Annotated in this window: 51 protein-coding genes, 1 pseudogene and 2 riboswitches (1 of these 54 only partly in view); of the genes and pseudogenes, 22 read left to right on the plus strand and 30 right to left on the minus strand. The window is 66.9% G+C overall.

Features of this window, described 5'->3' with window-relative positions; all coding sequences use genetic code 11:
* Positions 1-46 precede the first annotated feature (46 nt).
* The 7 genes from dnaN to gyrB all read left to right on the plus strand — a co-directional run bounded on the left by dnaN (position 47) and on the right by gyrB (position 7304).
* Positions 47-1165, plus strand: a complete 1119-nt coding sequence (gene dnaN / locus RLN94_RS10475; protein ID WP_350128989.1) for a DNA polymerase III subunit beta — start codon at positions 47-49, stop codon at positions 1163-1165.
* 55 nt (positions 1166-1220) lie between these two features.
* Positions 1221-2333 (plus strand): DNA replication/repair protein RecF, encoded by a 1113-nt coding sequence (gene recF, locus RLN94_RS10480; protein ID WP_350128986.1) that lies wholly within the window; start codon positions 1221-1223, stop codon positions 2331-2333.
* A complete protein-coding gene (locus RLN94_RS10485; protein WP_350128983.1) occupies positions 2330-2824 on the plus strand; it encodes a hypothetical protein in 495 nt (164 codons plus the stop codon). Before recF ends, RLN94_RS10485 begins: the two co-directional genes overlap by 4 nt.
* A 4-nt stretch (positions 2825-2828) precedes the next feature.
* Positions 2829-3260 carry a VOC family protein gene (locus tag RLN94_RS10490; protein WP_350128980.1) on the plus strand — a complete coding sequence of 144 codons (432 nt, stop codon included), beginning with the start codon at positions 2829-2831 and terminating at the stop codon, positions 3258-3260.
* 253 nt (positions 3261-3513) lie between these two features.
* Complete coding sequence (locus RLN94_RS10495) at positions 3514-4134, plus strand: LysE family translocator (RefSeq protein ID WP_350128977.1); 621 nt, start codon at positions 3514-3516, stop codon at positions 4132-4134.
* Between the two features lie 81 nt (positions 4135-4215).
* Positions 4216-4713, plus strand: coding sequence for a hypothetical protein (locus tag RLN94_RS10500; RefSeq protein WP_350128974.1), 498 nt, complete (start codon positions 4216-4218; stop codon positions 4711-4713).
* A 173-nt stretch (positions 4714-4886) separates the two neighbouring features.
* A complete protein-coding gene (gene gyrB, locus RLN94_RS10505; RefSeq protein WP_350128971.1) occupies positions 4887-7304 on the plus strand; it encodes a DNA topoisomerase (ATP-hydrolyzing) subunit B in 2418 nt (805 codons plus the stop codon).
* A gap of 255 nt (positions 7305-7559) precedes the next feature.
* On the opposite strand, the gene RLN94_RS10510 is transcribed toward gyrB, so the two are convergent.
* The 3 genes and pseudogenes from RLN94_RS10510 to RLN94_RS10520 all read right to left on the minus strand — a co-directional run bounded on the left by RLN94_RS10510 (position 7560) and on the right by RLN94_RS10520 (position 13325).
* Positions 7560-10466 (minus strand): UvrD-helicase domain-containing protein, encoded by a 2907-nt coding sequence (locus tag RLN94_RS10510; protein ID WP_350128968.1) that lies wholly within the window; start codon positions 10464-10466, stop codon positions 7560-7562.
* Between the two features lie 214 nt (positions 10467-10680).
* Positions 10681-12065 (minus strand): annotated as a pseudogene (locus RLN94_RS10515) (transposase).
* A 351-nt stretch (positions 12066-12416) separates the two neighbouring features.
* Complete coding sequence (locus RLN94_RS10520) at positions 12417-13325, minus strand: LysR family transcriptional regulator (protein WP_350128965.1); 909 nt, start codon at positions 13323-13325, stop codon at positions 12417-12419.
* 246 nt (positions 13326-13571) lie between these two features.
* Between RLN94_RS10520 and RLN94_RS10525 the strand changes: the two genes are divergently transcribed.
* Together RLN94_RS10525 and RLN94_RS10530 are read left to right on the plus strand one after the other, a co-directional pair.
* On the plus strand, positions 13572-14177 hold the full coding sequence (locus RLN94_RS10525) for an NADPH-dependent FMN reductase (protein ID WP_350128962.1): 606 nt from the start codon (positions 13572-13574) through the stop codon (positions 14175-14177).
* Positions 14178-14232: 55 nt separating this feature from the next.
* Complete coding sequence (locus RLN94_RS10530; protein ID WP_350128959.1) at positions 14233-15429, plus strand: MFS transporter; 1197 nt, start codon at positions 14233-14235, stop codon at positions 15427-15429.
* Positions 15430-15438: 9 nt separating this feature from the next.
* Here RLN94_RS10530 and RLN94_RS10535 read toward each other — a convergent pair whose 3' ends face one another.
* Positions 15439-16377, minus strand: a complete 939-nt coding sequence (locus RLN94_RS10535; protein WP_350128957.1) for a LysR substrate-binding domain-containing protein — start codon at positions 16375-16377, stop codon at positions 15439-15441.
* Positions 16378-16554: 177 nt separating this feature from the next.
* Here RLN94_RS10535 and RLN94_RS10540 point away from each other — a divergent pair, with 177 nt between their 5' ends.
* From RLN94_RS10540 to RLN94_RS10555, 4 genes are all read left to right on the plus strand, one after another.
* Positions 16555-16785, plus strand: a complete 231-nt coding sequence (locus RLN94_RS10540; RefSeq protein ID WP_350128954.1) for a hypothetical protein — start codon at positions 16555-16557, stop codon at positions 16783-16785.
* Between the two features lie 164 nt (positions 16786-16949).
* On the plus strand, positions 16950-18332 hold the full coding sequence (locus RLN94_RS10545) for an MmgE/PrpD family protein (protein WP_350128951.1): 1383 nt from the start codon (positions 16950-16952) through the stop codon (positions 18330-18332).
* Positions 18329-19303 (plus strand): D-2-hydroxyacid dehydrogenase, encoded by a 975-nt coding sequence (locus RLN94_RS10550; RefSeq protein ID WP_350128948.1) that lies wholly within the window; start codon positions 18329-18331, stop codon positions 19301-19303. The genes RLN94_RS10545 and RLN94_RS10550 overlap by 4 nt, the downstream gene beginning before the upstream one ends.
* A gap of 13 nt (positions 19304-19316) precedes the next feature.
* Entirely contained in the window at positions 19317-20207 is an 891-nt protein-coding gene (locus RLN94_RS10555; protein ID WP_350128945.1) for a dihydrodipicolinate synthase family protein, read from the plus strand.
* 90 nt (positions 20208-20297) lie between these two features.
* On the opposite strand, the gene RLN94_RS10560 is transcribed toward RLN94_RS10555, so the two are convergent.
* The 10 genes from RLN94_RS10560 to RLN94_RS10605 form a co-directional block, all read right to left on the minus strand.
* Complete coding sequence (locus RLN94_RS10560) at positions 20298-21626, minus strand: M16 family metallopeptidase (RefSeq protein ID WP_350128942.1); 1329 nt, start codon at positions 21624-21626, stop codon at positions 20298-20300.
* Entirely contained in the window at positions 21623-22954 is a 1332-nt protein-coding gene (locus tag RLN94_RS10565; RefSeq protein ID WP_350128939.1) for a M16 family metallopeptidase, read from the minus strand. Before RLN94_RS10565 ends, RLN94_RS10560 begins: the two co-directional genes overlap by 4 nt.
* Before the next feature lie 111 nt (positions 22955-23065).
* Positions 23066-23590, minus strand: a complete 525-nt coding sequence (locus RLN94_RS10570) for a DUF3035 domain-containing protein (protein WP_350128936.1) — start codon at positions 23588-23590, stop codon at positions 23066-23068.
* A 54-nt stretch (positions 23591-23644) separates the two neighbouring features.
* Positions 23645-24115, minus strand: coding sequence for a signal peptidase II (gene lspA / locus RLN94_RS10575; protein ID WP_350128933.1), 471 nt, complete (start codon positions 24113-24115; stop codon positions 23645-23647).
* Between the two features lie 27 nt (positions 24116-24142).
* Positions 24143-25732, minus strand: coding sequence for a bifunctional phosphoribosylaminoimidazolecarboxamide formyltransferase/IMP cyclohydrolase (gene purH / locus RLN94_RS10580; RefSeq protein WP_350158338.1), 1590 nt, complete (start codon positions 25730-25732; stop codon positions 24143-24145).
* Between the two features lie 27 nt (positions 25733-25759).
* Entirely contained in the window at positions 25760-27502 is a 1743-nt protein-coding gene (locus tag RLN94_RS10585) for a heparinase II/III family protein (RefSeq protein ID WP_350128927.1), read from the minus strand.
* A gap of 121 nt (positions 27503-27623) precedes the next feature.
* On the minus strand, positions 27624-27758 hold the full coding sequence (locus RLN94_RS10590; RefSeq protein ID WP_350128924.1) for an aa3-type cytochrome c oxidase subunit IV: 135 nt from the start codon (positions 27756-27758) through the stop codon (positions 27624-27626).
* Positions 27759-27873: 115 nt separating this feature from the next.
* Positions 27874-28329, minus strand: a complete 456-nt coding sequence (locus RLN94_RS10595) for a DUF6173 family protein (RefSeq protein WP_350128921.1) — start codon at positions 28327-28329, stop codon at positions 27874-27876.
* Positions 28330-28337: 8 nt separating this feature from the next.
* A complete protein-coding gene (locus RLN94_RS10600) occupies positions 28338-29387 on the minus strand; it encodes an MBL fold metallo-hydrolase (RefSeq protein ID WP_350128918.1) in 1050 nt (349 codons plus the stop codon).
* The gene (locus tag RLN94_RS10605; RefSeq protein ID WP_350128915.1) at positions 29384-31102 is read right to left on the minus strand and encodes an acyl-CoA dehydrogenase; all 1719 of its coding nucleotides are present in this window, start codon (positions 31100-31102) and stop codon (positions 29384-29386) included. Before RLN94_RS10605 ends, RLN94_RS10600 begins: the two co-directional genes overlap by 4 nt.
* A gap of 138 nt (positions 31103-31240) precedes the next feature.
* On the opposite strand from RLN94_RS10605, the gene RLN94_RS10610 reads away from it, so the two are divergent.
* Complete coding sequence (locus RLN94_RS10610; protein ID WP_350128911.1) at positions 31241-32185, plus strand: L-threonylcarbamoyladenylate synthase; 945 nt, start codon at positions 31241-31243, stop codon at positions 32183-32185.
* Between the two features lie 68 nt (positions 32186-32253).
* Here RLN94_RS10610 and RLN94_RS10615 read toward each other — a convergent pair whose 3' ends face one another.
* Positions 32254-32784: an invasion associated locus B family protein gene (locus RLN94_RS10615; RefSeq protein ID WP_350128908.1), complete on the minus strand. Its 531-nt coding sequence runs from the start codon at positions 32782-32784 to the stop codon at positions 32254-32256.
* Between the two features lie 208 nt (positions 32785-32992).
* On the opposite strand from RLN94_RS10615, the gene RLN94_RS10620 reads away from it, so the two are divergent.
* The 3 genes from RLN94_RS10620 (at position 32993) to RLN94_RS10630 (ending at position 35641) form a co-directional block, all read left to right on the plus strand.
* Positions 32993-33988 carry an asparaginase gene (locus RLN94_RS10620; protein ID WP_350129082.1) on the plus strand — a complete coding sequence of 332 codons (996 nt, stop codon included), beginning with the start codon at positions 32993-32995 and terminating at the stop codon, positions 33986-33988.
* Positions 33989-34458: 470 nt separating this feature from the next.
* The gene (locus RLN94_RS10625; protein WP_350128905.1) at positions 34459-34719 is read left to right on the plus strand and encodes an EF-hand domain-containing protein; all 261 of its coding nucleotides are present in this window, start codon (positions 34459-34461) and stop codon (positions 34717-34719) included.
* Between the two features lie 247 nt (positions 34720-34966).
* Positions 34967-35120: riboswitch (FMN riboswitch) on the plus strand.
* Positions 35121-35182: 62 nt separating this feature from the next.
* Positions 35183-35641, plus strand: a complete 459-nt coding sequence (locus RLN94_RS10630; protein ID WP_350129079.1) for a 6,7-dimethyl-8-ribityllumazine synthase — start codon at positions 35183-35185, stop codon at positions 35639-35641.
* Here the strand turns inward: RLN94_RS10630 and RLN94_RS10635 are convergent.
* The 5 genes from RLN94_RS10635 to RLN94_RS10655 all read right to left on the minus strand — a co-directional run bounded on the left by RLN94_RS10635 (position 35638) and on the right by RLN94_RS10655 (position 42360).
* Complete coding sequence (locus tag RLN94_RS10635) at positions 35638-36336, minus strand: thiamine ABC transporter ATP-binding protein (protein ID WP_350128902.1); 699 nt, start codon at positions 36334-36336, stop codon at positions 35638-35640. The genes RLN94_RS10630 and RLN94_RS10635 overlap by 4 nt on opposite strands.
* The gene (locus tag RLN94_RS10640; protein WP_350128899.1) at positions 36323-37876 is read right to left on the minus strand and encodes an ABC transporter permease family protein; all 1554 of its coding nucleotides are present in this window, start codon (positions 37874-37876) and stop codon (positions 36323-36325) included. The genes RLN94_RS10635 and RLN94_RS10640 overlap by 14 nt, the downstream gene beginning before the upstream one ends.
* Positions 37852-38829 (minus strand): thiamine ABC transporter substrate binding subunit, encoded by a 978-nt coding sequence (thiB, locus tag RLN94_RS10645; protein WP_350128896.1) that lies wholly within the window; start codon positions 38827-38829, stop codon positions 37852-37854. The genes RLN94_RS10640 and thiB overlap by 25 nt, the downstream gene beginning before the upstream one ends.
* A 32-nt stretch (positions 38830-38861) precedes the next feature.
* Positions 38862-38974, minus strand: a riboswitch (TPP riboswitch).
* A 63-nt stretch (positions 38975-39037) separates the two neighbouring features.
* Entirely contained in the window at positions 39038-39373 is a 336-nt protein-coding gene (locus RLN94_RS10650) for a YciI family protein (RefSeq protein ID WP_350128894.1), read from the minus strand.
* 908 nt (positions 39374-40281) lie between these two features.
* Positions 40282-42360, minus strand: coding sequence for a response regulator (locus RLN94_RS10655; RefSeq protein WP_350128891.1), 2079 nt, complete (start codon positions 42358-42360; stop codon positions 40282-40284).
* 175 nt (positions 42361-42535) lie between these two features.
* Between RLN94_RS10655 and RLN94_RS10660 the strand changes: the two genes are divergently transcribed.
* Positions 42536-43624: a Hint domain-containing protein gene (locus tag RLN94_RS10660; protein ID WP_350128888.1), complete on the plus strand. Its 1089-nt coding sequence runs from the start codon at positions 42536-42538 to the stop codon at positions 43622-43624.
* A gap of 232 nt (positions 43625-43856) precedes the next feature.
* On the opposite strand, the gene serB is transcribed toward RLN94_RS10660, so the two are convergent.
* Positions 43857-44723 carry a phosphoserine phosphatase SerB gene (serB, locus tag RLN94_RS10665; RefSeq protein WP_350128885.1) on the minus strand — a complete coding sequence of 289 codons (867 nt, stop codon included), beginning with the start codon at positions 44721-44723 and terminating at the stop codon, positions 43857-43859.
* A gap of 70 nt (positions 44724-44793) precedes the next feature.
* Positions 44794-45651 carry a c-type cytochrome gene (locus RLN94_RS10670; protein ID WP_350128882.1) on the minus strand — a complete coding sequence of 286 codons (858 nt, stop codon included), beginning with the start codon at positions 45649-45651 and terminating at the stop codon, positions 44794-44796.
* A 276-nt stretch (positions 45652-45927) separates the two neighbouring features.
* Here RLN94_RS10670 and RLN94_RS10675 point away from each other — a divergent pair, with 276 nt between their 5' ends.
* The 4 genes from RLN94_RS10675 to RLN94_RS10690 all read left to right on the plus strand — a co-directional run bounded on the left by RLN94_RS10675 (position 45928) and on the right by RLN94_RS10690 (position 50920).
* Complete coding sequence (locus RLN94_RS10675; RefSeq protein ID WP_350128879.1) at positions 45928-47082, plus strand: phosphoserine transaminase; 1155 nt, start codon at positions 45928-45930, stop codon at positions 47080-47082.
* An 88-nt stretch (positions 47083-47170) separates the two neighbouring features.
* A complete protein-coding gene (gene serA, locus RLN94_RS10680) occupies positions 47171-48766 on the plus strand; it encodes a phosphoglycerate dehydrogenase (protein ID WP_350128876.1) in 1596 nt (531 codons plus the stop codon).
* A 172-nt stretch (positions 48767-48938) separates the two neighbouring features.
* Entirely contained in the window at positions 48939-50231 is a 1293-nt protein-coding gene (gene pncB, locus RLN94_RS10685; protein WP_350128873.1) for a nicotinate phosphoribosyltransferase, read from the plus strand.
* A complete protein-coding gene (locus tag RLN94_RS10690) occupies positions 50228-50920 on the plus strand; it encodes a polysaccharide deacetylase family protein (RefSeq protein ID WP_350128870.1) in 693 nt (230 codons plus the stop codon). Before pncB ends, RLN94_RS10690 begins: the two co-directional genes overlap by 4 nt.
* 21 nt (positions 50921-50941) lie before the next feature.
* Here RLN94_RS10690 and RLN94_RS10695 read toward each other — a convergent pair whose 3' ends face one another.
* The 8 genes from RLN94_RS10695 to RLN94_RS10730 form a co-directional block, all read right to left on the minus strand.
* The gene (locus RLN94_RS10695; RefSeq protein ID WP_350128867.1) at positions 50942-51376 is read right to left on the minus strand and encodes a hypothetical protein; all 435 of its coding nucleotides are present in this window, start codon (positions 51374-51376) and stop codon (positions 50942-50944) included.
* 278 nt (positions 51377-51654) lie between these two features.
* Positions 51655-51945 carry a type II toxin-antitoxin system RelE/ParE family toxin gene (locus RLN94_RS10700; protein WP_350128864.1) on the minus strand — a complete coding sequence of 97 codons (291 nt, stop codon included), beginning with the start codon at positions 51943-51945 and terminating at the stop codon, positions 51655-51657.
* Complete coding sequence (locus RLN94_RS10705) at positions 51942-52187, minus strand: type II toxin-antitoxin system ParD family antitoxin (protein ID WP_350128861.1); 246 nt, start codon at positions 52185-52187, stop codon at positions 51942-51944. Before RLN94_RS10705 ends, RLN94_RS10700 begins: the two co-directional genes overlap by 4 nt.
* Before the next feature lie 71 nt (positions 52188-52258).
* Positions 52259-52681, minus strand: coding sequence for an alternative ribosome rescue aminoacyl-tRNA hydrolase ArfB (gene arfB, locus RLN94_RS10710; RefSeq protein WP_350128858.1), 423 nt, complete (start codon positions 52679-52681; stop codon positions 52259-52261).
* Between the two features lie 272 nt (positions 52682-52953).
* Positions 52954-53577: a queuosine precursor transporter gene (locus tag RLN94_RS10715; RefSeq protein ID WP_350128855.1), complete on the minus strand. Its 624-nt coding sequence runs from the start codon at positions 53575-53577 to the stop codon at positions 52954-52956.
* 85 nt (positions 53578-53662) lie between these two features.
* Positions 53663-54589: a penicillin-insensitive murein endopeptidase gene (mepA, locus tag RLN94_RS10720; protein ID WP_350128852.1), complete on the minus strand. Its 927-nt coding sequence runs from the start codon at positions 54587-54589 to the stop codon at positions 53663-53665.
* Positions 54568-55950 carry an MFS transporter gene (locus tag RLN94_RS10725; protein WP_350128849.1) on the minus strand — a complete coding sequence of 461 codons (1383 nt, stop codon included), beginning with the start codon at positions 55948-55950 and terminating at the stop codon, positions 54568-54570. The genes mepA and RLN94_RS10725 overlap by 22 nt, the downstream gene beginning before the upstream one ends.
* Positions 55951-56005: 55 nt before the next feature.
* Positions 56006-56406, minus strand: the 3' portion of a protein-coding gene (locus RLN94_RS10730) for an acyl-CoA thioesterase (RefSeq protein WP_350128846.1). 136 nt of this gene lie beyond the right edge of the window; the window shows 401 of its 537 coding nt (coding positions 137-537); the start codon falls outside the window, past its right edge — the gene reads right to left on this strand; it ends in the stop codon at positions 56006-56008.

A 56406-nucleotide genomic window follows, 5' to 3' on the forward strand; every position in this document is an offset into this window, starting at 1 on the left:
GTTTGCTACGGTGCGCTTCCCGGCACGCAGATCAGGGAGCGAGGGCATGAAACTCAGCATCGAACGCGGCACGCTGCTCAAGGCAGTGTCACAGGCCCAGTCTGTGGTCGAACGCCGCAACACGATCCCGATCCTCGCCAACGTGCTGATCGAGGCCGAGGGCGACACGGTGCAGTTCCGCGCCACGGACCTCGACATCGAGGTGGTCGACAAGGCGCCGGCCAAGGTGGAACGGGCAGGCGCCACGACCGTATCGGCCGTGACACTGCACGAGATCGTCCGCAAGCTGCCGGATGGGGCGCTGGTGACGCTGACCGACGATGGCGCCTCGGGGCGCATGTCGGTCGAGGCGGGGCGGTCGAACTTCTCGCTGGCGACCCTGCCACGCGAGGATTTCCCGGTGATGGCCTCGTCGGAATATTCCTGCAATTTCAGCGCCGCCGCGCCGGTGCTGCGGCGGTTGTTCGACAAGTCGAAATTCGCCATCTCGACCGAGGAGACGCGCTATTACCTGAACGGCGTCTACATGCACATCGCCGATGGCGAGGGCGGCCAGATGCTGCGCTGCGTGGCCACCGATGGCCACCGGCTGGCGCGCATAGACGCGGACCTGCCCGAGGGCGCCGCCGACATGCCCGGCGTGATCGTGCCGCGCAAGACGGTGGGCGAGCTGCGCAAGCTGCTGGACGATGACGAGGCCAAGATCGCCGTCTCGGTGTCGGAGACCAAGGTGCGCTTTGCCACGCCCGATATCACCCTGACCTCGAAGGTGATCGACGGCACCTTCCCCGACTACACCCGCGTAATCCCCACCGGCAACACCCGCCGGCTGGAGGTGGACGCGAGCGAGTTCGCACAGGCCGTCGACCGGGTCGCCACCGTCAGCTCGGAACGCTCGCGCGCGGTGAAGCTGGCGCTGGACGAGGACCGGCTGATCCTGTCGGTCAACGCGCCGGACAGCGGCAATGCCGAGGAAGAGCTGGCCGTGGCCTATGGCGACGATCACCTCGAAATCGGCTTCAACGCCAAGTACTTGCTGGAGATCGCCAGCCAGGTCGACCGCGAGAATGCGGTGTTCCTGTTCAACTCCTCCGGCGACCCGACGCTGATGCGCGAGGGGAACGACACCAGCGCGGTCTATGTCGTGATGCCGATGCGGGTGTGATCGGCTTCGCCGATGCCTTCGGCGAGAGTATTTCCGGAAAGATGAAAGGGCTTGTATGCCCGGGCTCTACCTTTCCCGCCTGACCCTGTCGCACTACCGCTCGCACAAGGGGGCGGCGCTGGCGCTGGATGCGCGGCCGGTGGCGATTTACGGGCCGAACGGGGCGGGGAAGACCAATCTGCTGGAGGCGGTTTCGCTGTTCTCGCCGGGCCGGGGGTTGCGGCGGGCGGCGGCGCAGGAGATGGCGCGGCGGCCTGAAAGCCTTGGCTGGAAGGTCACCGGGCACCTGCATTCCCTGCACCAGGTTCACGAGGTCGAGATCTGGTCGGAGGAGGGCCAGCCGAGGCAGGTGAAGACCGACGGCAAGGCGGCGAGCCAGGTGGCACTGGGGCGGATTGCAAGGGTGCTGTGGCTGATCCCGTCGATGGACCGTTTGTGGATCGAGGGGGCCGAGGGGCGGCGGCGGTTTCTGGACCGGATGACGATGAGCTTCGAGCCAACTCATGCTGACGTTTCAGTGGCTTACGAGAAGGCGATGCGGGAGCGGAACCGGCTGCTGAAGGATCAGGTGCGCGACGGGCATTGGTACGTGGCCCTGGAGCGGCAGATGGCGGAGGCGGGGGTGGCCATTCACCGCAATCGGCAGATGGCGCTGGAGGAGTTGCGGGTGGCGCAGGAGGCGGCGGAGACGGCCTTTCCGACGGCGGAGCTGGAATTGACCATGTCGGAGGGGGAGATGCCGGAGACGGAGGAGGATTTCCGCGAGGCGCTGCATGAAAGCCGGTTCCGCGATCTGGCCGCCGGGCGGACGCTGGTGGGGCCGCACAGGGCTGATTTATATGGGGTTTTCGCCGCGAAGGGCGTGCCGGCGAAGGACTGTTCGACGGGGGAGCAGAAGGCGCTTCTGATCTCGCTGATCCTGGCCAACGGGCGGGCGCTGGCAAGGGAGTTCGGGGCGCCGCCGATCCTGCTTCTGGACGAGGTGGCGGCGCATCTGGATGCGGGGCGGAGGGCGGCGCTTTACGACGAGGTCTGTGCGCTCGGGGCGCAGGCGTGGATGACCGGGACGGGGGCGGAGCTGTTCGAGGAACTGGGCGACAGGGCCCAGTTGATCGAGGTGACCGAGGCGGAAAGTATCAGCCAGATAAGCACGGGAAGCATCCCATGACAGGCCGGGCAAGGGACGGGCTTCTTGCGGACATTCGCAGATGGGAAGCCCTGCTGGGGATCATCCGGGAATTCGAGACAGGCCGGGCGGACGACCCGGTAGCTGAATGCGCCCTTGGATCCGAAAAAACAGAGGGTGATCAAGAAGATACGGAAGCATTGTCGGACCATTTGGAGAGTCTCAGGCAAGCCTACTATGATTGCCTTGGTCCATTCTCCGGAAGCCATTCTCACCAGGTCGAGTACGCCAATAGACTCAAGGACTTCTACTTCGGGAAAACAGGGCGTTCCCTGCTTTCGGATTTTCCGCCTCATATACGTCTGCTCAAGGCGATGCTGCGGCGGGGTTGCATCCGGCATGAAACTGAATGCTATTTGGCCGGGGCGGGCGCCGAGCAGCTCGCCGATAACCCGGAAACCGCGGCGCTGGCGAAGAATATCCGCGTTTTGATCAATGATTTCAACGCCTCAGCCGTCGATGACAAGGACTAGACCCATGACCCCTCAACGCGTGACTCTCATCACTCTTGGCGTGGCCGATCTGGCTAGATCCAAGGCGTTCTATGGCGCTTTGGGGTGGGTGCCGGCGGAGGAGCAGGAGGGCGTGGCCTTCTACCAGATGCACGGTATGGCCTTGGGATTGTTCGGAAAAGCGGCGTTGGCGGAGGACCAGGGAAGGGGCGGAACCGAGCTTGGGACCGGGGCGGTGACGCTGGCGCATAATTTCGCGACGGAGGCGGAGGTGGATGACGCCTTCGAGGCCGCCGTGGCGGCGGGGGCCAAGGCGTTGAAACGGCCGGAAAAAGTGTTCTGGGGCGGGTATTCGGGATATTATGCCGATCCGGATGGGCATGTCTGGGAAGTGGCGATGAACCCGTTCTGGCCGCTGGCGGAGGACGGGAGTTTGACCTTGCCGGGGGCGGGGTAAACGGATCGTTGAGACGGGGGATTTCCGGACGTTTTCGCGAGATTGCCGACAATAAGGGTTAACGGCCTTGTTTTGCTGGGGTTTCGACGTCGGTATCACGTCGGTATTTCGTCGGTATCGCGTCGGTGCAGGGCACCGGGAAGCGGTTGGTTGATGTGGCGTTCGGTCGGGGGTGGCACGAGATGTGGTCTGAGGCGCAACACCGGCCCGGCCCCGGTACGGGCTTTGACATGAGTGGCGGGAGGCCGGGGCGATGACGCTGGGACTGTGGGACATGGCGCTTTATGCCGGGGCGCTGTTCATCCTGTTCATCACGCCCGGCCCGGTCTGGCTGGCGGTGCTGGCGCGGTCGCTGTCGGGCGGATCGCGGGCGGTGCTGCCGCTGGCGCTGGGCGTGGTGGTGGGGGACGTGCTGTGGTCGCTTCTGGCGGTGCTGGGGGTGTCGTGGATCGTGAGCGCCTATGGCGGCTTCATGACGGCGCTGAAGCTGGTGGCGGTGGTGACCTTTGCCGGGATGGGGGTGCTGCTGATCCGCCATGCCGGGCGCAGCATCGTGGCCGATAGCCGGCTGACCCGGCCCGGGGCGCTGGCCGGGTTCATGGCGGGGCTGGCGGCGATCCTCGGGAACCCCAAGGCGATATTGTTCTACATGGGCGTCCTGCCGGGGTTCTTCGACCTTGGCCGGGTGACGCCGGCGGATATCGCCGTGATCGCCCTTCTGTCGGCCATCGTGCCCTTCGTGGGCAACATGGGGCTGGCGCTGTTCCTGGGCCGGGTGCGGCGGCTGATGACCTCTCCGACCGCGCTCAGGCGGACGAACCAGGCGGCGGGCGCGCTGCTGATCGTCGTGGCGGTGGTGATTGCGGTGACGTAAGCGGGTTATCGGCACGGTCTTGTTGCGCGACGTCCTTTGCGGGGGAATAGTGGGGCCGGAACGGATGCCGAGGTGAGACGGATGGCGCGGCGCACGAGTGAAGAGATCAGGGCGGAGATCGACCGCTGCGACGCGTTCCTGCGGATCGCCGAGGATTTCGTGAAGGTGTTTTTTCCCGAGGAAGCGGCGTTGCGGGAAGCGTTAGTAGGTCTGCCGGACAAGGATGCCTTTGTTGCGAGATGTCTGAAGAACGGCGCCACCCTGTCGGAAGTGTTGAATGGATTCGAGCAGGCGGTGAACGATCATATGTCCGCGTTTGCCGATACGGCGCCGGATTCGGTGGCGTATGCGACCGGACTTCGCGCGTACTACCGCGAGCGGACGGGCCGGGAGTTGCTGTCGGATTTCCCTCCGCCGACAGGCAAGTTGAAGGCGATCGTGAAGCGGGGGAAGATCCGGAACGACACGGAATTCTACCTCGTGAAAGAGTGCGTCGACGGCCTGGAGGACGATCCGAAGACCGCTGCCATGGGGCGGGACTTGCGGGCGATGCTCGGTGCCTACGAGTTCGGTGGCTGAGGTCTGGCGGGCCCGGTGGGACGCTGAGCGGGGGCCGCATCCCCGAACGCCGGATTCCGGCCCGGGACCGCGCGGAAATACGCCGTGCGGACACCCACGAAAACTGCCGCCGATTGCGTGACATTCCCCCCGGAAAATCGTATAAAATCGGAAAGTTAAAAAGGATAGCTTGCATGGCAGAAGCAGTACCGGCGCGGGAAGAATATGGCGCCGATTCCATCAAGGTTCTCAAGGGGTTGGAGGCCGTGCGCAAACGGCCGGGCATGTATATCGGCGATACCGATGACGGCTCGGGTCTGCATCACATGGTCTACGAGGTCGTCGACAACGGGATCGACGAGGCGCTGGCGGGCCATGCGGATGTCGTGACGGTGACGATTCACGGCGATTCAAGCGTGTCGGTGAGCGATAACGGCCGCGGGATCCCGGTGGAGATGCACGAGGAAGAGGGCGTTTCGGCGGCCGAGGTGATCATGACCCAGCTTCATGCCGGGGGTAAGTTCGACAGCAATTCCTACAAGGTGTCGGGCGGTCTGCATGGCGTTGGTGTCTCGGTGGTGAACGCGCTGTCGGACTGGCTGGAGCTGCGCATCTGGCGGAGCGGCAAGGAGCATGTCGCCCGGTTCGAGGGCGGCGAGACGGTCGACCACCTGAAAGTGGTGGGCGAGGCCGAGGGCAAGCGCGGCACCGAGGTGCGGTTCCTGGCCTCGACCGACACGTTCTCGAACCTGGAATACAGTTTCGAGACGCTGGAGAAGCGGCTGCGCGAGCTGGCGTTTCTGAACTCCGGGGTGCGCATCCGGCTGCGGGATGAGCGGCCGGAAGAGGCGCTGGAGTCGGAGCTGAATTACGACGGCGGGGTGAAGGAGTTCGTGAAGTATCTCGACCGCCACAAGTCGCCCATGCTGCCCGAGCCGATCTTCATCATTGGCGAGCGGGACGATATCCAGGTGGAAGTGGCGATGTGGTGGAACGACAGCTATCACGAGACGGTGCTGCCCTTCACCAACAACATCCCGCAGCGGGATGGCGGCACGCACCTTGCGGGGTTCCGCGGCGCGCTGACCCGGGTGATGCAGAAATATGCGGCCGAGAGCGGGATCGCCAAGAAGGAGAAGGTGACGTTCACCGGGGACGATGCGCGCGAGGGGCTGACCTGTGTGCTGTCGGTGAAGGTGCCGGACCCGAAGTTTTCCAGCCAGACAAAAGACAAGCTGGTGAGTTCGGAGGTGCGGCCGGCGGTCGAGGGGCTGATGAACGAGAAGCTGTCGGAGTGGTTCGAGGAGAACCCCAACGAGGCACGGCAGATCGTCGGCAAGATCATGGAGGCCGCGCTGGCGCGGGAGGCGGCGCGGAAGGCGCGCGAGCTGACCCGGCGGAAGACGGCGATGGACGTGAATTACCTTGCCGGGAAGCTGAAGGACTGTTCCGAGAAGGACCCGTCGAAGACCGAGCTGTTCCTTGTCGAGGGTGACAGCGCCGGTGGGTCTGCCCAGACCGGGCGGGCGAGGGGCACGCAGGCGGTGCTGCCGCTGCGCGGCAAGATCCTGAACGTGGAGCGGGCGCGGTTCGACCGGATGCTGGGGAGCCAGGAGATCGGCAACCTGGTGATGGCGCTGGGCACGGGGATCGGGCGGGACGAGTTCGATATCTCGAAGCTGCGCTATCACAAGATCATCATCATGACCGATGCCGATGTCGACGGCGCGCATATCCGGACGCTGCTGCTCACGTTCTTCTACCGGCAGATGCCGGAGCTGATTGAGGGCGGGTATCTCTATATCGCGCAGCCGCCGCTCTACAAGGTGTCGCGAGGCAAGTCGGAAGTGTATCTCAAGGACGTGCCGGCGCTGGAGGATTACCTGATCCAGCAGGGGACGGAGGACGCGGTGCTGCGGCTTGGCTCGGGCGAGGAGATCGTCGGGCAGGACCTTGTGCGGGTGGTCGAGGAGGCGCGGCAGGCGAAGCGCATCCTCGAGACCTTCCCGACGCATTACCCGCGGCATATCCTTGAACAGGCGGCGATTGCCGAGGCGTTCCTGCCCGGGCGGGCGGATGCGGACCTGCAGGCGGTGGCCGACGCGGTGGCGAAGCGGCTGGACCTGATCGCGGTGGAATACGAGCGCGGCTGGCAAGGGCGGCAAACGCAGGACCACGGCATTCGGCTGACGCGGATGGTGCGCGGTGTCGAGGAGGTGCGGACGCTGGACGGGCCGGTGCTGCGCTCGGGCGAGGCGAAGCGGCTGGCGCAGCTCACGCAGGCGCTGCGGGAGGTGTATACGCAGCCCGCGAAGCTCTACCGCAAGGAGCGGGGGCAGGGGATCTATGGCCCGCTGGACCTGCTGGACGCGATCCTGAAGGAAGGCGAGAAGGGGCTGGCGCTGCAGCGGTACAAGGGTCTGGGCGAGATGAACCCGGACCAGCTGTGGGAGACGACGCTGGACCCCGAGGCGCGGACGCTGTTGCAGGTGAAGATCGACGACGTGGCCGAGGCCGACGACCTGTTCACCAAGCTGATGGGCGACGTGGTGGAGCCGCGGCGGGAGTTCATCCAGCAGAACGCGCTGAACGTCGAGAACCTGGATTTCTGAGGCGGTGTAGGGAAGCAGACATTTTTTCGCGGCGCGCATATTTTTTCGCGTCACAGGGGCACGGATGCCGGAAAAATTGCCCTGTTCTTAGAGGCTTAGTGTAGAGCCCGTGAGAGCGGAGGAGGCGAGCCTTGGTCGATTGCCACTTCCATTGGGCCACGACGACAGCTTCCCTCTCAACACTTGTTGAGCCTCGCTATGTCGCATTGCCCATTAATGATCTGCCAGCGGGCTGAGTCGCGCTCTGTCAGCATGTCATGCGCTCTTCGTTAGCTTGGCTTTGCCATCGCAGTGTGGGAAACGCACACAGCCGAGAAATGCTCCATAGCGGCCGCGCCGTTCGACAAGCCATCCTGCTTCGCAACTGGGGCAAACTTGCTGGGTTTCCCCGCAATCAGTGCAAACCAGGTCTTCACTGGTGCGAGATCGGACCGGAAGGCCGACACCGCATGCCGGGCAAGCCGGCATGCGACTGCCGCAGAGCTTCACGTGCTCGCAGCGATACCAGTCGCGACCGTCCTTTCCAGCCATGTGCAGCAGACGCCCACCGCATTCCGGGCAAGTGTAAGTGTGCTTCTGTGCCTCCAGGGGCATGACCACGCCGAAATCGGGCTCTTTCATCAGTTCCTCAACGAAGACGGAGGGGCGTGCCTCGGACGCAAGGATAGTCACGGTTCGTCGGGCCCGGGTCACGGCTACATACATAACGCGCCGCTCTTCGGCATTCGGATAGGGCTCGGCCTCGGGCGATACCAGGCTGAGCAGGGGATCGTCGACGATCATCGAAGGGAAGCCCATCTTGGCGTTGTCGGCGCCAAGGATGATCACATGATCAGCCTCGAGGCCCTTGGATGCATGAATGGTCTTGAAGGTGATCGTCGCCCCGGGGTTCTGACGCTGGAGCCGCGCCACATCGGGCCGCAGGAAACGATAACGCCCGAGGATGAGGATGGACGGCTTCCCACCACCCTTTCCGTGTGTAGCGGCGAGCCCAGCCACCGTGTCGTTCAAGGTCCTCTCCCCGGTGTCGCGGCGCGTCCAGGCGATCCTGATCGAAGGCTCGTCCGTCTCACCCGCCGGGATCACAGTCTTGGTGATCTGAGCTGGGTTACGGAGAACGAAGCGACGGGCGGCCAAAGCGATCTTGTCCACCGATCGAAAGGTCCGGCCGAGGTCGACGGTGCGATGGACACCAGTGGCTCCTGCATAGGTCCCACCGAATTCCGCGCCGAAGTTGCGCATGATGTGGATGTCCGACCCGGCGAAGCGGTAGATCGACTGCCAGTCATCGCCCACTGCAAACACTTTAGCATCGGAATGCTGGCGCTTGAGGGCCTGGATCAACTTCGCCCGTCCGGTCGAGATATCCTGGAACTCGTCGACGAGGATATGCCGGAACGGGCTCCGGTAGCGTCCGCTTTCGACGAGGGAAGTAGCGCGGTTCACCATGTCTTCGAAGTCAATTCGGTCGCCCAGGCGCGCCTGATACTCCCGGAATACGGCTCCGAAGATCTTGAGAAAGGCCTCGGCGCGCTTGCCCATCTTCAGCGTCTGCGCCTTGTCCGAACAGTCCTCGACCTGGTAGCCGCCGTTCTTGAAGTGACGCAGGAAAGTGCCCATTAGCGAGGTAAAGCTGTCGACCACGCCGACCTCGGCCACACGGTCGTAGATCTCGATGTCCGGGATCGGCCGCAGCGTGACGTGGGGTTTGAGCTTTTCGGCCAGCGCCTCGAGCAAACGGCCTTCTTCGCGCTCCCAGCTGTAGGTCTCGACCAGAACCGTTTTGTGCTGGGCATGGACCTGCCGTTTCCAGTCCATGCCCTCCAGGTATTCATTGCGATCAATGTAAGGAGCTGTCGTCAGCTCCTCCTTGCCGTCTCTGCCGCGTTTCTTGCGCACGCCGAAATGCTCGATGTAGACGCCACTCTCGGTCAGTTGGAAATCGGGCGTGTAGGTGCGGCGCCCTGTGTTCTGAAGCTTGTGCTCGTAGCTCGGCTCGTATTCGTAGGCGATACCGTTCCGAAACAGCCAGTTAGCGATCAGCAACTCTTCGAAGCTGTTCACTGTCTCGCCTTGCAGCGTCCGCAGGTTGCGGCTTTCGATCTGCGCATACCATTCGTGCTTGGTCTTGAAGTCCCACTCTGTCGGGAAGTCGTCGAAGAAACCGGCGAACCATCCGATCACGGTCTGCGCGATGTCACTGGCGGTCGCCACGATGTGCCGAAGGATCTCCTTCATGAGGGATAGGAAGGCCTTATCGTCCGTCGCGGTCGGCGCCAAGGGGGGCTTCTCTCCCTCCACCTCGCCGATGATCTCGTAGGCCAATGCGTGGAAGGTGCGCGCCGCCACGGGGACCCCGCACCGCGCCTCGATGCGCTCGGACATCTCGGTCGCCGCATCTTTGGCGAAGGCCAGGAGCAGGAGCTCGCTTGGCTGCCGTATCTCCGCCTTCACCAGGTATGCCGCCTTGGCTGTGATGACGCTGGTCTTGCCGGACCCCGCGCCGGCCAGAACCAACGTCGCGTCCTCGTCGACGACCACCGACAGGCGCTGTTCCGGTGTCAGTGGCATGGACTCGACCGTGTCGAAGAAATCCTTCCATCGAACCAGCTGAGCTTCCACGAACGCCTCGATGGACGCGTCCCGGACGGTGTTCGGATCGGATGCGAAGGCCGTGATCGGGGCGATCCGGGACATCACCTCGTCGCCAACGGCTTGCGCGTTCAACTTGGACAGCACGCGGCTGTTCAGATCGGCAGCGTCGCGCGCCAGCGGCGCTACGTGGCATGCGGCAGGATAGACATCCGGCACCCTGAGCGCATCGAGCGCATGCAGGATACGCCGGACCGCGGCGTCCTCCTTTTCCAGCTCCGCCCGATTGAAATTCGACCAAGCGGTCGTAGCCGCCTCTGCGAAGGTTCTGGCCGCAGATGGCTCCACCGCTGGCAAGGTCAGGTTTCGGCCCCCGCCAAGATCGAGCGATAGCGACGACGAAAGAAGGCCCTTCCTCACCGATGGGCGCGTCGCGATAGCTTCAAGCCCTATCCAAGGTGAACCAGCACCGCGTGCCGAAATACCCTTTTCTTGCAGGGTCAGGGATCTTGGATGTCGGCCGAGAGGGTCAATCAGGAACCCCAGGAAGGATTTTGAGGCGAGGTTCATGAGCACCAAATTACCAGTCTTTCCCGAATTGTAGCAGATATCGGGCAGCGGGGACCATGTGGCACGTATTTCAGGCGCTAATCCGCGCCCCTTTTAGTGTTTCTTGGACGATGCGGCTGCCAGAGGCACGCAGCTAAGGGCGGATTCTGTGGAAAAACGCCCGTTCGCTACCGCAGAATTCCGGTGCTTGAGAAGTTCGCGTGCGCCTTGCTTGTCAGGCTTTACGCGGTTTCTGCGGTGCGGAAGGATCTTCGCCAACTTCCGGAGGTTCTGGGCGGTAGCGGCGAGGAGAAATTCGTCGTTTGCGCCGCATGGGCCACGTAACCGAAGCCGGCCGAGGCCAAGAATGCGCTTGAGGTGCGCGAACAGCATTTCGACCTTCTTCCGAAGCTTCATCGAGACCTCATATTGCTTGGTTGTGGCGATGTCGCGGGCGACCTGGCGAGCGTTTTCGTGTTCTTCGCGGGTGATGGAGCGAAAGTCCATGTTCGGACAGCAGCGCGTTTTCGATGGACAGGCCTGGCAGACGTTCTTGAGACCGCGATACTTGGCGACGCCCTTTCCGGTCGGCCTCCTGTTCGGGTCAGAGTAGTTCCGGCGGAACTGCTTCAGCTCCTGGTGTTCCGGGCAGATGTATCGGTTGTTGTCCGCGTCCCACTCGAAGTCCGCCCGGGTCCAGGTGCCGTCGCTGCGGCCTGACTTGTCGAAGACCGGGATGTGCGGGGCGATCTTGCGGTCGACCAGCCAGCCCAGCATCGGTCCGGTGCCGTAGGCGGTGTCGGCTATCACGCGCTCGGGATGCAGGCCGAACCTGGCCTTCACTCGATCCAGCATGGTCTTGGTCGACCCGACTTCGGCCTGCCGGATCGACCGCGTCGCCTCGACATCGACGATGACGCCATGGTCTGTGTCGATCAGGTAGTTGTCGGAATAGCTGAAGAATGCCGGCCCCTTGCGCGCCGCGGTCCACTGGCTGGCCGGATCGGAATGCGACGTGAACTTGGGCTGGACCTCACTGGCGGCACCGAACGCGGCCTCGTCCAGAGTGTCGAGATACTCGCGGACCGCGCGGGGCGCATCGGCTGGATCAATCTGCGAGACGTCCCAGTCCTCCTTTGGCGTCGAGTTCTGCTTGTTGGCATCTGCCGCGATCAGGCTGGCATCTACCGCCATGCGCTGACCGCTCACGAGCCCTTCCTCGATGCAGCGCGCGACGGTCGTCTCAAACAGGTGGCGTAGAAGCTCGCTGTCGCGGAAGCGGCCATGGCGGTTCTTGGAAAAGGTAGAGTGATCCGGGATCCGATCAGCCAGGTCGAGCCGGCAAAACCAGCGATACGCGAGGTTCAGATGCACCTCCTCGCAGAGCCGTCGCTCCGACCGAATGCCGAAGCAATAACCGACCAGCAGCATACGGATCAGCAGTTCGGGATCGACGGAGGGACGGCCCGTGTGGCTGTAGAAATCCGCAAGATGGGCACGAATGCTGCTCAGGTCGACGAACCGGTCGATGGATCGAAGCAAGTGGTCACGCGGGATGTGATCCTCAAGCGAGAACTCGTAGAACAGCGCCGGTTGCGCCTCCTGCCTTGGTCCCATCATCGCTACCCCTCCCGCCCGCTGGCAGAATTGAATCAGCAGGATGACCCTCGATCAAGCGCGAGTTTTTCAACAGAATACGCCCTTTGTTGCGTGCTATCGCCGATGGAGAAGCTACATGAATCGCTTCAACGGGGTATTGAACTTGAGACTCCGTTGACAACGCCCCCAATTCTCATCTTCTACATCGGATTTCTGGTGCTGCGTGTGATTGCAGCAGAGCTTCGGCAATGAAGCGAAAAAATATGGGCGTGGAAGCCGAAATAATTTGCGCATAAAGCGGCGCCAAGATGCTGATTTTTTACACGTGCGCGCGAAAAATACGCGCACGCCTACAGGCGTTGGCCGGGGCCGTCAGCCCTGGCCGGATGCCCCGCGGGGGCCGGTCTCTGCCGCCATGGTTCGCAGGATGTCGCCCAGCCGGCGCACGCCGGGGCTGGCGCCGACGGCATCGCGGAACACGAGGAAAAGTTCGGCCGAGCGGCGGGCCCGTTCGGCCAGCGGCAGTTCCTTCAGCGTGCCGGCGGCGAGGTCTTCGCCGATCAGGGTTTCAGCGTACCAGCTGAAGCCGACGCCGCGGCGTGCGGCCTCGAGCGATGTCGAGGTCTGGGAGAAGATGATCCGGTTCTGCGAGACCTGCCATGCGCCGTGCTCGACCCGGCGCACGCCGCTGTCGCGGATGATCAGGTGGTGATGGTCCCGCAGGTCGTTCAGCGAGACATGATCGAGCGCGTGGAGCGGGTGGGTCGGGGCGGCGACGGGGAGGAACTGGACGCGCAGGATCGGCTCGCCCAGGAACCCGTCGGGCACGTCGGGGGCGATGGCGAGGTCGACCTGGCCCTGTGCGAGCAGTTGCGAGGAGCCGGCGACGACGGTTTCGTAGATCTCGAGGCGGGTGGTCGGCCGCTCGGCGGCAAAGCGCCCGATCGCGTCGAGGAGCAGGGCCGGGGGGAACATGATGTCGATGGCGAGGCGCAGTTCCGCCTCGTGTCCCACGGCCATCTCGGCGGCGGCTTTCTCGATGCGTCCGGCCTCGGCCAACAGGTGGCGGGCGCGCTGGTAGAGGGCTTTCCCCTCGGGCGTGAGGACGGCCTTGCGCCCCGCCATGCGGAAGAGGGTGACGCCGGTTCGTTCTTCGATCTGGTTCACGGCATAGCTGACGGAGGACTGGCTTTTGCCGAGCACATCGGCGGCCAGCGCGTAGGTGCCGGCGTCGACGATGGCCACGAGCGCGCGCCATTGTTCCAGCGAGATCACATTCATCTAATCATCCGATGATAAACCGCGAATCTTTGCGCTATTCTATCTGTTGAGGAAATGTATTCTGCCCCCGATCCCGAAGAAAGGGCCCGTGAGCATGACAACACCCATCGCAGGCTAGGACAGCGCGGCCAGAGCGCGCCGTCGCCCCGTATCCCGAAAACCCAACACCACACCAACGCATCGGACACATGTCGCGATGCGGCTGACCCCGCTCGTTGCGAGCGGTCCGGATCAAAGGAGAGACCCATGTCGGACGCCCCCCTTCATCTTGCCATCCTCGTCGGGAGCAGCCGCGAAGGCCGGCTTGCGCCGGTGGTTGCCCGGTGGTTCATCGAGCATGTCCGGGCGACCGCCGATGTCACGGTGGATGTCATCGACGTGGCAGAGCTTGCCCTGCCGGCGGCGATACCGGAGGTGCCGACCACCGAGATCGTGGCGCATTGCGAGCGGCTGGCGGCGGCGGACGGCTTTGTCATGGTGGTGCCGGAGTACAACCACAGCTTTCCCGCCGCTCTCAAGCACGCCATCGATTTCGCCCATGGTGAATGGCAGGCGAAGCCCGTGGGCTTCGTGTCTTACGGCGGGTTCGCGGCCGGGCTGCGCGCGGTCGAGCACCTGCGCGGGGTCATGGCGGAACTGCACGCCGTGACCATGCGGGACACGGTGAGTTTCCAGAACGCGTGGGACGCGTTCGACGCGGAGGGACAGCCCATCAACCCAAGCGGCTGCGCGTCGGCCGCGGCGGTGATGCTGCACCAGTTGACATGGTGGGCAAGGGCGCTGCGCAGAGCGCGGGGCGCCGAGGCCTATACGGCCGCGCCGGACTCGCAGCGGCTTGTGGGCGCTGCCTGATGCGGGGTCGGGCGATTCCGCAGGCAATACTTCAATCTGAACGGAGACGATCATCATGACCGTGGTGGACAAAATCGAGAGCGGCCGGGTCGGCGGGGCCGGGTGGCCCACCGTATTCGTCATCGCCGGGGCCGGGACGGTTTCGGCCTTCCAGGTGGGAAAGGCGCCCATGGCGCTGAGCGTCATTCAGGGCGATCTGGGGGTCAGCCTTGCCGTGGTCTCGTGGCTCATTTCGGCCTTCGCCATCGTGGGGGCCGGGTTCGGCGCCCCGATCGGGCTGGTGGTGGACCGGATCGGTGCCAAGCGCATGGTGATCGGCGGGCTTCTGTGCCAGGCGCTCGGCTCCGGGCTGGGCGGTGTGGCGGAGAGTGTCGGGCCGCTGATCCTATCGCGCGTGATCGAGGGGCTGGGCTTTGTCTCGGTCCTGGTGGCGGCGCCGACGATCATCCTTGCGACCGTGTCGCCAGGGCTGAGGGACCGGGCGATCGCGGTCTGGGCGACGGTCATGCCCGTGGGCATGACGGTGGTGATGCTGGCCTCGCCCCTGTTCACCTACCTGGAGTGGCGCGGGTTCTGGATGCTGAACGCGGCGATCCTGTTCGGTTACGGGCTGTTCTTCGCGGCCTGGGTGCCCGCAGGCGGGGCGGCGAAACAGGCCGACCGCATCGGCGCGCAGTTGGCGCATGTCATCGCGGCGCCGGGGCCCTGGGTTCTGGCTGCGCTGTTCGCGGCCTTCTCCGCCGCCTTCTTTGCCATCTTCGGGTTCCTACCGGCGATCCTTACCGGTGAGTTCGGCCTGAGCCAGACGCTGGCGAGCACGGTGGCCGCGATCGCGGTGGCGGCGAGCGGGATGGGGAACCTTGCCGCCGGTGCGCTGCTTTCTGCGGGGCGGCGCCCGGTTCAGGTGCTGACGGCGGGGTTCGTGGCGATGACGGTCTTCGGGTTCGGAGTTCTGGGTGCGGGTTTCGCCTGGCCCGTCGTGGCCGGGATCGCGGTGCTCTTCTCATTCATGGCGGGGCTGGTTCCGGTCGTGCTCATGGGCAGCGTGCAGGAGCTTGCGCCGCGGCTCGACCTTGTCGGCGCGACGATGGGGTTTGCCATCCAGGGCAACAATGCGGGGATGCTGGCCGGGCCGGTCACCGCCGGGGCGCTGGCAGCGAGCTTTGGCTGGGGCAGCGTTGCGGTGGCCATGGCTGTCGTGCTGGTGGCCGCCATCCTGCTTGGCCGGGCAGGGCCGGGGGCGCGTGGGTAACGGTTTCGGTCAGGCGGGCTCGGTTACGTCGAGGTTCAGCCCGGCGAGGTAGTCGCAGTCGCGGGCCGCCATGGTGGCGGCCCAGCTGCGGAAGGCCGCGACCTTGGGCTCGTGCCACTTGTCGCGCGGGCCGAGGATCGAGATGCCGCCCATGGGCGAGGGGCAGACCATGTCGGGAAGCGGCATGACGAGGGTGCCGCCCTCGAACTCCTCGCGGCAGAGGACGATGTCGCCCATCACGATGCCGGTGCCCATGACCGCCGCTTTGGCGGCGATGTCGAGGTTTGGGAAATCGTCGCCCGAGGCCGGGTCGACGCCGGTGACGCTGAACGCCTCGAGCCAGTCGCGCCAGTCGAGATGGGTGGACGTTTCGTGCAGGAGCACGTGGCGGGCGAGATCCTGTGGCGTGTCGAACCGCGGCTTGCCGGCCAGCAGCGCGGGTGCGCAGGCCGGGGTGAGGTAGACCGGGAAGAGCGTTTCCGAGACGATGTCGGGCGCGCGGGTGGGCCAGTGTTCGCAGGAGAAGCCGATGTCGAACTCGGTCATGTCGAAGCCGAGATGGCCGTGGAAATCGGTGGTGAGGCGCACGCGGATATCGGGGTGGGCGCGGCGGAAATCCTCGAGCCGGGGGATCAGCCAGCGGATCGAGGTGGCCGGCGGGCAGATGATGCGCAGGTCGCCGGTGTCGGCGGTCAGCCGGTCGGTTTCGCGGCGGATCAGGGCGAAGGCCTCGGACAGGGCGGGCAGGAGCTGTCGGCCCGCGTTGGTCAGCCGGACGCCCTTGGCCTGCCGGACGAAGAGTTGCACGCCGAGATGATCCTCGAGCTGGCGGACGTGGCGGCTGATGGCGCCGCGGGTGACGTGAAGCTCGTCGGAGGCGCCGATGAAGCCCTCGTGGCGGGCGGCGGCCTCGAAAGCGCGCAGGGCGTTGAGCGGGGGCAGGGGCATAAGGCGGGTCCAAGGATCAAATTCTGTGATCCATGGTACGAGAAAGCCTGATTTGATTGCAAGCGTGGCGCTGGGATAATCTGAGCGCAGGTTCACCCTATTTGCCGGATTAACGCCATGAATACCGCAAACCCTGCCAGTTTCTCTTTCCCCGCCTCGCCCGGATCGCGGCGGAGGTTGCCGTTTGGGGGATGGAGGAAACCTGACCCTAAGACGGGAACGGCGCGAGGGCTGGCGGAGGCGCTGGAACGGCTGGCGCTGACCTCGCCGCATCTGCTGGCCGATATGGGGTTCGAGATGGATGGCGGCGCGGCGAGCCCGACGCGGACGGTGTGGCGGCGGGGGCGGCTGAGCGTGACGATCGAGCGGGGGGATGTGGCGGAGGTGCGTGTCGAAACCGGAGGCTGAACGCCTGGCGGGGTGACATTTGCCCACGCGCGACGGCGCGTGTCGCAAATGACATGGATTTGCGCCGTGCCCTCCGGAAGGATCGGGGGGAAAGGAGGGCCTGCCATGACAGATGCCCCTGTGTTCCCGACCGTCTCCCTCTCCATTTCCGATAGGTTTGTGCGATGAACCGCCCGCTGAGCCCGATTGCCCGGCCCGGGGCGGAACAGATCGCGCGGATCGCGGGATTCGCGCTGGATCGTGAGTTGGCCGTGCCGGAGCACGTGATGCGCCATGCCGCGACGCTGTTGATCGACACGCTGGGCGTGGCGGCGGGGGCGACGCGGCTGAAGGTGGGAAAGATCGCGCGGGATTACGCGGTGGATTTCCACGGGGCGGGCGCGGGCCGGTATGCCGCGCCGATGCTGTTCGACGGGCGGGTGGTGAGTATGCCGGGCGCCGCCTGGGCGCTGGCGACGCAGATCGACAACCTGGATGGCCATGACGGGTATTACCCGACCAAGGGGCATATCGGCTGTGCCGTGGTGCCGGCGCTGTTTGCCTATGCCGAGCGGCATCCGGAGCTGACCGGGCCGCAGGCGTTGAGGGCGATGGTGATGGCTTACGAGGTGGCGACGCGGGCGGCGTTGGCGCTGCACGGGACGGTGAGCGATTACCACACGTCGGGCGCGTGGAACGGGCTGGGGGTGGCGGCGCTGGGCTGTCACCTGGAGAACGCGGGGACGGAGGTGTTGCGCCACGCGCTGGGGATTGCGGAGTATCACGGGCCGCGCAGCCAGATGATGCGGGAGATCGACAATCCGACGATGCTGCATGATGGCTCGGGCATGGGGGCGCTGGTAGGGGTGAACGCGGCGCTGCTGGCGATGCGGGGGTTCACCGGGGCGCCGGCGATTACCGCCGAGGCGCCGGAGGTTGCGGTGTACTGGGAGGATCTCGGGGCCGAGTGGACGGTGGCGGAGAATTACATCAAGCCCTATCCGAGTTGCCGCTGGGGGCATCCGGCGGTGGATGCGATGCGGAAACTGCGGGAAGAGCATGGGCTGACCGCCGATCAGGTGGCGTCGGTCGAGGTGCGGACCTTCGACGAGGCGGCACGGCTCTATGCGGGGATGCCCGAGACGACGACGCAGGCGCAGTATTCGCTGCATTACGTGGTGGCGGTGATGTTGCAGCATGGCACGCTGGCGCCCCGGCACGTGGCGGACGAGGGGTTGGATGACGCGGACGTTGCGGCGATCATTCCGCGGATCACGGCGGTGGCGACGGAGAAGCACAATGCCCGCTTTCCCGCGGGGCGCTGGTCGGATATCGAGGTGACGCTGAGGGATGGGCGCAAGTTGCACTCGAGCGATGTGCCCGCCAGTGGCGGCCCCGGCGCGTGGCGCACCGATGCCGAGGTCGAGGCGAAGTTCCACGATTTCTGCGAGGGCGTTCTGTCCCCGGCCCGCATCCGCGCGATCTGGGCGATGCGGGACGCGATGTTGGACGAGACGGTGACGCTGGCCGATCTGGCGCGGCTGGTCACCCCGGAAGGAGACGCATGAGCAGGGACGCCCCGAGGGTAATCATCATGAACGACGCCGCCGGCCCGATGGCGGCACGGCTGCGCGAGGCCGTGCCGGAGGCAGAGGTGGCCGAGCTGACGCGGTACGAGGAGACCGCAGCGCTGTTGGCGGAGTTTCGGCCGGACGTGGTGTATTCGATCAAGTTTGCCGGGAACGAGGGGTTTCCGGTGGAGGCGCTGTTCGGGCCGGACGGGCCGGAATGGGTATCGGTCGGGGGGTCGGGGTGCGATCACCTCGGGACGTGGGATGCCGGGCGGGTGACGGTGACCAATTCGGCGGGCGTGGCCGCGCATATGATGGCCGAATATGCCTTTGGCTGTGCGCTGCATTTCAGCCTCGATATCCCGGGGCTGGCGAAGGACAAGGCGGCGCGGCGGTGGGACAGTGCGCGGATGATGGCGCCGCTGAAGGGCCGGACGCTAGTGATCGTGGGGCTGGGCCAGACCGGGCAGGCGGTGGCCGCGCGGGGGCAGGCGTTCGGGATGCACGTGATCGGCACGCGGGCGCGGCCGGAGCCGATGGAGAACCTCGACGAGGTTCATGCGGCGGATGCGTTGCCGGAGCTGTGGGGGCGGGCGGACATGATCGTGGTCGCCGTGCCGCTGCTGCCGTCGACGCGGGGCATGATCGGGGCGGCGGATTTCGCGGCGATGAAGTGTTCGGCGGTGGTGGTGGATGTGTCGCGCGGGGGCGTGATCGACAGCGGGGCGCTTCTTGCGGCGTTGCAAGAGGGCCGGATTGCCGGGGCGGGGCTCGACGTGTTCGCGGAGGAGCCGCTGCCGGAGGAGAGCCCGTTCTGGGACCTCGACAACATCATCCTGTCGCCGCACGCGTCGGGGGTGTACGAAGGGTGGGATTTGAATTCCTTCGACATGTTCATCGAGAATTTGAAGCGTTGGCAGCGGGGCGAGGCATTGAGCAACGTGGTCGAGCCGGCGCGCGGATACTGAAAGGACACAGCCCATGGCAGAGCGGTTTCGCGGCGTGATCACGCCGATCCTGACGCCTTACAACGACGATTACGGCATCGCGGAGGATCTGTACCTTGAGCATGCCGGCGCCTGCCTCGAGGGCGGGGCGCACTACATCTCGCCCTTCGGCACCACGTCGGAGGCGCTGAGCCAGTCGATGCGGGAGCGGATGGCGATGGTGGAAATGCTGGCCTCTTCCGGCACCGCGAGGCCGGGGCAGATGATGCCGGGCACGGGGCTGTGCAACATGGAGGAGACGGAGACGCTCTGCCGCCATGCGGTGGAGCTGGGCTGTGCGGCGGTGATGGTGCTGCCGCCGTTCTTCTTCGTGAACGCGGGGGACGAGGGGCTGTACCGGTATTTCAGCGGGCTGATCGAGCGGGTGGGGTCGGACCGGCTGAAGGTGTGTCTCTATCATATTCCGCAGATGGCGGGGATCGGGATATCGCCGGCGCTGGCCGGCCGTCTGAACGCGGCGTTTCCGGAGGTGGTGGTGGCCTACAAGGACAGCTCGGGCAACTGGGAGAATACCAAGGCCGTGATCGAGGCGGCGCCGGGGATCTCGGTGTTTCCGGGGTCGGAGAGCCTGATGGTCGAGGCGGTGAAGCTGGGCGGGGGCGGGTGCATCTCGGCCAGTTGCAATTCGAACGTGGCGGCGATCCGGGGTGTGTACGACCTTGTGGAGGCGGGGCAGTGGGAGGCGGCCGAGGCGGCTTTGGGGCCGGTCAACGTGCATCGCAAGGCGGTACAGGATGGCGGGCTGATCCCGGCGCTGAAGGCGTTGAAGGCATACCGGTCGGGGGATCGGCGCTGGCTGAACCTGCGGCCGCCGCTGGAGAATGCGGACCCGGCGCTGGGCGAGAGGCTGGCGGGGACGCTTTGAGGGGCTGCGCGGAATTTTGGAAAATTCCGGGGTAGAAAATTCGAATTTTCTACCCCGTTTTCCGCGCGGGGAACGTGCCCCCGCAACCGGTCAGTTGATCGTCGAGTCGAGCCCTTCCGGCTGGCCCACGACCACGAAGGTGAGCTTCTCGGGGTCGAGCCATTCGCGGGCGACGCGGTTCACGTCTTCGAGCGTCACGGCGTTCATCTTGTCGTTGCGCGTGGCGATGTAGTCGCGGGGCAGCCCGTCGACCTGCATGCCGACGGCGATGTCGGCGATGGGGCCGTTGCCGTCGAAGCGGAGGGGGTAGGCGCCGGTGATGTAGGTCTTGGCGTCTTCCAGTTCCTCGGCGGTGACGCCCTCTTCCCTGATGAGTGACCACTGGTCGCGGATCACCTCGATGGCCTCGGCGACGCGGTCGTTGGCCGAGGAGACCGAGCCGAGCCATGTCTGGGCGTTGTCCTTGAGCGAGAGGTAGGAATAGACGCCGTAGGTCAGGCCGCGTTTCTGGCGCACCTCGGTCATCAGCCGGCTGGAGAAGCCGCCGCCGCCGATGATGTGGTTGAGGATGTAGGCGGCGAAGAAATCGGGGTCGTCGCGCTCGATGCCGGGCTGGCCGAAGATCACGGCGGATTGCGGGGTCTCGTAGTCGATCACCTTGACGCCGCCGGGCATGTTGGTGTCGGCCGGGCCCGGCAGGGGGGCGCCGGTGGCGGGCAGGTCGCCCAGCAGGTCGTCGACCAGGGCGGCGACCTCGTCGGCGGTGATGTCGCCCACGGCGCTGACATAGACCCGGTCGCGGGCGAAGACGGCCTTGTGCGCGGCCTGGATGTCCTCGCGCGTGAGGCTGGTCACGCTGTCGATCGTGCCGTCCTCGGGGCCGCCATAGGGGTGATCGCCGAAGACCAGCTCCGCGAAGGCGTTGCGCACGATCTCGTCGGGATCCTTCAGGCTGGATTGCAGGATCGAGACGATCTGGGCGCGGACCCGCTCGATGTCGGGGGGGTTGAAGGCGGGCTGGACGATGCTGCCGCGCAGGAGGTCGATCGCCTCGTCGCGGGTTTCGGTGAGGAAGCGGGCCGAGACGCTGACGGCGTCGTCGCTGGCCTGGTAGGAGAATTCGGCGGCGATTTCCTCGGCGGCGCGGGCGAAGGCGCGGGAATCCATGTCGCCGTTGCCCTCTTCCAGCAGGGCGGTCATCAGGCTGATCGCGCCGTCCTTGCCCTCGGCGTCGAGGGAGGTGCCGCCGCGAAAGCGCAGTTCCAGCGCGACGAAGGGGAGGGAGTGTTCCTCGACCAGCCAGACCTCGATGCCGCCGGGGGTGGTGACCTCCTGGATGTCGACATCGGCCCGGGCGGGCAGGGCGGCGGCGAGGGCCACCAGCATCACCGGGGCGAAGAGGAATCTTGCAAAGCTCATTGGGTCACCTCCGGCGCCTTTGTCCAGCCGGTCACGGCCTTGTCGCGGTTGAATACCTTGCGGGCGGCGGCGAGCACGTCTTCGGCGGTCACCGCCTGGAGCACGTCGGGCCAGGCCTGCACGTCCTCGACCGTCAGTCCCTGGGTCAGGGCGCGGCCATAGCGGTTCGCCACGTCGTTCACGTCGTCGCGGGCGTAGATCTCGTCGGCCTTGAGCTGCATCTTGATGCGCTCGAGCTGATCCTGGTTGATGCCCTCTTCGAGGAAGGTGGCGATCACGCCGTCCATGGCATCCTCGATCTCCTGCAGGCTCACGCCGGCGGCCGGGGCGACGATCAGGTCGAAGGTGGTGTCGTCGAGCGACTTGCCGCTGTAATAGGCCGAGGTGTAGACCGCCTTGCTTTCGTCGAACTGCAGCTTCTCGGAGAGCAGCGAGGTGATGCCGCCGCCGAGGATCTCGGCCAGCACGGTCAGCGCGGCGGCCTCGTCCTGCTCGCCGCTGTCGCGCTCGGGGGCGAGGTAGCTGCGCATCACGTAGGGCTGGCCGACGCGGGGATCCTCGTAGATCAGCCGGCGCTCGGCCATCTGGCGGGGCTCCTGCGGGCGGGCGCGTTCGGGCAGGTTCGGGTTGCGCGGCAGGGCGCCGTAATATTGCTCGGCCAGCGCCTTGACCTCCTCGGGCTGGACGTCGCCGGCGACGATCAGCACGGCGTTGTTGGGGGCGTAGTAGGTCTGGTAGAAATCCAGCGCGTCCTGCAGGTCGAGCTCGCGCATCTCGTGCTGCCAGCCGATGATCGGCACGCCGTAGCGGTGGTTGAGGTACTGGGCGGCGTTGGCCTGTTCGCGGAACAGGGCGCCGGGGTTGTTCTCGACCCGCATGTTGCGTTCCTCGATGATGACGTCGCGCTCGGCCGCGATGACCGACTCGTCGAGCTGGAGGTTGACCATGCGGTCGCTTTCCATCTTCATCATCAGTTCCAGCCGGTCGGCGGCGACGCGCTGGAAATAGGCGGTGTAGTCGAAGCTGGTGAAGGCGTTGTCGCGCCCGCCGTTGCGGGCGACGGTGGCCGAGAATTCGCCGTCCTCAAGCGTCCGGGTGCCGCGGAAGAGCAGGTGTTCGAGGAAGTGGGCCACGCCGGAGACGCCGGGCCGTTCATCGGCCGAGCCGGCCTTGTACCAGACCATGTGCACGACCACGGGGGCGCGGTGATCCTCGATCACGACGACCTCCATCCCGTTGTCGAGCATGTAGGACGTGACCTGTTCGTCGGCCTGCGCCGGTGCTGCCGCCGTGAGAACCACGGCGAGCATGGCCAGAAATCTCGTCATGGCCTGCCTCCCTGCCATCAAATCGCTTTGCCAATCGGCTATACCCGCGAAGATACGGGCGTGCCATGGCATTTCAATGCATCTGAACGGGTTGTGAATGGCCGCGCCGGGTTAGCGCGAGGGCGGCGGTGCGGTGGGGGTGATGACACCGGCGTTGCGCATGCGGCGCTGTTCGGCTTCCGAATCGAGCCATTGCCGCTTGTAGGCGTCGGTGTAGTTGTCACGCGGCCCGATGCGCAGGATGTTGCGGCGGCCGTAGTTGCGACGGATCTTCTGGTCCTCGACGCTGAGGCGCTGGCGGATCGCCGGGTCGGTGCCGTAGCGCCCGGCATGGCGGACGAGGCCCGCGTCATTGGCGGAGATGCCGGTATCGGCCGTCGCCGCCGGGTTGCCGCCGAGGGCGGCGATGCCGTCGGCCTTGGGGTTCAGGTCGGTGCGGTTGGTGGCGCCGGGCTGCGGGGTGGGCAGGGCGGCATAGCTTTCCGGGGCCTCGAGCGGTTTGCCCGGGGTGATCGCGAACTCGTCCGGGCCGTTGCCGGTGTTCTGGAACCGGGTCAACGTTCCGTCGCGGTCGCGCGCACAGGCGGCCACGGCCAGCACCAGCCCAATCATCATGATCTTCCGCGGCAACGTCATTCCGCAAATCTCCCACTCTCGTCGCGCCGTGTCTAACCCATCGCGCGGGAAAGGTCACGCGGCCTTTTTGTCGCCGGTGAAGATTACCATACCGATGGCCCCGGCGAAAACCGCGATATCGGCCACGTTGAAGGCGTAGGGGTTGTCGATGCCGCAGCAGGACATGTTGAGGAAGTCGGCGACCGCCCCGTAGACCAGCCGGTCGACCACGTTGCCCATCGCCCCGCCGATCAGCAGGCCGGCGGAGATGTGCTGCCACACCCCGCCGGGTTCGCGGCGGATCCACCACAGGACGACGCCCGAGATCACCAGCGCGATGGCGATGAGGATCCAGCGGGTGGTGTCGGTGTCGCCCTGGAAGAGGCCGAAATTGATGCCGTAGTTCCACGCCATCCGGAAGTTGAGGAAAGGCGGCAGGATGTCGATCTCGCGCACACGGTCGAGTTCGAGCATGTGGACGACCCAGTATTTCGAAACCTGGTCGATCAGGAAGGTCAGGATGCCTGCGATGAGGAGGGTGCGCATTGGTGGTGTCCTTGCCCTGGCGGGGGGTTAGTGCCGGAAGTGGCGCATGCCGGTCAGGACCATGGCGAGCCCGGCCTCGTCTGCGGCGGCGATCACGTCGTCGTCGCGCATCGAGCCGCCGGGCTGGATCACGGCGGTCGCCCCGGCCTCGGCCGCGGTGAGCAGGCCGTCGGCAAAGGGGAAGAAGGCGTCGGAGGCCACCACGCTGCCTTGGGTGAGGGGGGCGTCGAGGCCGAGTTCCTTCGCCATGTCCGCCGATTTCCGGGCGGCGATGCGGCAACTGTCGACGCGGCTCATCTGGCCGGCGCCGATGCCGACGGTGGCGCCGTCCTGCACGTAGACGATGGCGTTGGACTTGACGTGCTTGGCGACTTTCCAGGCGAAGAGCATGTCGGCCATCTCGCGGTCCGACGGCGCGCGCTTGGTGACGACGCGCAGGTCGGTGACGTCGACCTGGCCGGTGTCCTTGTCCTGCACGAGGAAGCCGCCGGAGACCTGTTTGATGGCGAGAAGCGAGGCCGTGGGGCTGGCGAGCTTCTCGGTGGTCAGCAGGCGGAGGTTCTTCTTGGCGGCGAAGATCGCCTTGGCGTCGTCATCGGCGCCGGGGGCGATGACCACCTCGGTGAAGATCTTGGCGATCTCCTCGGCGGTTTCGCCGTCGAGGGGCTGGTTGAGGGCGATGATGCCGCCGAAGGCGCTGGTGCGGTCGCAGTCGAAGGCGCGCCTGTAGGCGTCGCGCAATGTCGGGCCCTGGGCCACGCCGCAAGGGTTGGCGTGCTTGATGATGGCGCAGGCGGGGCCCTCGTCGGTGGGGTATTCGCTGACCAGCTCGAACGCGGCGTCGGTGTCGTTGATGTTGTTGTAGCTGAGTTCCTTGCCCTGGTGCTGGGTGGCGGTGGCGACGCCGGGGCGGGCGGAGCCGTCCTTGTAGAAGGCGGCGGACTGGTGCGGGTTCTCGCCGTAGCGGAGGGTTTGCCCGAGCGTGCCGCCGAAGGCGCGGCGGCGGGGGGTCTTGTCGCCCAGCGCCTGGGCCATCCAGCCGGAGACGGCCGCGTCATAGGCGCCGGTGCGGGCATAGGCGGTGAGCGCGAGGCGCTGGCGGAAGGCATAGGTCGTCTGGCCGTCATGGGCGTCGAGTTCTTCCAGCAGGGGCTGGTAATCCTCGACATCGACGACGACCGAGACGAAAGCGTGGTTCTTGGCCGCCGCGCGGATCATGGCCGGGCCGCCGATATCGATGTTCTCGATGCAGGTGTCGTAATCGGCGCCCTTGGCGACCGTTTCCTCGAACGGGTAGAGGTTGACGACCAGCAGGTCGATCGGGCCGATGCCGTGCTGTTCCATGGCCGCCACGTGATCGGCATTGTCGCGCAGCGCCAGCAGGCCGCCATGGACCATCGGGTGCAGGGTTTTCACGCGGCCGTCCATCATCTCGGGGAAGCCCGTCACATCCGCCACGTCGCGCACGTCGAGGCCGGCCTCGCGCAGGGTCTTGGCGCTGCCGCCAGTCGAGAGGAGTTCTACCCCGCGTTCGGAGAGGGCCTTGCCCAGCCGGACCAGCCCGGTCTTGTCGGAAACGGAAAGCAGGGCGCGGCGCAGGGGCGCAAGATCGGTCATCGGCAGCATGTCCTTGGTCGGTTCAGGTCAGGGTTCGGTCACCGGGTCGAGCCCGTCGCGCGCCAGATCGCGGATGCCTATCGGCGAGTCCTGCGGCTTGGCCAGTGACCATCTCACGCGGGTCGCATACTCCATCATGCGGCCGGAGAGAACAATCTGTTTGGTCGCACGGGGCTTGAGCCGCGTTTTTTGCAGGTAAACGCTGCCTTCGAGGGACATTTCGACGTTACCGTCGACCCGCATGACCCAGATTTCGCCGCTCATCAGCGCCATCGAGGCCGCGGTGCCGCCCATGTCGAGCGAGACGTCGACATCCGGGTGCAGGTGAAAGCGGATGTCGAAGGGGATGCCCTCGAGCCCGGAGGCGTCGAGCGCCTTGTCGAAGCGGGCCTTGTCGTTTTCGTCGAGGGTGACCAGCATGTCCTCGCCCGCCAGCCCGCGGCCGTCGAAGGTGAGTTCCAGCTTGCGGACATGGGTGAGGCCGTAATCGCGGACATAGCCGTCATGCCCGCCCTCGAAGCGCAGCCCGTCGGAGGCGTGGCTGATCTCGATCGGGACGCGGCGGGGGGCGCTGACGAGGTAGTCGAACCCGTCGCGGGGGGCGCCGAGCCGGGCGCTGGACTGTTCGTTGAGGACGAGGGTGGAATGCGAGGGGGTGGCGCGGCCGGCGCGGCGCCATTCCTGCCCGAAGTTGACGCCCGAGCCGCAATTGACGATCAGCGGGCGGCGGCCGGAGGTCAGCTCGAAGGCGAGGGTGGAGGCGTGCGCCTCGGCCGAGGCCTTGCCCTGTGGCGGCGGGGCGGCATCGACGATGACGCTGGTGCGGCCGGCGCTGAGCCGGAGGAAGCCCATGGAGAGGCCGTTCGCCGCGCGGGCCTTGACGCCGCTGTTGGCCAGCGCGTGGTCGAGCCGGCCTTCGAGCCCCTTGCCGCCGCCGTGGAAACGGGCCAGCCCACCATCGGCGTGGCGCAGGGTGCGCAGGGTGGGGGCGATGCGTTCGATGGCCGACCAGTGGGCGTTGCTGACGCCCTTGCCGGATTCGCCCAGCGCGACGGCGGCCCATGTCAGCAGGGTGAAGACGTCGAGCAATTCCTCGGGGTTGCGGGTGGGCAGGCCGCCCCGGGCGTCGATCTGGTCGTTGCATTCGCGGCCCAGCGCGGCGACGGCGGGGTCGACCTGGCTTTCCATGCCTTCCAGCGAGATGCCGGCATAGATCAGCCCGGTCAGCGCCTCGAATCGCGGCAGGCCGGGGGAGGTGGCGGACCAGCGGCGGCCGAGGAAGATGGTCTGGGCCGCCATCGAGCGGTAGAAGGCGCGGGAGTGTTCGCTGCCCAGCCCGTTGAGCAGGAAGAAGGCATGGCTGATCCAGCGGATCAGGCGGCGGCCGGTGAGGTTCGGCGTCCAGCCCGGACCGCGGCCGCGGCCGTAAAGCTCGATCCAGCCGCGGAGCCATTCCTGCGCGCGGGCGCGGGCGGTGGCGTCGCCGGCGGCAACGAGATCGTCGAGCCAGCCGAACCCGTGCAGCGCCTCGGCGAAGGCGTGGTCGGGCGGGGTGAGCTCCCACATGTCGGTGTCGGGCTGCTGGAGCAGGTGGCCGGCGAAGAGGAAGTTGCCGGCGGCCAGCTGCCGGCCGCGGGCATAGCTGCCGATGGTGCGGGGTTCGGGGCGCGAGACGAAGGCCGTGGCGGGCCGGCCCAGCACCGCCCTGCGGGCGGCGACCCGGTTCTGGAACCGCGTCCAGCGCGCGGTCAGCTTTTCCGCTGTTGCCATGCCTTGATGCCTCTTCACGCTCTTCTCGGCGCCGTTTGGCGGAGTATAGCGCGGGAGCGGGGTCAAGTCACGGCAGATTGCGGGCTGCCCGTGGTGCTTTCAGGAAAGCGCCGGTGGCGCCTCAGGCGTTGACCAGCGCCATGAAGATCAGCACGACGACGATCAGCACGCAGTTCCAGGCCGTGAAACGGATGAAGCCCTCGAAGGTCTTCTCGTGGTCCTGGATGTCCATTTCGCCATGTTTGTGGTCAGCCATCTGGGGTCGTTCCCTGCTTGGAAATTACGCGGTCGGAGGTGTGGATAGCGCATTTGCCGGGGGCTGTCACCACCCTGTGCGCCCTGTGGCCCGAAATGTCGCAAGGCGCGGGGCCTCAGGCGGTTTCGAGGTCTTCCACGAGGCGGAAGCCGATGCGGTTGGGCTCGACGTGGTCGATCTTCTTCGGAAGGGCGCGCAGCATGACGCTGAGCTGGGTGACGTGCTGGATGAGCTGGGTTTTCACGCCGTTCGCGTCGCTGCCGTAGAAGGTGACGATGTCGGGGTCGAAGAAGCCCATCCCCTCGATCCGGATGACGCCGGTGTCGCCGCCGGCGAATCCGATGGCGATCTCGTGCTCGTTGTCGAGGGTCTTCTCGAAGTTCTTGATGTAGAGGATCAGCCGTTCATAGGCCCATTGCGCCTCGCTCTTCTGCTTGACGGGGGAGAGGCGGACGCCGGCGGTCACGTCGCGCCCGCCCTTGCAGGTGGCGGGGTCGGCATGGACCTCGTGACAGCGCGGGATGGCGGCGTCTTCGGCGGCTTCGGCCGCGGTTCTGATTTCGTCGTCCATGTGTCGTCTCACTCCGGGCTGCTCTGCCAAAGCCATGCGCCATCGTCGCGGCGGCGGCGCGTGATTTCGCCAGCGTGGTGGAGATGATTGAGATGTGCAACCGTCTCGACCAATGCAAGCCCGTAGATGCCGGCGTCGATCGGCCGTTTGAAGAGCGGGGGGAAGCATTCGGCGGCGGTGCGGGGCTCGGCCAGGTGGGCGCGGAGGCGGTCGAGCGCGCCGTGGTGGTTCTCGATGAGCTGGCGCATCCGCATGGGCAGGCCGAGGAAGGGCCGCTTGTGACCGCTGAGGACGAGGTGGTGTTCGCGGGCGAGCGAGCGGAAGCGGCCGCAGGCTTCCAGCCAGTCGGCGACGGGGTCGGCCTCGGGCTCGGTGGGGTGGACGCCGATATTGGGGCTGATGGAGGAGATGATCTGGTCGCCGGCGATGACGAGGTTGTCGTCGCGGCTCCAAAGGGTGAGGTGCTCGGGGGCGTGGCCGTTGCCGATATGGATGTCCCATGTGCGGCCGCCGACGCGGAGCGTGTCGCCTTCCTTGACGCGGGTGTAGCCCACCGGCAGGGGGTGGCAGACATCGGAGAAGTTGAAGGGGCGTTCGGCCTTGCGGCTCTCGTAGATCTCGGGGTCCATGCCGGCGGCGCGCCAGAAGGCGAGGGCCTGGGGGGTGGGGGCCTCCTCGGTGTCGAGGATCAGCATCCGGGAGAAGAGCCATGCGGTGCGGGTGGTGATCAGCACGGCCCCGAAACGCTCCATCAGCCAGCCGGCCATGCCGACATGGTCGGGGTGGTGGTGGGTGAGGATGATACGCGAGACGGGCTTGCCGGCGAGCGGTCCGGTGAGCAGCCCTTCCCACAGCGCGACGCTGTGAGAGGTTTTCATGCCGGTATCCACGACGGTCCAGCCGTCGCCGTCATCCAGCGCGTAGATGTTGACGTGGTCGAGCGCCATGGGCAGGGGCAGGCGGATCCAGAGGACGCCCGGCGCCACCTCGAGGGCGGCGCCGTTGTCGGGCGGATCGGGGAAGGGGTAGCGCAGGGTCTGGTTCGGGCCGTCCGTCATGCGACGAGGTCGTCCGGTGTCAGCGCGTAGAGGTCGTCGGCCCCGGCGGTGGCGTGGGCGATTTGGCCTGCGTGCTCGGGCAGGAGGCGCTTGATGTAGAAGCGCGCCAGCCGGGTGCGCTTGCCCTCGCCGCCCTCGGCCGAGGCCGAGCAGAGGTGGAAATGGCCGCCCAGCACGCGCGCCCAGGCGCGCAGGAAGGGGACGGAGCCGGCGAAGCGGTCGGTCATGTTCTTCTGCGCGACCATCCACTCGGTCGCCTCGCGCAGGGATTCGGTGGCGTTCCACACCGGCTCGGCCAGCTCGGGCAGGGTGCTTCGCGCGCTTTCGGCGTGGCGCTCGATCTCGTCGAGCAGGGCATAGGCGGCCTCGCCCCCGTCCATCAGCTTGCGGCCGGCTAGGTCCATCGACTGGATGCCGTTGGTGCCCTCGTAGATGGCGGTGACCCGGACGTCGCGGGCATACTGGGCGGCGCCGGTTTCCTCGATATAGCCCATGCCGCCATGCACCTGAATGCCGAGATCGCTGACCGCGATGCCGGTATCGGTGCCGAAGGCCTTGGTGATGGGGGTGAGGAAGGCGGCGCGGGCGGTCCAGTCGGGCTTGCCGGTGGCGTGGGCCATGTCGATCGCCACGGCGTTGGCCAGCGCGATGGCGCGGGCGGCGGCGGTTTCGGCCTTCATGGTGGTCAGCATCCGGCGCACGTCGGCGTGGTCGATGATGGTGCCGGTGCCGTTCTCGAGCGGGGTCTTGCCCTGGGTGCGCTCCTTTGCGTAGGCGATGGCGTGCTGCAGCGCGCCCTCGGCCGCGCCGATGCCCTGGACGCCGACGCCGAGGCGGGCGTTGTTCATCATGGTGAACATGCAGCGCATGCCGTCATGTTCCTCGCCGATGAGCCAGCCCTGGGCGCCGTCATACTGCATCACGGCAGTCGGGCTGCCGTGCAGGCCCATCTTGTGTTCGAGGCTGACGACCTTGAGGTCGTTGGGTTTGCCGGGGGCGCCGTTCTCGTCGGGGATGTACTTGGGCACGAGGAACAGGCTGATTCCCTTGGTGCCGGGCACGCCGTCGGGCAGGCGGGCGAGGACGAGGTGGCAGACGTTCTCGGTGAAGTCGTTGTCGCCCCAGCTGATATAGATCTTCTGGCCGGTGATGGCGTAGGAGCCGTCGCCGTTGGGCTCGGCCCGGGTGCGGAGCGCGCCCACGTCGCTGCCGGCCTGCGCCTCTGTCAGGTTCATGGTGCCGGACCATTCGCCGGAGATGAGCTTGGGCAGGTAGGTTTCGCGAATCGCGTCGCTGGCGTGGTTTTCCAGCGCCTCGATCTGGCCCTGGGTCATCAGCGGGTTGAGCTGCAGGCTGAGGCAGGCGCCGCTCATCATCTCGTTGACGGCGGTGGTCACGGCCATGGGCAGGCCCATGCCGCCGTTTACCTGAGAGGCGGAGATCGAGACCCAGCCGCCCTCGGCGATGGCCTTGTAGCCCTCGTCGAAGCCGGGGCTGGTGCGGACGATGCCGTTTTCGAGCCGGGCGGGGTGCAGGTCGCCCTCGCGTTGCAGGGGGGCGAGCACCGCTTCGCACATGCGGCCGGCCTCGTTGAGGATGGCGGTGACCATGTCGGGGGTGGCGTCGGCGAAACGATCGGTCGCGGCGACGTCCTCGAGTTTCACGACATGGGAAAACAGGAAGTCGAATTCCTCGACAGGGGCGCGGTATGGCATCGGAAATCTCCTGATCTCAACGGTCCCGGCGGCCGGGGTGGCTTGGCTTCACCTGCCTCGGTCTGTATGCAGACGGCCTAGCCATAGCCTAGCCGGTGCCGGACTTCCATCAACCAAAACGCCGCGTCAGAGTTGATCATGCCTGTTGAAACCGCCCTTCTGAGTGCCGACCCGGACGGGTACGCCCGCGCCGCCGCGCTGCTGCGGGGCGGGGCGCTTGTCGCGTTTCCGACGGAGACGGTCTACGGGCTGGGGGGCGACGCGACGGATGACATGGCGGTGGCGCGGATCTTCGAGGCGAAGGGGCGGCCGCGGTTCAACCCGCTGATCGTGCATGTGGACGGGGTGGAGACGGCGCGGGAGTTCGTGGAATGGCCGCACGAGGCGGAGGTTCTGGCGAGCGCGTTCTGGCCCGGGCCGCTGACGCTGGTGCTGCCGATCAAGGCGGGTACGGGGATATCGGGGCTGGTGACGGCGGGGCTGCCCTCGCTGGCGGTGCGGGTGCCGGCGAACCCGGTGGCGCGGGCGTTGTTGCGGGCGTTTGGCGGGCCGGTGGCGGGGCCGTCGGCCAACCCCTCGGGGCGGATCAGCCCGACGACGGCGGCGCATGTGAAGGCGGGGCTTTCCGGGAAGATCGCGGCGGTGCTGGATGGCGGGGCCTGTGACGTGGGGGTGGAATCGACCATCGTCGGGTTGACGGACGCGCCGGTGCTGCTGCGCCCCGGTGGATTGCCGGCGGAGGCGGTGGAACAGGCGCTGGGCGCGCCGCTGGCGCGGCATGGCGCGGGGGGTGCGGTGACGGCGCCGGGGCAGTTGGCCTCGCATTATGCGCCGGGCGCGACCGTGCGGTTGGAGGCCGAGAGGCGGGAGCCGGGCGAGGTGTTGCTGGGGTTCGGGCAGGTCGAGTGTGATCTGAACCTGTCGGCGTCGGGCGACCTGACCGAGGCGGCGGCGAATCTCTTTGCGCATCTGCATGCGCTGGATGAAACGGGCAAGCCCATCGCCGTGTCGCCTATTCCCGAGCGGGGGTTGGGCAGGGCGATCAATGACCGGCTGCGCCGGGCTGCCGCGCCGCGGGATTAGGAAAGGGCGCGTCCCCCGGAGAGGTGCGCGCCCTTGGTACGTTCTTGAGAGCTGGCCGGGTCAGGCCGTTACTGGCAGCGTTTCTCGGCCTCTTCGACCGCCGCGGTGAAGCCCAGCAGCGAGAAGGTATCCTTGGTCGTGGTGCCCCGGCTGGAGCGCGCGGTGAGCACCGCGTCGGTGCCGCGCTTGAGGGCCGCGATGATCTTGGCATCGTCCGCCGTGCTGGCCGGCCAGGCCCATTCGCCCTCGGTGAACAGCTCGAACTCGGTGCCGCCGACATTGAGGTTGACGGTGGAGCCGGAGGCGAAGGGATAGCCGCCGGTGAAGGTGAGCTGGCCGTCGACGCCCGCGTCGGGGCGGTAGAAGGTCATCAGCAGGATATCGCCCCGCCGGACGGCGACCACGCGGCCATCCTTGGTGTTGACCGTTTCGGTCGGCGAGGACACGGCCCAGCATTCGCGCGGGTCGTTATCCTCGAAAACGCTCCATGCCGTGTTCGCGGCGACCTGGTTGGTGCTTTCTTCCTGCGCAGCCACGCTTGTTGCGGTTGCTGCCAGCAGGGCGCCCGTCAACAGGCGCAGGGCAGTCAGACGTCCCATCCGTGATCCCATTCTATCCAGCCTCCAAAGCTGTCCTTGGCCTCAAATTCTTCAGCCGCCCTTGCCGCTTACCGGATTTATCTTGCGGGTCGGCCATTTTCCCTCGACATTGCGATATTAGCCTGAAAGTGGCGAGACATGAAAGGATCAATTGGCAAGTTTTCGCGCGCCCTCGCGAGGGTGTGAACCCTTGCCGGAAAGGTGGATGATGACAGGCGCGGCCCCCCTCACCGAAATCTGGCGCGGTCCGCTGGCCGAAAGCCGGCACAGTGGCCACGCGGTGATCTGCGACGCCAGGGGCGAGATCGTGGAGGCCTGGGGCAACCCGGAGGAGCCGGTGCTGCCGCGCAGTTCCGCCAAGATGATCCAGGCGCTGCCGCTGGTGGAAAGCGGGGCGGCGGCGAAGCACGGGCTGAGCGCCGAGCGGCTGGCGCTGGCCTGTGCCTCGCATAACGGGGCGGCGATTCATACCGAACGGGTCAATACGTGGCTGGCGGAGCTGGGGCTGTCGGACGGGGATTTCCGCTGCGGGCCGCAGATGCCGGATGACGAGGAGGCGCGGGTCGGGCTGATCCGGGCGCATGAAGAGCCCTGCCAGGTGCATAATAACTGTTCCGGCAAGCATGCCGGGTTCCTGACGCTGGCGCGGCATCTGGGGGCCGGGCCGGAGTATGTCGAGGCGGATCACCCGGTGCAGAAGGCCTGTCTGGCCGCCTTCGAGGAGGTGACGGGCGAGGCGAGCCCCGGCTACGGGATCGACGGGTGTTCGGCGCCGAACTTCATCACCACGGTGCACGGCATGGCCCGGGCGATGGCGCGGTTTGCCACCGCGAAGGAGGGGGCGGATGCGCGGCAGGGTGCGCAGCACCGGCTGTGGCAGGCGATGGTGGCGCATCCGGAGCTGGTGGCGGGCGAGGGCCGGGCCTGTACCGAGCTGATGCGGGCCTGTACCGAACCGGTGGCATTGAAGACCGGGGCGGAGGGGTTCTTCATCGCCATCCTGCCGAGCCGCGAGATGGGGATTTCCCTGAAGGTGGCCGACGGGGCGACGCGGGCGGCGGAATGCACGATCTCGGCGCTGCTGGTGCGGCTGGGGGTGCTCGACCCGCTGCACCCGGCGGCGCGGCGGTTCCTGAACGCGCCGATCTACAACCGGCGGGGGATCGAGACCGGGCGGATCAGGCCGGCGGAGGGGTTGTTGTGAGGGTTGGGGGTGGCTGCCGGGCGAGCGCCGGCCCGTGGGGAGGCGCTGCAACGGTTGGGGGTTGGCAGTTTATCGTGCCAAGTACATCCTAACCAAGAAACGTCACGCTACACCCGCGAAAGCGCCTGCCCGCCGGGACGGGCCGGCGCTCGCCCGGCGCCGCGCTAAAGCGCGGCATTGTTCCGGGCGTGTGGCAGTTTCAACTGCCCGGGCGTTGATTTTTGCGCCGTAGCTGGTGCGGACGAGCGTTTCCGCCTATTCCCGCATGCCCCTTCCGCAGGTTCCCGCCGTCAGGCGCGCTTATGGCGGCTCATGGCAATCTCCCGCTGACCGGAATCGCCGGTTTGGGCTCTTTCCCGCAGGTTTTGGCGCCCCCTCGCGATCGCCGCAGACAAGTGGCTTTCGGGTCACCATGTTCTGTTAACGAGAGCACCACTCTCGGAACGCAGAAACCGAAAAGGAACGATTTCATGTTCAAGAAACTGACATCTGCAGGCCTCATCTTCGCATTCGTCGCGCCGACCGCCGTGCTGGCGGAAGACGCGTCCGCGTCGATGGATGCCGACGGCGACGGCGCCGTGACCATGTCGGAGTTCAACGAAGCCATGCCCGATGCGGGCACCGAGGTCTTCGCGGAAATCGACGCTGATGCGGACGGCACGCTGAGCGATGAGGAAATTTCGGCGGCGACCGATGCGGGCGTTCTGCCGGACACGAAATCTCGGGGCTAGGGCGGATACGTTCCTCCTCCCGGGTTCCCGGAGCGGGTGTGCGGTCATGTTGACAGGCGCGCCCAGCCCTGAGGCCGGTCCAGGACACCCCCAAATCCCGACCGGCGATTGGCATTAACCAGCCAGCGTCTGAGCAGCTACATCTGGTTTGACAGCGCGCCCCTCCGGGGTCTGATGCCGCGTCGCCCTTGGCGGCGCGGCATCTTCTTTGGGGCTTGCCGCGGGGCCGGTTTTCCAACATCATCGACAGCGTTCTCAGGGCGGGGTGCAATTCCCCACCGGCGGTAAGGGGCCTGCGCCCCAAGCCCGCGAGCGCATCGGGGTCGCGAGGCCCGGATGGTCAAGCAGATCCGGTGCAAATCCGGAGCCGACGGTGACAGTCCGGATGGAAGAGAACGCCGGGTTTCAGGGGGTTTCCCCTGCCTTTCCCGTCGTCCTGCGCCTTGGGTGAGAAGTGTCGATGATGGAAAGGAGCAAACCCATGACACGCACCCGATACGCCTTTATCAAGGCCAACTGGCACGCCGAGATCGTCGATCAGGCGCTGGCCGGTTTCTGTGAGCTTATCCCCGAAAGCGAGGTCGATGTGTTCGACGTGCCCGGCGCGTTCGAGATGCCGCTTCTGGCACGCGACCTGGCGCGGACGGGGCGCTATGCGGCGGTGGCCGCGGCGGCCTTCGTGGTGGATGGCGGGATCTATCGCCACGACTTCGTGGCGCAGGCCGTGGTGGACGGGCTGATGCGGGCCGGGATGGACAGCGATGTGCCGGTCCTGTCGGTGTCGCTGACGCCGCACCAGTACCAGGAGACGGCGCATCACACCGCTATCTTCAAGGCGCATTTCGTCGAGAAGGGGCGGGAGGCGGCGAAGGCCGCGCTGATGATCGGCAAGACCCGGGAAGGGTTGAGCGCGGCGGCCTAGGCGTCGCCAAGATAGGCGCGCAGGGCCTCGGGCGGATCGGCGAAGAGCCGGTCCGTTTCGGCCGGGGGGTGGGCCTTGCCGCCTGTCACCAGGATCACCTCGTCGGCGACGCGGCGGGCGTCGTCGGGCTCGTGGCTGACCATCAGGACGGTGGCGCCGGTTTCGCGGGCGAGCTCCGCCACGAGGTCGAGCATCTCGGCCTTCAGCGCCGGGCCGAGGGCGGCGAAGGGTTCATCGAGCAGGAAGATCCGGCGGTCCTGCACCATGAGGCGGGCCAGCGCCACGCGCGCCCGCTGGCCGCCGGAGAGGGCGCCGGGTTTGCGGGGGCCGAGGCCGTCGAGGCCGACGCGGGTGAGGGCGGCGTCGATGCGGGCCTTGTCCTCCGGCGAGAGGCGCAGGCGGGGGTCGAGGCCGAGTCCCACGTTCTGGGCGGCGGTCAGGTGTGGGAAGAGGTTGCCATCCTGGAACAGCATGGCGACGGGGCGCTGGCCGGGCTCCGTGCCGGAGAGGGGGGTGGCGTTCCAGGTGATTTCGCCGGAGGTCAGGGGCAGGAAGCCGGCGACGCCTTCGAGCAGGGTGGTCTTGCCGCCGCCCGAGGGGCCGATGACGGCGACGATGCGGCCAGTCTCGATGGAGAGGTCGGCGTGGAGCAGGAAGCCGCCATTGTCGATGGTGCAGGCGTCAAATTTCAGCATGGTGGCGGCCCCCCCTGTCCAAGAGCCAGAAGGTGCCGACGGAGAGGAGGAGAAGCAAGAGGGCGCCGCCCGAAGCGGCCTCCATCTGGTAGGAGCCCATGAGGCGGTAGATCTGGAGCGGGAGCGTGGCGATGTCGGGGTCGGCGAAGAGGGTGATGACGCCGAGATCGCCGATGGAAAGCGCCATGCCGAGCCCGGCGGCAAAGCCGATCTGCGCCCGCATCCGGGGCAGGAAGACGCGCCAGAGGAAGGGGCCGTTTGCCATGTCGAGCGAGAGGCCGAGCTTGCCGTAACGCTCGACGATATCACGGGCGCGGGGGACGAGGATGCGCATGGCGAAAGGCAGGGACATCAGGGCGTTGACGAGGGCGGTGACGGGGAGGGCCAGCAGGAACGGGTCGGCGATGGGGCGGATCAGGATGAAGAGCCCGGTGCCGATGACGAGGGGGGAGGCGGCGAGGCCGAGGAGGCCGGCGACCTCGATGCCGTGGCGCCCGGTGGCGATGGCGGCGGCCATGGGCAGGGCGGCGAGGAGGAGGAGCAGGGTGGAGGCGGTGGCGACGAGGAGGGAGACGCCGGCGGCCTTCCACACGACGAAGGGCAGGCCCGCAAAGCCGAGCACGCCCGAGGCGACGATGGCCCCGAGCGGGAGCAGCAGGAAGGCCGCTGCAAGGGCGATCCAGACCGTGTCGGTCGTTCTCGCCAAGGTGGTGCGCCCGTCCCAACGTCTTAACGAACGGTCAAGGCCGGTGCCGAATCCGGTGCCCTGGGCCAGCCGAATCGCCACCATCGCGGCGCCCGTGGCGAGCAGGATCTGCAGGCCGGACAGGAGTGCCGCGCGGCCAAGGTCGAATTCAAACCTGAAGGCCTGGTAAATGCCGAGTTCTATGGTGGTGGCCTTCGGCCCGCCGCCGAGGGTGAGGGCGACGGCGAAGCTGGTGAGGCAGATGGCGAAGACAACGGCCAGCGCGCCGGGGATGACCTGTCGGAGCAGCGGCCATTCGATCAGGCGGAACATGGCGGGGGCGTCGAAGCCCAGTTGGGCGGCGAGGCGGAAGCGTTCGGCGGGCACCTCCTGCCAGCCCTGCAGAATCAGGCGGGTGGCGAGCGGCAGGTTGAGGAAGACATGGGCGAGGACGACCCCGTGCAGCCCGTAGATGCGGATCGGGTCGAGGCCGAAGAGGCCGAGAAGCTGGCTGATCAGGCCGGCGCGGCCGAAGACCTCGAGCAGGCCGAGGATGGCGACGATCAACGGCAGGATGAAGGGCACGCCGAGAAGGGCGATGAGGGCCGAGCGGCCGGCGAAGCGGCGGCGGGCCAGCGCGCGGGCCACGGGGATGGCGAGGCCCACGCTGAAGAGGGCCGAGAGGGTGGCCTGCAGCAGGGTGAAGCGCAGGGCGGCCCAGTCGGCGGCGGAGAGGCCGCCGCCGGGTTCGGCCCGCCATGCGACGGCGGCCAGCGTGCCGAGGACCAGCGCGGCGATGCAGGCCGCCGCGCCGATGCCGGGGCGCGCGCTTACTGGCTGAGCGCGTCTTGCCACTCGGCCAGTGCCTCGTCACGGATGGCGGCGGCGTCCTCGGCGGACATGAGCAGGGATTTCTCCGGCGTGATCAGGGTATCGAAGCCCTCGGCCAGCCCGTCCTCGGGCATGACGGCGGCGTACATCCAGTTGGTGGTGGGGATGATCGACTGGAAGGCGTCGGAGACCATGAATTGCAGGAACTGGTCGGCAAGGTCAGGTTGATCGGTGCTGGCCAGTTTGCCGGCCACCTCGACCTGCATGTAATGGCCTTCCTCGAAGGGGGCGGCGGCCTTGCTGTCATCCTCTTCCGCGATCAGGTGATAGGCGGGGGAGGTGGTGTAGGAAAGCACCATGTCGGCCTCGCCTTCCATGAAGAGGCCATAGGCTTCGGACCAGCCTTTCGTCACGGTGACGATATTGTCGGAGAGGCCTTCCCAGATCTCCGGCGCCTCGTCGCCATAGGAGGACTTGACCCAGAGCAGCAGGCCGAGGCCGGGGGTGGAGGAGCGGGGATCCTGGATGAGGATGGTCTTGTCGCTGTCGGCCAGTTCGCGGAAGCTGGTGGGGGCGTCGGTGCCGGCCTCGTGGATGAAGGCGAAATAGCCCCAGTCGTAGGGGACGAAGACCGGGTCGTCCCATGTGATGGGCATGTCGTAGGTGGCGTCGACGGAGTGCTCGGCGAAGAGGCCGGTTTCCTTGGCCGCCGCCATCAGGTTGGTGTCGAGGCCGAGGACCACATCGGCGTCGGAGCGTTCGCCCTCGAGCCGGACGCGGGCCAGCAGCGCCGCGCCATCCTCGACGCCGACGAGCTTGAGGTCGCAGTCGCAGACCTCCTCGAACGCCGCCTCGACCTTGGGGCCGGGGCCCCACTCGGCGACGAAACTGTCATAGGTATAGACGGTCAGTTCCGGTGTCTGGGCCGTGGCGGCCGTGGCACTCAGAATTGCCGCTGCAAATGCAAGATGCTTCATGTCATCCTCCTTTGCGGCGCGAGGGCAAGGGCGGATGCGACCTTTACCTTCCCTCCGCCGGTTCTAGCCGGTTCAGGTTCAACGGGTTCGCCGGTGGCATCTCAGCCCATGGGCCAATGGCCCACGGGCACCCCGAGGTAGGCGGGAAGGTAGGGCCGGCGGAGGGGGAAGGCAAGGGGGGCCGGGGGGGCCGCCTGCGTGGTGCGGGTCAGGCGGCCGGTGCGGCGCGGGCGGGGGTTTCGCCGATCGGCGCGACCTCGACCGAGCCGCCGGCGGCGAGGATCGGGCAGCCCTTGGCCATCTCGCAGGCGGTCTCGATATCCTCGGCCTCGACGATGGTGTAGCCGGCAAGCGGGTTGGTGCCGCCGTTATGCGCCACGCCGGCGGCGCGGACGGTCTTGGACCAGCCGGTGCGGCCGCCCTCGTCGAGGCAGGCCTGGCCCATGACGTTCTTCCAGTCCTGCCAGCGCGATTGCTCCTCCTGCTCGGAGATCTCGGAGCCTTCGGCGTTGCCGCCGTGATAGGCGAGAATGTATTTGGGCATTTCGCGGTCCTCCTCTTCAGGTTCGAGGGGCAGGATACCATGCCGGGGCCGGGGATGCAGGGGCCGGGGCCGGGAGAAGGGGTTAACGGCGTTATTTTGCTGGGGGAGGGACGTCGGTATCACGTCGGTATTATGTCGGTATCGCGTCGGTTTCGGGGGCGGTGGAGGCGTTGGTTGATGTGGCGGACGGTGCGCAACACGCTGGATGTTGTGGGGGGTGCAACGGGGGGTGGTGGGGTGCCGCCGGGCACGGGCCGGTCCGTGGGGAGGCGCTGCAACGTGGGTGGATGGCAGTTTATGGGGGCGGGTACATTCTGCCTCTGCAACCTCGCGCTACACCTGCGAAAGCGCCTGCCCGTCACGCCGGAGGCGTGCCGCTGGTACATGGCGCACCTTCGGTGCGACGGGACGGGCCCCCTCTCGGCGATTGCCTTGCAATCGCCTGCTGGGCAGCGGGCGCTCGACCGGCGCCGCGCTTTAGCGCGGCTCTGTTCCGGGCGTGTGGCTTGCCGCGATCGTGCCGCCATCCATATCTCCCCGTCCCGGCCCCCGAGCCGGGACCTTGCGCTGGTGGAGGCCCCGGGGCGGGCCCGGGGCGGGATGTGGAAGTTGAACGGCGGGGTGCATCTCTGCCGGGCCCGGGGGCCGGCCGACTTTTCCGCCCTGCGTGTTTCGCGTCTCCCCGTCCCGGCCCCCGAGCCGGGACCTCGCGGCGGCAGAGGCCCCGGGTCGGGCCCGGGGCGGGAAGTGGCAGTTGAAGGGCGGGGTGCGCTTCCGCCGGGCGGTGGGAGTCGACCGGTTTCTCCGTCGGGCGTGTTAGGCGTCTCCCCGTCCTGGCCCCCGAGCCGGGACCTCGCGCTGGCAGAGGCCCCGGGTCGGGCCCGGGGCGGGTCACCAAAGAGCCGGGGTCAGCTTTCGCCGGTCTCCGGTGTGCCGTTGGGTTCGGTCGAGCGGCCGACGATGGTGCGCAGGGTGCGGACGTCGATGGGTTTCTGCAGGAAGGGCAGGCCGGCCACTGCCGCGATCTCCTCGCGCTGGGTGGCGGAGGCGAAGCCGGACATCAGGATCACCTCGATATCCGGGTAGCGCTGGCGGATGCGGGCGGCGAGGTGGTGGCCCTGCATCTCGCCCGGCATGACGATGTCGGTCAGCACCACCTCGGGGAGCGGGCCCTCCTCGAGCGTTTCGAGCGCCTTGGCCGCGTTGAGGGCGACGCGCACGGTGTGGCCGGCGCGTTCGAGCTGGGTGGCCATGACGCGGGTGAGCGCCTCGTCGTCGTCGACGATCAGCACGCCGCGGGGCTGGGTGGTGTGGGTGACCGTCTCGGCGGTGTCGGCGGGCCGGGCGGCATCATCGCCCGAGCCGGAGCCCGAGCCGGTGGCGGCGGGGAAGGCCATGGCGACCAGCGTGCCGGTGCCCGGCGCCGAGTCGATCCGCAGCCCGCCCTCGGACTGGCGGCAGAAGCCGGCGACGGTGGACAGGCCCAGCCCCGTGCCCTCGCCCACCTTCTTGGTGGTGAAGAAGGGTTCGGTGGCCATCTGCGCCACTTCCGGGGTCATGCCGGCGCCGGTATCCTCGATGGCGATGGTGGCGTAGGTGCCGGCGGGCAGGGTTTCGGTGCCGTGGAAGCCGGTGACGGCGGCGCCCTCGAGATGCTCGCGCCGGCCGGAGACGTGGATCTCGCCGCCCTCGGGCAGGGCGTCGCGAGCGTTGATCAGGACGTTGAGCACCGCCTGCTGCAGCGCGCCGGGGTCGACGCGGGCGGTCAGGCCGGGGGTGTCGAACGCCCGCGTGATGGTGATGTTGGCCGGGCAGACCCGGCGGAACATGGCGATGGCGGTCTCGACCTCGGCTTCGAGGTCGGTCAGCACCGGGCGAAGCTGCGACTTGCGGCCATAGGCGAGCAGCTGGCGGGTCAGGTCGGCGGCGCGGTTGGAGGCGCCGATCGCCTCGGACAGGTAGGTGCGGTGCATCTTGCGGTCGGGATCCTCGGCCAGAAGCTCGAGATTGCCGAGGATGACGTTGAGCGTGTTGTTGAAGTCATGCGCCACGCCGCCCACCAGCTTGCCCAGCGCGGCGACCTTTTCCGAGCGGGCGGCGGCCAGCTCGGTCTGCTGGCGCTGCATCTCGCTGCGGAGATAGGCGGCCTCGGCCTCGGTGCTGCGGCGTTCGGCGCGGTTGGTGAGGTGGGCGAAGCCGATCACCGCGGTGACGGTGCAGAAGATGATCATGAAGGTGAGCACGGCGAGGCGGAATTCGACCGTCATGTAGCTGCGCTCGACCGCCTCGGCCACGACGAGGGCGAAGAACAGCGGCACGATCACCGCCACCGGCAGGACGCGGCGGGCCATGCGGCTGCCCGGTTCCTGCGAGAGCAGCACCTCGATCCAGCCGCGGCCGGGTTCGGAGAGCAGGAGCGCGACGAAGAGCAGCACATGCGCCAGCGCGGTGTGCAGCGCCATCATCGTGTAGAGCGGGTTGAAGAACAGCGTCTGCGCGCCGAAGACGTAGCCGATCAGCGGGACGAAGGCGACGACCAGACCGGTGGTGTCGGTCACGACCGAGGCCATGCCGAACCGCAGGGCGCGCAACAGCAGGCTGAGCCCCAGCAGGGTGGCGCAGAGGGCGCTGGCCAGCGACATGCCGTCGGAGCTTCGATGCGGGGCGGGGGTGAGGCCGATGGTCTGTTCGAGGAGGATGACGGCGAAGATCGCCGCCGCGGCCAGCAGGGCCAGCAGGGACGGCGCCCCGATCAGCAGGGCGCCGGTGCCGAGCCCGCCGGCCAGCAGGGTGAGGGCGGTGGCGGGCACCATGGCCGGCAGGCCGGGCGCGATCCGGCGGAGCCAGTCGACCTCGAGCCCCCAGCCGAAGACCAGGACGAACGCCGCGCCGAGCGTCGCCATCGCCGCGAGGGCGAGGCCGAGCCGCGGCGGGTCGATGGCGTGAACGCCAAACCCCGCCGCTGCATCCTGTGCCTGATTCGCCATCCGTTTTCTCCCAAGGGGGGAATAATGTATCGAAGTGTACAATCTAAACTCGTGGGTGCGAAACCCGTTCCTGCAGGGGCGGTTAACCGTATTGTCCGATGCCCCGCCGCGATTAGGCGGTTTTTAAGGCGCGGGCGCTACGGCTTGCCGGGTTTATCCGACCCGGGGGCCCGATATGCCGACGATTGCCGTCTACGACTGGAGCGTGGTGAGCCATGACGGCGCGCTGACCGCCGATCAGCTTGCCAGCGACGACCACGCCAACGACCCGGCATCGGACGGGTACGATCCGGGCCGGGCAAGCTGGACCGGGGTGACCTATACCTATTCCGGCGCGCCGCCGGTGCAGATCCTGGTGTCGGACGACGATGGCAGTTTCGACGACGGCATGAACGACACCGGCGCGGGCCAGGTGCTGTTGGAGGCGGTGACGGTGAACGGCGTCACCTATGCCGCCGGCACGCCGGTGGAGAACGAGTTCGCGCTGATCCAGGACGGGTTCATCGAGGTCTACGTGCTGCGGCTGGGCGACGACAATATCGGTTTCGTGCCGGCCTCGGACCTGCCGGCGCCGTTTCCGGGGGCGCAGTTCAGCCCCACCGCCAGCCGCGACGGGATGGCGGCGAACAGCGGCGACGGGGGCACGAACGAGGAGGCGTACAACAACGTCATCTGCTTTGCCGCCGGGGTGCGAATCGCCACGCCGGGGGGCGCCGTGCGGGCCGGGGCGCTGCGCGCCGGGGACAGGGTGCTGACGGTGGATCACGGGCCGCAGGAGTTGATCTGGACGGGGCGGCGGGAGGTGGTGTTCTCCGGCCCCGAGGACCGGCGGCGCCCGGTCAGGATCGGCGCCGGGGCGCTGGGCGAGGGGCGGCCGGGGCGCGACATGCTGGTCTCGCCCCAGCACCGGGTGCTGGTGGAGGATGGCGCGGGCCCCGGCGGTGGGGCTCTGGGCCCGGCGCTGGGCCTGCTGCGGCTGCCCGGGGTGTCGTGGGTAAGGGGGCGCGAGAGGGTGACCTACGTGCACCTGCTGCTGGCGCGGCACGAGCTCTTGTGGGCGGACGGGCTGGTCTGCGAGAGCTTCTTTCCGGGGCGGATGGCGCTGCGGCTGCTGGCGGCGGAGGACCGGGCGGAGGTTCTCGGCTTGTGGGGGCTGTCGCGCGAGGGCGCCGGGCCGGAAATGGCAGCGCGGCCGCTGCTGACAAGGCGGGAGACGGCGGCGCGGGTTGGCGGCGGTGTGAGGCGGGTTCTGGGGGTGAGGTAGAGGCGGCCTTTTAGGGTTGGCCGTTGTGTGGACACAGTCGGCCGGGCGGGTGCCAGACCGCGAGGCAGGCGTGACGTGCCCATCCCGTCCCGGCCACCGAGCCGGGACCTCGGCCGGTCAGAGGCCGCGGGTCAGGCCCGGGGCGGGCAGTTTCCGCGATCGGGTGGGGTGGCGGAAAATTGGAATTTTCCGGTCCGTTTTCTGAAGAAAACGGGCTCGCGGGCTTGGCCGGTCAGGCGAAATCCGACCGCGCGTAGCCTTGCAGGAACAGGAGCGCCGTCAGGTCGCCGTGGTTGATGCGCACGTCGCACTGGGCGGCGACCGAGGGTTTGGCGTGGAGGGCGACGCCGGTGCCGGCCAGTTCGAGTATGCCGAGGTCGTTGGCGCCGTCGCCCACCGCGATCACGTCCGCGGGCGTGAGGCCGAGGCGGGCGGTGATGTCGTGGAGGGCCTGGACCTTGGCGTCGCGGCCGAGGATGGGCTGGGCGACGTGGCCCGTGAGGGTGCCGTTCTCGATCAGGAGGGTGTTGGCGCGGTTCTCGTGAAAGCCCAGCTCCTCGGCCACTTTCGCAGTGAAATTGGTGAAGCCGCCGGAGACCAGCGCGGCATGGGCGCCGTGGGCCTTCATGGTCGAGAGCAGCTCACGCCCGCCGGGCATGTAGGTGATGCGGGTGGCGAGCACCTCGGCGATGACGGTCTCGGGCAGGCCCTTGAGCAGGGCGACGCGTTCGGTGAGCGCCCCCTCGAAATCCAGCTCGCCGTTCATGGCGCGGGCGGTGATGTCGCGCACATGGGGGCCGACGCCGGCTTCCTCGGCCAGCTCGTCGATGCATTCCTGCTGGATCATGGTGCTGTCCATGTCGGCCAGCAGCATCTTCTTCGCGCGGTTTTCGGCCGGTTGGATGACGAGGTCGGTCGCGCCCTTCTGCAGGTGGTCCCACACCTCCCAGCGGTTGCCGGGGAGGGCCTCCATCGGGAACTCGGCAGCCTCGTCGGGGGAGAGCCATTGCGCGTCGCCGCCGCCCCAGGCGTTGCGCAGGCTGTCGACGAGCGCGGGCTGCAGCGTGCCGCGCGGGGCGATCAGGGTGGCGATGTACATTGGGCGGCCCTCCGTCGGTTGGGTGTCGGTGCGGGATAGACCACAGGCACCGGCGGAGGGCCAGCGGGTTTTAGCTGCCGCCGGTCTCCACGTCGGGCAGGGGCGGCAGGGTGCGCAGGTAGAGGATGAGGGCGGAGAGGTCGTCGCCGGTCATCTTCGCGAGGTAGGGGTAGGGCATGGGCGGCAGCATGGGCGAGCCGTCGGGGCGCTGGCCCTTGGTGATCATGTCGGCGACCTCCGCATCGGTATAGTTTGCCAGCCCGTCGGCGTGGCTGGTGAGGTTGGAGGCGACCGAGGTGCCCCACGGGCCGGGGATGACCAGCCCGCCGCGGCCGAGATGGGTGTCGAGCATCGGCCCCTGCGGCCCGAAGGTGGTGTGGCAGTCCATGCAATGCGCGACCGGCCCGGCGAGGTAGGCGCCGTATTCCGGGGTGACGCCGCGGGGGATGTCGGCGATGGTGTCCACGGGCGGGCCATAGGCCGGGGGCAGGGGGATGTTGTATTCCGAGGGCGGCACGCCGTTCTCGACCGGGGGCAGGGCGCGCAGGTAGGCGACGATGGCGGCGAGGTCGGTGTCGGAGAGGCCGCGATAGACCGAGAAGGGCATCGGCGGGCCGATCAGCGAGCCGTCGGGGCGGAGGCCTTCGCGGATGGCGCGGGCGAGCTCTTCGTCGCTCCACTGGCCCAGCGGCCCGGCGGGGGTGAGGTTGGGGGCGTAGGCGGTGAACTCGGGCACTTCCATGACGAATCGCCCGGCGAGGTTCTGGCCCGGCAGGGGCTGGCCCGCCTGGTCGATGGGCGAGTGGCAGTTGCCGCAGCCGGCGGGCCCCTCGACGAGGTAGGCGCCGCGTTCCTCGGGGGTTTCGGCATGGGCGGAAAGGGGGCACGTGGCAAGGGCAAGTGCGGCGATGAGCGTGGGAAGACGCATCTGGCTGATCCTGGCTGTCCGGGCCCCGGTGTTCCTTTCGCAGGTCGGGGCGGGCGGGCGTTGCGGTGACGTGTCACCACCCTAGCAGATCGGCGCCCGCGCTCTGGCGGGATTGCGACGCGGCGGTTTCCGATCGGAACCGAAAGCGTCGCAAATCGACATCAAACCGGCGCTGGGGAGCGATTTCTGCGCTTGCAAAGGCCGGGAAAGAGACTTACTCCCATCCGTGGGACACCCCTCCCCAACGAGGGGCGCTTATCTGGAAGGGTAGCAGCAATGGCTATTTCGCAACCGGCAACGCGGCCGGGTAATCCGCGTTTCTCCTCTGGCCCCTGTGCCAAACCCCCCGTTTTCAAACTCGAGAATCTGAAGGACGCGCCGCTGGGCCGCTCTCACCGTGCCGCTGTCGGCAAGGCCAAGCTGAAGGCCGCGATCGAAGGCACGCGCGAGGTTCTGGGCATTCCGGAAGACTACAAGATCGGCATCGTGCCGGCGTCGGATACCGGCGCGGTGGAGATGGCGATGTGGAACCTGCTTGGCGAGCGCAAGGTCGAGATGCTGGCCTGGGAAAGCTTCGGCTCGGGCTGGGTCACGGACGTGGTCAAGCAGCTGAAACTCGATGCCGAGGTGAAGACCGCCGAGTATGGCGAGATCGTCGACCTCGACGGTGTCGATACCGATAATGACGTGGTGTTCACCTGGAACGGCACGACGAGCGGCGTGCGGGTGCCGAACGGCGACTGGATCAAGGAAGATCGCGCCGGGCTGACCATCTGCGACGCCACGTCGGCCGCCTTCGCGCAGCACCTGCCGTGGGACAAGCTGGATGTGACCACGTTCAGCTGGCAGAAGGTGCTGGGCGGCGAGGCCGCGCATGGCATGCTGATCCTGAGCCCGCGGGCGGTGGAGCGGCTGGAGAGCTATACCCCGCCGTGGCCGCTGCCGAAGATCTTCCGGCTGACCAAGGGCGGCAAGCTGATCGACGGGATTTTCGAGGGCGCGACGATCAACACGCCGTCGATGCTGGCGGTGGAGGATTACCTGCTGGCGCTCGACTGGGCGCGGTCGGTGGGTGGCATGGAGGGGCTGCGCGAGCGGGCCTATGCCAACCTGGCGGCGGTGCAGGGGTTCGTGACCGAGAATGACTGGATTGCGTTCCTGGCGCAGGAGCCGGCGATCCGGTCGAACACGTCCGTTTGCCTGAAGTTCACCGATGAGCGGATCAAGGACGGTGCCGGGTTCGCCAAGGCGGTGGCCAAGCGGCTGGAGGCGGAAGAGGTGGCGTATGACATCAGCTCGTATCGCGACGCGCCGGCCGGTTTGCGGATCTGGTGCGGCGGGACGGTGGAGACATCGGACGTGACCGCTTTGATGCCGTGGATCAAGTGGGCCTATGAGGCCGAGATCGAGGCGTTGTCAGAGACGGCGTGATGGTGGGTTTCACCCACCCTACGGCGGCGTAGGGTGGGGACCTGCCCCCAATTGCTCAATACATTCTCAATCTAAAGGACCAGGAAAAATGGCTCCCAAGGTACTTGTTTCCGACAAGCTGTCGGACACCGCTGTGCAGATCTTCCGCGACCGGGGGATCGATGTCGACTTCATGCCCGAGCTGGGCAAGGACAAGGACAAGCTGGCCGAGGTCATCGGCGAATATGACGGCCTTGCCATCCGCTCGGCCACCAAGGTGACGGCGAAGCTTCTGGAAAGCGCGTCCAACCTGAAGGTGATCGGCCGCGCCGGGATCGGCACCGACAATGTCGACAAGGAGGCCGCGTCGAAGAAGGGCATCATCGTGATGAACACGCCCTACGGCAACATGATCACGACGGCCGAACATGCCATCGCGATGATGTTCTCGGTCGCGCGGCAGATCCCGGAGGCGAGCGCCTCGACCCAGGCCGGGAAGTGGGAGAAGTCGCGCTTCATGGGGGTCGAGCTGACCGGCAAGACGCTGGGCGTGATCGGCGCCGGGAATATCGGCGGGATCGTCTGTGACCGGGCGCGGGGGCTGAAGATGAAGGTGGTGGCCTTCGACCCGTTCCTGAGCCAGGAGAAGGCCGACAAGATGGGGGTCGAGAAGGTCGAGCTGGACGAGCTGCTGAAGCGGTCGGATTTCGTGACGCTGCACGTGCCGCTGACCGAGCAGACGAAGAACATCCTGTCGCGCGAGAACATGGAGAAGATGAAGAAGGGCGCGCGCGTCATCAACTGTGCCCGGGGCGGGCTGGTCGACGAGGAGGCGCTGGCCGATCTGCTGAAGTCGGGCCATATCGGCGCGGCGGCCTTCGACGTGTTCACGGTGGAGCCGGCGACGGAGAACCCGCTCTTCGGTCTGCCCAACGTGGTCTGCACGCCGCATCTCGGCGCCGCGACGACCGAGGCGCAGGAGAACGTGGCGCTGCAGGTGGCCGAGCAGATGTCGGATTACCTGCTGACCGGCGCCGTGACCAACGCGCTCAACATGCCGTCGGTGACGGCGGAAGAGGCCAAGGTGATGGGCCCGTGGCTCAAGCTGTCGGATCACCTGGGCGGGTTCATCGGCCAGATGACCGACGAGCCGATCAAGGCGATCAACATCCTCTATGACGGGGTGGTGGCCGAGATGAACCTCGAGGCGCTGACCTGTTCGGCGGTGGCGGGGATCATGAAGTCGGTGAACCCGGAGGTGAACATGGTCTCGGCCCCGCTGATGGCCAAGGAGAAGGGCGTCAAGATCTCGACCACGCGGCAGGACAAGTCGGGCGCCTTCGAGGGCTATATCAAGCTGACGGTGGTGACCGACCGGCGCGAGCGGTCGATCGGGGGCACGGTGTTCAGTGACGGGAAGCCGCGCTTCATCCAGATCAAGGGGATCAACATCGATGCCGAGATCGGGGCGCATATGCTCTATACCACCAACAAGGACGAGCCCGGGATCATCGGCACGCTGGGCCAGACCATGGGCGAGAACGGCGTGAACATCGCCAACTTCACCCTGGGCCGGTCGGCGGCGGGGGGCGAGGCGATTGCCTTGCTCTACGTCGATGCGCCGGTGGGCAAGGACGTGATCGCCAAGCTGCACGCGACGGGCAAGTTCCAGCAGATCGCGCCGCTGCAGTTCGACGTGGTGTGACATGCGCCTTGCGAGGGAATGACGGAAGCGCCGCCCTACGGGGCGGCGTTTTTGCGTGGGGGTGCGGGGGCTTGCCCGATGCGGGGGGCGCCGCGTGCCGGCGCCGCCAAGGCTTGCCACCCCCGCCCCCCTTTGCTTTAACCGGTTCGGCAACCCGCCCGGGAGGAAACCCATGGTCGATATCGCGACCCGTGTCTGGAACCATAAATGGAAGATCGACCCGATCGTCCGCTCGCTCATCGACACGGATTTCTACAAGCTGCTGATGTGCCAGTCGGTGTTCCGCAACAAGCCCGACACGCAGGTCACCTTTTCGCTGATCAACCGCTCGACCGACGCGAAGCTGGCCGAGCTGGTGGACGAGGGCGAGCTGCGCGAACAGCTCGACCATATCCGCTCGCTTTCCCTGACACGGGGCGAGAGCACATGGCTGCGCGGCAACACCTTCTATGGCAAGCGGCAGATGTTCACGCCGGCCTTCATGGAATGGTTCGAGAACCTGCGCCTGCCGCCCTACCAGCTTGAAAAGCGCGACGGGCAATACGAGCTGACCTTCGAGGGGTCATGGCCCGAGGTGATGCTCTGGGAGATCCCGGCGCTGGCGGTGCTGATGGAATTGCGCGGCCGCGCCGTCCTGCACGACATGCGACGGTTCGAGCTGCAGGTGCTCTATGCCCGCGCCATGACCAAGCTGTGGGAGAAGGTCGAGCGCCTGCGCGACGTGCCCGGCCTGCGGATCGCAGATTTCGGCACGCGGCGGCGGCATTCCTTCCTCTGGCAGGACTGGTGCGTGCGGGCCATGTGCGAGGGGCTGGGGGAGAAATTCGTCGGCACCTCCAATTGCCTGATCGCCAAGAACCGCGATCTCGAGGCGATCGGCACCAACGCGCACGAATTGCCGATGGTCTATGCCGCGCTGGCCGATAGCGATGCGGACCTCGCGCGCGCGCCCTATGACGTCCTGTCGGACTGGCACGAGGAGCATGACGGCAACCTGCGGATCATCCTGCCCGACACCTACGGCACCAAGGGGTTCCTCGACCGCGCGCCCGACTGGCTGGCGGGCTGGACGGGCATCCGCGTCGACAGCGGCGACCCGGCGGAGGGGGCGGAGATCGCCATCGACTGGTGGAAATCCCGCGGCGAGGATCCGACGAAGAAGCTCATCATCTTCTCCGACGGGCTCGACACCGACAAGATCATCGACCTGCACAGCCGCTTCGCCGGGCGCTGCCGCCCCTCCTTCGGCTGGGGCACGCTGCTGACGAACGACTTCCGCGGCCTGACGCCCGACGACCGGCTCGCGCCCTTCTCGCTGGTGTGCAAGGCGGTTTCGGCCAACGGGCGGCCGACGGTGAAGCTCTCCGACAACCCCAACAAGGCGATGGGCCCGGACAGCGAGATCGCCCGCTACAAGCGCGTCTTCGGCGTGGGGGAACAGGAGGCGCTGGAGGTGGTGGTGTGACAGGCGCCGTCTGCCTCACCTTCGACGACCTTTTCGCCGGAAGCTGGCACGCGGCGCGGCCGGTCTTCGACGAATTCGGCGCGCGGGCCACCTTCTGCGTCTGCAACCTGCACAATGCCAAGCCGCGGCAGGTGAAGAAGCTGCAGGCGCTGCAGGCGGACGGGCACGAGATCGCCTTCCACTCCCGCACCCATCCGAAGCTGGGGCCCTACCTGCGCCGGCACGGCCTGGCCCATTGGCTGGAGCACGAGATCGACGCGGGCGTGGCCGAGCACCGGGCCCTGGGCTTTCCCGCGAAGAGCTTTGCCAGCCCGTTCCATGCCTTCACCGAGGAGACGTTGGCCGAGACGGCCAAACGCTTTGCCGTGACCCGCGCGGCCGGGCCGAAGAACCTCTCGGAGGGCGATATTCCCGCGCGCCTCTACCATGCGCCGGGGCCGCATAACGCGGTCGATTGCGTGGGGTTCTGCGACTTCCGGCACAGCGTCTTTCCGGGGTGGGACTGGCAGGAGCGCCTGCTGGACCGGATCGCCGAGACGGGCGGCACGGGGGTGTTCGCCGGCCACGACATCAGGGCGCCGGGCAAGGGCTCGCAGTTCTTCTCGACCCCGGAGGATCTGCGGCGGTTCCTGGGGGCGGTTGTTGAGCGGGGGGTGGGGTTCAGGACGTTGGGGGAGGTGGGGGTGTAGGCCAGAGGCCTCATGAAAACTTTAATAATCCGGGCGGATCACGGTCATTGGCTTAAGCGCGAGTCTTTGGCTCTCGGACAATCCGTTAGCTTCTGCCATTATCCGCTCATGCAATTTTGACACCGCCCTTTCGACATAACTATCCGTGTGCAAGACGAGTGTGCGTAATGCCTCGACGGGCTTCGAAAGCGCGCTTACCGGGAGATCAAATCGCACAACTTTCACGTCGAGAATTTCGTTGTCTTTGTCGAGAACAAGCCCGGCCTCAAACGATACTCCAACGTCCTCTGGATGGTTGAAACGGTTATCTCGGACTCGGCGCCATTTTTTGTGCTGCTCCAATAAATCGGGATACCCCTGAAAAACGTTCCTTGGATCAAGCTTGGCTGCGTATCTTCCAGTTTGAAAACATGAGAAATAGTAGGTGCACGCTGACGAAGTAAGTGCTTCTTTCATTGGGGAAGTATGCTGACCATTCTTGTTGACGGCCTCTAAGGACGACACGTGGTTCAGAAGCGTTCGGCACTCAAACAGGATGTGTTGAGCGTTTCGGAGCTTGATTAAGCGCTTCGTGAATGCGCTTTCATACTTGAGAATTCTGCAGTCCTCGTCGTAGCCGTCGAGTAGCAGGCTGCCATTAACAAGTCGCATGTACCCACCTTCTTAAAATGCCGTTTTCCGTTAGTATCCAGCTACGCCGATTTAGAATTATTTTGGGCCGTCTGGGAATCTCCTCAAACCCACCGCCCCGCGTCCATCCGCTGGTGCAGCACCCGGATCACCTCGACCGCCTCCTCCGTTTCCCTGAAATAGATCACGTGCCGCCCGCTGCGCGCCCGGCGCGTTCCGGGCCAAACGTCTTCTGCGCTGCTTGTCACGGCCCGCCCTTCCGGCAATGCGCCAATCACGGCACGGATTGCCTCGACGTAACGGTTCGCCTGTGGGCGTCCCCATCGGTCGGCTGAATAGGTCCAGTTATCGCGAAGGTCGCGCAGCGCCTTCCTTGAATAGCGAAGCCGCCTCACCCGCGATACTTGGCGTTCATCTCGGCCAGGAACTCATCAAAGTCGAACTCTTCCACGAACCCGCTTTCCTCGCCCTCGATGATCTCGGCCCTCAGCCGTTCCAGTTTCTCTTCTTCCACTTCCAACATCCGCAACCCCGCGCGCACGACGTCACTGGCCGAGCTGTAGCGGCCACTTTCCACCGCGCGGGTTATGAAATCGTTAAAGTGGTCGCTGAGCACGACCGAGGTGTTGCGGGGCATGGGCGCTCTCCTTCCCGCTCAATATACCAATCCTTGGTACATCCCGCAACGGAAGGCGCCGCGGCGCGTCCTCACTCCTCCCCCTCGACCCGCCCGCGCAAAGCCTTCACCTCCCCGCGCACCTTCTTGGCCTTCAGACGTCGCTTCTTCGCGCCCAGCGACGGCTTCGTGGGGATGCGGCGTTTGGGCTTCTCGCAGGCCTTCTTCACCAGCTCCGCCAGCCGGTCGCGGGCGATTTCGCGGTTGCGGGCCTGGCTGCGGGTGTCCTCGACCTGGATCAGCACTGCGCCGTCCTTCGTCCAGCGCCGGCCGGCGAGGCGCTTGAGGCGGCGTTTCACCGGGTCGGGCAGGTTGGGGGAGCGTTCGGCCTCGAAGCGCAGTTCGACCGCCGTCGAGACCTTGTTGACGTTCTGACCGCCGGGGCCGCCCGAGCGGGTGAACTGTTCGGTCAGTTCCCAGTCCTCGATGGTGATCTGGCTGGTGATGCGCAGCATGGCGTTCTCTCCGGGCGGGGCGTCGGTACCGGGCAGGGCCGACATCAAAAGGGCCGCCCCGGCAAGGAAGCGGCCCTCTAGAGTTGTAGGAGGCGGTGCGGTTAGGCGCACCAATCCGGGGGCGTCATGCGCCCAGGGGCTGCCCTAGACGAGACCCTCCCGAACTGTTCCGTCACCTCTCTCCAATACCTCTATAGACACTGGATCACCTCCTTTCAAACTGTTGCCGTTATCCACAGCCTGACACAGAATTCGGCTTTGTCAAAACAAAATCATGTGGCGCGGTTCGTCAGTGACCTCACGATGATGCGAAACGGCACTAAAGTAAGCAAAGCCAGGGCCAGCTTGACCATCCAGTCCGCCACCGCCAGCGAGATCCAGAGCGGCACGACGGGCCCGAGGCCCAGCAGGGGCAGCGCCTCGTTGGCCCAGCCGACATCGTTGCCGGGTTCCAGCATGGTGAGGCTGGCGGAGAAGGCGATGGTGAAGAAGAGCGCGGTGTCGACGGTGCTGCCGATCAGCGAGGAGACCATCGGCGCGCGCCACCACGCGCCGGCGCGGAGACGGTCGAAGATGCCGATGTCGAGCAGTTGCGCCGTGAGGAACGCGACGGCCGAGCCCAGCGCGATGCGCAGGGTGACCAGCGGCCCGAACTCGCCCGTGATCTGCGTGCCGATGAAGGAACAGGCGAGCCCGACGAGAAAGCCCGCGAAGACCACGCGGCGGGCGGCGGCGCGCCCGTAGACCCGGTTCATCACGTCGGTCACGAGGAAGGCCAGCGGATAGGTGAACGCCCCCCATGTCAGCCACTGGCCGAACAGGAACTGCACCAGGATGTTCGAGGCCACGACGATCGCGGCCATGGCCAGGATGCCGGGAAGCAGGTGGTGTTTCATGACGGTGGTGGGTCCTTGCGATGCTGGCCCTGACGGGCGACCGGCCGCCCCTACAGGCTGGCCGGTCCGTTGGCAAGGCCCGCGCCTATTCCGAGGTCAGCACCGACACGCATTGGCCCGGCAGGTCGGCCATGGTCAGCTCGCGCCGCGGGTTGGGGCGCGGGGCGTTGGGGTCGGGCGGCGGCGGGTTGATGATGTTGCGCACCCACTGTTCCGCATCATCACAGCCATCGCCGGCGGGCGGCGCCGCTTGGTTCTCGCAGTTCTTGGCGCCGCGCGGACAGCTCAGCCGGACGTGGAAATGGTAGTGGTGCCCGTACCACGGCCGGATCTTGTTCAGGTAGGAGCGGTCGCCCGTCTCCTCCTTGCACATCCGGACCTTGGCGCCGGGGAAGACGAAGATCCGGGCGGTGCGCGGATCCTGCGCGGCGGCCTTGATGATCTCGTGATGCTGGCGCGTCCAGTTGTCGTTGGTATAGGCCCCGTTCGCCCGCCGCAGCGAGATCGAGGAGATGTTCTCGCGCTCGGCCCGGGTGAGGTTCAGCCGCTTGGGCGGCAGCATCCAGATATCGACGTCGAGCCCCATCTGGTGGCTGCGGTGCCCGGTCAGCATCGGCCCGCCGCGCGGCTGGCTGATATCGCCGACATAGAGGCCCTCCCAGCCCGGCTGCTGCGCCGCCTTGGCCGAGAGTTTCTTGATGAAATCGATGGTCTCGGGGTGGCCCCAGTTGCGGTTCCGCGACAGGCGCATCGCCTGCCATGTCGGCCCGGTTTCGGGCAGTTGCACGCCGCCGGCGACACAGCCCTTGGCATAGCTGCCGAAGGGCGTGGGCGCCTGTTGCGAGCCCTGCGGCCGGGCGCCGAAAAGCTGCTTGGCCTCGACGCCCTGCATCGAGGACGGGATGTTCTGGGTCGAGAGGATCGGCTCGCTCGCCGCGTAATCCTGCGGCGCCGAGCCGCCACAGCCCGCGAGGCCGATGATGAGCGCGATCAGTTTGACGTGACGGACCATGTGTCGCTGTCCCCTTCTGCTTTCACCCAGCGTAGCAGGACGAGGCCGATCAGGAAAAGAAGAATTACCGGCGAGACGCCGATCCGCGCACTGCCGCTGAGCGTGGTGACGAGACCGATCAGCGCCGGCGCCATGAAGGCCGTCGCCCGCCCCGACAGGCCGTAGAGGCCGAAGCTTTCGGTGGGGGCCGCCGGATCGGTATGGCGCACCATCAGCGTGCGGCTGGAGGCCTGCAACACGCCCCCCAGCCCCCCGATCAGCGCGCCGCAGCCGAAGAACACCATGTCCGGCAGGGCCGAGCCAGGTTCCAGCGGGATGCCGAAGAACTGGGCCCGGTCCATCCCCACCACGGTGAAGCAGACCAGCATCAGCCCGAGGATCGCCACGATGATCACCGGCTTGGGTCCGAAGGCCCGGTCGAACCGGCCGCCGACCCAGCTGAACGCCGCCGCCGAGATCGCCCCGACGATGCCGAAGATGGCCACCGAGATGATGGACCAGTTCAGCACCAGCACCGCGTAGGTGCCGCCGAACCCGTAAAGCCCGTTCACCGCGTCGCGGTAGAACATCGACGAGCCGAGATAGACCGACAGGCTGACCCGGTGTTTCAGCGCCACGATCGACTTTTTCAGCAGGCGCAGCGCGTCGCCCACCCCGCGCCCCTTGCGGGAGGGGCCGGTATCGCGCACCCAGAGGAAGTAGGGGATCATGAACACCGCGTACCACAGCGCCGTGAACGGCCCGACGAAGCGCGTGCCCTCGCGCGCGTCGGGGTCGAGGCCGAGGGCCGGATCGGCGCCCAGCAGCGTCTTGCCGCCATCGTCGAAGAACAGCGTCAGCATGATCGCCAGCGACACGATCCCGCCGACATAGCCGAAGGCGAAGCCAGAGCCCGAGACGGCGCCGGCCTCCTCCTTGGGCGCGAGCGAGGGAAGTTGCGAGTTGACGAAGATCAGCGCGTATTCCGCCCCGATGAAGCCGATGCCGAAGCAGGACAGCGCGAACAGCATGTTCGACCCGTCCGGCTGGGTCCACCAGATGCCGGTGGCGCCGACCACGTACATCACCGAGAACGCCACGATCCACGGAAGCCGCCGCCCGGCGGTATCGGCCAGCGCGCCGATGATCGGCGCCCCGAACCCGATGATCAGCCCGGTCACCGTCAGGCACATCGACCACAGGCCTTGGGCCCGTGCATCCGCCGCCTCTTCGGCGAGGCCGGCCGTCATGAAGTGCTCGGACGCCACCGAGGCGAAGAACGGCCCGAAGACGAAGGTGACCAGCAACGTGTGATAGGGCTGGCTGGCCCAGTCGAAAAAGTACCAGCCCCAGATGCGTTTGCGCCGCGACGGTTCCGCCATGCCTGTCCCCAATGCCTTGTCCGCGATAAGACAGGCTCAGAGGCAGGCTTTCAAGTCAATCCTGCATCGGCGGCCACGGCCGCACGTTGTCGGCCTCGATCCACGCGGCCACCCACTCGGGCGCGGGCGGCGCCTCGGCCTCCACGCCAAGCTCGGCCATCAGCTCGGCCGGCGGCACGATCCCGTCCTTGCCGGTGACGGCCGAGCGATAGACGATGTGGTTGGCGCAGTCGCCGTTCTTCTTCCACATCGCCTGTTCGATATAGAAGAACTTGTCGTCCCAGAAGGCGAGGCGCGAGCGCATCTCGACCGTCTCGAACATGGTGATCCGGCGCCTGTACCGCACGCTCGCCCCCGCCATGGTCAGCCCCCAGCGCCGGCGCCTGAGCACCTTGACCAGCCCCACGCGATAGGCCATCGGGATGCGCCCGAGGTCATAGAGCGTCAGCGTCCGCC

The sequence above is a fragment of the Roseovarius sp. genome (assembly GCF_040223625.1).
In the GTDB taxonomy this organism is placed as follows: Bacteria; Pseudomonadota; Alphaproteobacteria; order Rhodobacterales; family Rhodobacteraceae; genus Roseovarius.

Coding starts and splice junctions, on each gene's coding strand:
- thiB (WP_350128896.1), bottom strand. CDS start 38,829: ATGAAGCATCTTGCATTTGCAGCGGCAATTCTGAGTGCCACGGCCGCC.
- RLN94_RS10485 (WP_350128983.1), top strand. CDS start 2,330: ATGACAGGCCGGGCAAGGGACGGGCTTCTTGCGGACATTCGCAGATGG.
- RLN94_RS10490 (WP_350128980.1), top strand. CDS start 2,829: ATGACCCCTCAACGCGTGACTCTCATCACTCTTGGCGTGGCCGATCTG.
- RLN94_RS10630 (WP_350129079.1), top strand. CDS start 35,183: ATGGAAAGGAGCAAACCCATGACACGCACCCGATACGCCTTTATCAAG.
- RLN94_RS10510 (WP_350128968.1), bottom strand. CDS start 10,466: ATGAACCTCGCCTCAAAATCCTTCCTGGGGTTCCTGATTGACCCTCTC.
- RLN94_RS10635 (WP_350128902.1), bottom strand. CDS start 36,336: ATGCTGAAATTTGACGCCTGCACCATCGACAATGGCGGCTTCCTGCTC.
- RLN94_RS10525 (WP_350128962.1), top strand. CDS start 13,572: ATGTCGGACGCCCCCCTTCATCTTGCCATCCTCGTCGGGAGCAGCCGC.
- RLN94_RS10530 (WP_350128959.1), top strand. CDS start 14,233: ATGACCGTGGTGGACAAAATCGAGAGCGGCCGGGTCGGCGGGGCCGGG.
- RLN94_RS10625 (WP_350128905.1), top strand. CDS start 34,459: ATGTTCAAGAAACTGACATCTGCAGGCCTCATCTTCGCATTCGTCGCG.
- RLN94_RS10495 (WP_350128977.1), top strand. CDS start 3,514: ATGACGCTGGGACTGTGGGACATGGCGCTTTATGCCGGGGCGCTGTTC.
- serA (WP_350128876.1), top strand. CDS start 47,171: ATGGCTCCCAAGGTACTTGTTTCCGACAAGCTGTCGGACACCGCTGTG.
- purH (WP_350158338.1), bottom strand. CDS start 25,732: ATGACCGATCTTGCGCCCCTGCGCCGCGCCCTGCTTTCCGTTTCCGAC.
- RLN94_RS10585 (WP_350128927.1), bottom strand. CDS start 27,502: ATGGCAACAGCGGAAAAGCTGACCGCGCGCTGGACGCGGTTCCAGAAC.
- RLN94_RS10555 (WP_350128945.1), top strand. CDS start 19,317: ATGGCAGAGCGGTTTCGCGGCGTGATCACGCCGATCCTGACGCCTTAC.
- RLN94_RS10705 (WP_350128861.1), bottom strand. CDS start 52,187: ATGCCCCGCAACACCTCGGTCGTGCTCAGCGACCACTTTAACGATTTC.
- serB (WP_350128885.1), bottom strand. CDS start 44,723: ATGTACATCGCCACCCTGATCGCCCCGCGCGGCACGCTGCAGCCCGCG.
- RLN94_RS10655 (WP_350128891.1), bottom strand. CDS start 42,360: ATGGCGAATCAGGCACAGGATGCAGCGGCGGGGTTTGGCGTTCACGCC.
- RLN94_RS10670 (WP_350128882.1), bottom strand. CDS start 45,651: ATGCGTCTTCCCACGCTCATCGCCGCACTTGCCCTTGCCACGTGCCCC.
- RLN94_RS10725 (WP_350128849.1), bottom strand. CDS start 55,950: ATGGCGGAACCGTCGCGGCGCAAACGCATCTGGGGCTGGTACTTTTTC.
- pncB (WP_350128873.1), top strand. CDS start 48,939: ATGGTCGATATCGCGACCCGTGTCTGGAACCATAAATGGAAGATCGAC.
- RLN94_RS10600 (WP_350128918.1), bottom strand. CDS start 29,387: ATGACGGACGGCCCGAACCAGACCCTGCGCTACCCCTTCCCCGATCCG.
- RLN94_RS10660 (WP_350128888.1), top strand. CDS start 42,536: ATGCCGACGATTGCCGTCTACGACTGGAGCGTGGTGAGCCATGACGGC.
- RLN94_RS10500 (WP_350128974.1), top strand. CDS start 4,216: ATGGCGCGGCGCACGAGTGAAGAGATCAGGGCGGAGATCGACCGCTGC.
- RLN94_RS10650 (WP_350128894.1), bottom strand. CDS start 39,373: ATGCCCAAATACATTCTCGCCTATCACGGCGGCAACGCCGAAGGCTCC.
- RLN94_RS10595 (WP_350128921.1), bottom strand. CDS start 28,329: ATGGACGACGAAATCAGAACCGCGGCCGAAGCCGCCGAAGACGCCGCC.
- RLN94_RS10715 (WP_350128855.1), bottom strand. CDS start 53,577: ATGAAACACCACCTGCTTCCCGGCATCCTGGCCATGGCCGCGATCGTC.
- RLN94_RS10620 (WP_350129082.1), top strand. CDS start 32,993: ATGACAGGCGCGGCCCCCCTCACCGAAATCTGGCGCGGTCCGCTGGCC.
- arfB (WP_350128858.1), bottom strand. CDS start 52,681: ATGCTGCGCATCACCAGCCAGATCACCATCGAGGACTGGGAACTGACC.
- dnaN (WP_350128989.1), top strand. CDS start 47: ATGAAACTCAGCATCGAACGCGGCACGCTGCTCAAGGCAGTGTCACAG.
- RLN94_RS10535 (WP_350128957.1), bottom strand. CDS start 16,377: ATGCCCCTGCCCCCGCTCAACGCCCTGCGCGCTTTCGAGGCCGCCGCC.
- RLN94_RS10560 (WP_350128942.1), bottom strand. CDS start 21,626: ATGAGCTTTGCAAGATTCCTCTTCGCCCCGGTGATGCTGGTGGCCCTC.
- RLN94_RS10675 (WP_350128879.1), top strand. CDS start 45,928: ATGGCTATTTCGCAACCGGCAACGCGGCCGGGTAATCCGCGTTTCTCC.
- RLN94_RS10520 (WP_350128965.1), bottom strand. CDS start 13,325: ATGAATGTGATCTCGCTGGAACAATGGCGCGCGCTCGTGGCCATCGTC.
- RLN94_RS10565 (WP_350128939.1), bottom strand. CDS start 22,954: ATGACGAGATTTCTGGCCATGCTCGCCGTGGTTCTCACGGCGGCAGCA.
- RLN94_RS10570 (WP_350128936.1), bottom strand. CDS start 23,590: ATGACGTTGCCGCGGAAGATCATGATGATTGGGCTGGTGCTGGCCGTG.
- RLN94_RS10695 (WP_350128867.1), bottom strand. CDS start 51,376: ATGAAAGAAGCACTTACTTCGTCAGCGTGCACCTACTATTTCTCATGT.
- recF (WP_350128986.1), top strand. CDS start 1,221: ATGCCCGGGCTCTACCTTTCCCGCCTGACCCTGTCGCACTACCGCTCG.
- RLN94_RS10590 (WP_350128924.1), bottom strand. CDS start 27,758: ATGGCTGACCACAAACATGGCGAAATGGACATCCAGGACCACGAGAAG.
- RLN94_RS10605 (WP_350128915.1), bottom strand. CDS start 31,102: ATGCCATACCGCGCCCCTGTCGAGGAATTCGACTTCCTGTTTTCCCAT.
- mepA (WP_350128852.1), bottom strand. CDS start 54,589: ATGGTCCGTCACGTCAAACTGATCGCGCTCATCATCGGCCTCGCGGGC.
- RLN94_RS10615 (WP_350128908.1), bottom strand. CDS start 32,784: ATGGGACGTCTGACTGCCCTGCGCCTGTTGACGGGCGCCCTGCTGGCA.
- RLN94_RS10550 (WP_350128948.1), top strand. CDS start 18,329: ATGAGCAGGGACGCCCCGAGGGTAATCATCATGAACGACGCCGCCGGC.
- lspA (WP_350128933.1), bottom strand. CDS start 24,115: ATGCGCACCCTCCTCATCGCAGGCATCCTGACCTTCCTGATCGACCAG.
- RLN94_RS10545 (WP_350128951.1), top strand. CDS start 16,950: ATGAACCGCCCGCTGAGCCCGATTGCCCGGCCCGGGGCGGAACAGATC.
- gyrB (WP_350128971.1), top strand. CDS start 4,887: ATGGCAGAAGCAGTACCGGCGCGGGAAGAATATGGCGCCGATTCCATC.
- RLN94_RS10610 (WP_350128911.1), top strand. CDS start 31,241: ATGCCTGTTGAAACCGCCCTTCTGAGTGCCGACCCGGACGGGTACGCC.